The sequence below is a fragment of the Paenibacillus sp. FSL P4-0176 genome (assembly GCF_037975265.1).
GTDB classification, from domain to species: domain Bacteria; phylum Bacillota; class Bacilli; order Paenibacillales; family Paenibacillaceae; genus Paenibacillus; species Paenibacillus amylolyticus.
In genome coordinates, this window is the sequence record NZ_CP150242.1 from 2,595,220 (window position 1) to 2,652,890 (window position 57,671).

General features: G+C 45.0%; 61 protein-coding genes (1 of these 61 running past the window's edge). 60 read left to right on the forward strand and 1 reads right to left on the reverse strand.

Going from position 1 to position 57,671, the window contains the following annotated elements; genetic code table 11:
* Positions 1-263: 263 nt before the first annotated feature.
* From lepB to MKY95_RS12025, 9 genes are all read left to right on the forward strand, one after another.
* Complete coding sequence (lepB, locus tag MKY95_RS11985) at positions 264-884, forward strand: signal peptidase I (RefSeq protein WP_036609449.1); 621 nt, start codon at positions 264-266, stop codon at positions 882-884.
* Positions 885-914: 30 nt separating this feature from the next.
* A complete protein-coding gene (gene ylqF, locus MKY95_RS11990) occupies positions 915-1,778 on the forward strand; it encodes a ribosome biogenesis GTPase YlqF (protein ID WP_017689210.1) in 864 nt (287 codons plus the stop codon).
* A gap of 464 nt (positions 1,779-2,242) precedes the next feature.
* Positions 2,243-2,944 carry a ribonuclease HII gene (locus MKY95_RS11995; RefSeq protein WP_083669772.1) on the forward strand — a complete coding sequence of 234 codons (702 nt, stop codon included), beginning with the start codon at positions 2,243-2,245 and terminating at the stop codon, positions 2,942-2,944.
* Positions 2,945-3,004: 60 nt separating this feature from the next.
* Positions 3,005-5,008, forward strand: a complete 2,004-nt coding sequence (locus MKY95_RS12000; protein WP_339198903.1) for a hypothetical protein — start codon at positions 3,005-3,007, stop codon at positions 5,006-5,008.
* Positions 5,005-5,316 (forward strand): EscU/YscU/HrcU family type III secretion system export apparatus switch protein, encoded by a 312-nt coding sequence (locus tag MKY95_RS12005; protein WP_036609395.1) that lies wholly within the window; start codon positions 5,005-5,007, stop codon positions 5,314-5,316. The genes MKY95_RS12000 and MKY95_RS12005 overlap by 4 nt, the downstream gene beginning before the upstream one ends.
* Positions 5,310-5,708 carry a YraN family protein gene (locus MKY95_RS12010; protein ID WP_076318519.1) on the forward strand — a complete coding sequence of 133 codons (399 nt, stop codon included), beginning with the start codon at positions 5,310-5,312 and terminating at the stop codon, positions 5,706-5,708. The genes MKY95_RS12005 and MKY95_RS12010 overlap by 7 nt, the downstream gene beginning before the upstream one ends.
* A gap of 319 nt (positions 5,709-6,027) precedes the next feature.
* Positions 6,028-6,189, forward strand: coding sequence for a paeninodin family lasso peptide (locus tag MKY95_RS12015; protein WP_127543787.1), 162 nt, complete (start codon positions 6,028-6,030; stop codon positions 6,187-6,189).
* 61 nt (positions 6,190-6,250) lie between these two features.
* The gene (locus MKY95_RS12020; protein WP_339198908.1) at positions 6,251-7,441 is read left to right on the forward strand and encodes a carboxypeptidase-like regulatory domain-containing protein; all 1,191 of its coding nucleotides are present in this window, start codon (positions 6,251-6,253) and stop codon (positions 7,439-7,441) included.
* A 281-nt stretch (positions 7,442-7,722) separates the two neighbouring features.
* A complete protein-coding gene (locus tag MKY95_RS12025; protein WP_338708461.1) occupies positions 7,723-8,274 on the forward strand; it encodes a nitroreductase in 552 nt (183 codons plus the stop codon).
* Positions 8,275-8,508: 234 nt separating this feature from the next.
* On the opposite strand, the gene MKY95_RS12030 is transcribed toward MKY95_RS12025, so the two are convergent.
* Positions 8,509-10,119: a YifB family Mg chelatase-like AAA ATPase gene (locus MKY95_RS12030; RefSeq protein ID WP_339198911.1), complete on the reverse strand. Its 1,611-nt coding sequence runs from the start codon at positions 10,117-10,119 to the stop codon at positions 8,509-8,511.
* 477 nt (positions 10,120-10,596) lie between these two features.
* Between MKY95_RS12030 and MKY95_RS12035 the strand changes: the two genes are divergently transcribed.
* The 51 genes from MKY95_RS12035 to MKY95_RS12285 form a co-directional block, all read left to right on the forward strand.
* Positions 10,597-11,052: a MarR family transcriptional regulator gene (locus MKY95_RS12035; RefSeq protein ID WP_036609387.1), complete on the forward strand. Its 456-nt coding sequence runs from the start codon at positions 10,597-10,599 to the stop codon at positions 11,050-11,052.
* Between the two features lie 243 nt (positions 11,053-11,295).
* Positions 11,296-12,456 (forward strand): ADP-forming succinate--CoA ligase subunit beta, encoded by a 1,161-nt coding sequence (gene sucC / locus MKY95_RS12040; protein WP_036609384.1) that lies wholly within the window; start codon positions 11,296-11,298, stop codon positions 12,454-12,456.
* Between the two features lie 63 nt (positions 12,457-12,519).
* Positions 12,520-13,449, forward strand: a complete 930-nt coding sequence (gene sucD / locus MKY95_RS12045) for a succinate--CoA ligase subunit alpha (RefSeq protein WP_036609382.1) — start codon at positions 12,520-12,522, stop codon at positions 13,447-13,449.
* 244 nt (positions 13,450-13,693) lie between these two features.
* Complete coding sequence (dprA, locus tag MKY95_RS12050) at positions 13,694-14,824, forward strand: DNA-processing protein DprA (protein ID WP_339198916.1); 1,131 nt, start codon at positions 13,694-13,696, stop codon at positions 14,822-14,824.
* A 116-nt stretch (positions 14,825-14,940) separates the two neighbouring features.
* Positions 14,941-17,040: a type I DNA topoisomerase gene (gene topA / locus MKY95_RS12055; RefSeq protein ID WP_036609379.1), complete on the forward strand. Its 2,100-nt coding sequence runs from the start codon at positions 14,941-14,943 to the stop codon at positions 17,038-17,040.
* 57 nt (positions 17,041-17,097) lie between these two features.
* The gene (trmFO, locus tag MKY95_RS12060; RefSeq protein ID WP_036609377.1) at positions 17,098-18,435 is read left to right on the forward strand and encodes an FADH(2)-oxidizing methylenetetrahydrofolate--tRNA-(uracil(54)-C(5))-methyltransferase TrmFO; all 1,338 of its coding nucleotides are present in this window, start codon (positions 17,098-17,100) and stop codon (positions 18,433-18,435) included.
* A gap of 26 nt (positions 18,436-18,461) precedes the next feature.
* On the forward strand, positions 18,462-19,004 hold the full coding sequence (hslV, locus tag MKY95_RS12065) for an ATP-dependent protease subunit HslV (protein WP_017689194.1): 543 nt from the start codon (positions 18,462-18,464) through the stop codon (positions 19,002-19,004).
* 116 nt (positions 19,005-19,120) lie between these two features.
* Entirely contained in the window at positions 19,121-20,521 is a 1,401-nt protein-coding gene (gene hslU, locus MKY95_RS12070) for an ATP-dependent protease ATPase subunit HslU (RefSeq protein ID WP_036609375.1), read from the forward strand.
* Positions 20,522-21,502: 981 nt separating this feature from the next.
* A complete protein-coding gene (gene flgB / locus MKY95_RS12075; RefSeq protein ID WP_036609373.1) occupies positions 21,503-21,910 on the forward strand; it encodes a flagellar basal body rod protein FlgB in 408 nt (135 codons plus the stop codon).
* A 6-nt stretch (positions 21,911-21,916) separates the two neighbouring features.
* Positions 21,917-22,366, forward strand: a complete 450-nt coding sequence (gene flgC / locus MKY95_RS12080; RefSeq protein WP_017689191.1) for a flagellar basal body rod protein FlgC — start codon at positions 21,917-21,919, stop codon at positions 22,364-22,366.
* Between the two features lie 58 nt (positions 22,367-22,424).
* A complete protein-coding gene (fliE, locus tag MKY95_RS12085; protein ID WP_017689190.1) occupies positions 22,425-22,736 on the forward strand; it encodes a flagellar hook-basal body complex protein FliE in 312 nt (103 codons plus the stop codon).
* Positions 22,737-22,873: 137 nt separating this feature from the next.
* Positions 22,874-24,457, forward strand: a complete 1,584-nt coding sequence (gene fliF, locus MKY95_RS12090) for a flagellar basal-body MS-ring/collar protein FliF (RefSeq protein ID WP_036609370.1) — start codon at positions 22,874-22,876, stop codon at positions 24,455-24,457.
* Positions 24,458-24,468: 11 nt separating this feature from the next.
* Positions 24,469-25,485 (forward strand): flagellar motor switch protein FliG, encoded by a 1,017-nt coding sequence (gene fliG, locus MKY95_RS12095; protein WP_036609368.1) that lies wholly within the window; start codon positions 24,469-24,471, stop codon positions 25,483-25,485.
* Positions 25,478-26,341 (forward strand): FliH/SctL family protein, encoded by an 864-nt coding sequence (locus MKY95_RS12100; protein WP_036609366.1) that lies wholly within the window; start codon positions 25,478-25,480, stop codon positions 26,339-26,341. The genes fliG and MKY95_RS12100 overlap by 8 nt, the downstream gene beginning before the upstream one ends.
* Positions 26,328-27,647: a flagellar protein export ATPase FliI gene (gene fliI, locus MKY95_RS12105; protein ID WP_036609365.1), complete on the forward strand. Its 1,320-nt coding sequence runs from the start codon at positions 26,328-26,330 to the stop codon at positions 27,645-27,647. The genes MKY95_RS12100 and fliI overlap by 14 nt, the downstream gene beginning before the upstream one ends.
* An 11-nt stretch (positions 27,648-27,658) precedes the next feature.
* Positions 27,659-28,111, forward strand: a complete 453-nt coding sequence (gene fliJ / locus MKY95_RS12110; RefSeq protein WP_036609364.1) for a flagellar export protein FliJ — start codon at positions 27,659-27,661, stop codon at positions 28,109-28,111.
* Between the two features lie 43 nt (positions 28,112-28,154).
* Positions 28,155-29,096 carry a DUF4088 family protein gene (locus MKY95_RS12115; RefSeq protein WP_036609363.1) on the forward strand — a complete coding sequence of 314 codons (942 nt, stop codon included), beginning with the start codon at positions 28,155-28,157 and terminating at the stop codon, positions 29,094-29,096.
* A 39-nt stretch (positions 29,097-29,135) separates the two neighbouring features.
* Positions 29,136-30,527, forward strand: a complete 1,392-nt coding sequence (locus tag MKY95_RS12120; RefSeq protein WP_076318524.1) for a flagellar hook-length control protein FliK — start codon at positions 29,136-29,138, stop codon at positions 30,525-30,527.
* A 40-nt stretch (positions 30,528-30,567) separates the two neighbouring features.
* Positions 30,568-31,104, forward strand: a complete 537-nt coding sequence (locus tag MKY95_RS12125; RefSeq protein WP_339198924.1) for a flagellar hook capping FlgD N-terminal domain-containing protein — start codon at positions 30,568-30,570, stop codon at positions 31,102-31,104.
* Positions 31,101-31,484 carry a TIGR02530 family flagellar biosynthesis protein gene (locus tag MKY95_RS12130; RefSeq protein WP_036609362.1) on the forward strand — a complete coding sequence of 128 codons (384 nt, stop codon included), beginning with the start codon at positions 31,101-31,103 and terminating at the stop codon, positions 31,482-31,484. The genes MKY95_RS12125 and MKY95_RS12130 overlap by 4 nt, the downstream gene beginning before the upstream one ends.
* Positions 31,485-31,565: 81 nt before the next feature.
* A complete protein-coding gene (flgG, locus tag MKY95_RS12135; protein WP_036609361.1) occupies positions 31,566-32,384 on the forward strand; it encodes a flagellar basal body rod protein FlgG in 819 nt (272 codons plus the stop codon).
* Positions 32,385-32,452: 68 nt separating this feature from the next.
* On the forward strand, positions 32,453-32,674 hold the full coding sequence (locus MKY95_RS12140; RefSeq protein ID WP_017689179.1) for a flagellar FlbD family protein: 222 nt from the start codon (positions 32,453-32,455) through the stop codon (positions 32,672-32,674).
* Positions 32,674-33,135: a flagellar basal body-associated FliL family protein gene (locus MKY95_RS12145; RefSeq protein WP_036609360.1), complete on the forward strand. Its 462-nt coding sequence runs from the start codon at positions 32,674-32,676 to the stop codon at positions 33,133-33,135. Before MKY95_RS12140 ends, MKY95_RS12145 begins: the two co-directional genes overlap by 1 nt.
* Positions 33,136-33,175: 40 nt before the next feature.
* Positions 33,176-34,174: a flagellar motor switch protein FliM gene (fliM, locus tag MKY95_RS12150; RefSeq protein WP_036609359.1), complete on the forward strand. Its 999-nt coding sequence runs from the start codon at positions 33,176-33,178 to the stop codon at positions 34,172-34,174.
* Positions 34,164-35,438, forward strand: a complete 1,275-nt coding sequence (gene fliY / locus MKY95_RS12155; RefSeq protein ID WP_036609358.1) for a flagellar motor switch phosphatase FliY — start codon at positions 34,164-34,166, stop codon at positions 35,436-35,438. Before fliM ends, fliY begins: the two co-directional genes overlap by 11 nt.
* A gap of 28 nt (positions 35,439-35,466) precedes the next feature.
* Complete coding sequence (locus MKY95_RS12160) at positions 35,467-35,832, forward strand: response regulator (RefSeq protein ID WP_017689175.1); 366 nt, start codon at positions 35,467-35,469, stop codon at positions 35,830-35,832.
* Positions 35,833-35,843: 11 nt separating this feature from the next.
* Positions 35,844-36,380: a flagellar biosynthetic protein FliO gene (locus MKY95_RS12165; RefSeq protein WP_155985051.1), complete on the forward strand. Its 537-nt coding sequence runs from the start codon at positions 35,844-35,846 to the stop codon at positions 36,378-36,380.
* Positions 36,377-37,132: a flagellar type III secretion system pore protein FliP gene (fliP, locus tag MKY95_RS12170; protein ID WP_036609355.1), complete on the forward strand. Its 756-nt coding sequence runs from the start codon at positions 36,377-36,379 to the stop codon at positions 37,130-37,132. Before MKY95_RS12165 ends, fliP begins: the two co-directional genes overlap by 4 nt.
* A gap of 25 nt (positions 37,133-37,157) precedes the next feature.
* Complete coding sequence (gene fliQ, locus MKY95_RS12175; protein ID WP_017689172.1) at positions 37,158-37,427, forward strand: flagellar biosynthesis protein FliQ; 270 nt, start codon at positions 37,158-37,160, stop codon at positions 37,425-37,427.
* 10 nt (positions 37,428-37,437) lie between these two features.
* Positions 37,438-38,226: a flagellar biosynthetic protein FliR gene (gene fliR, locus MKY95_RS12180; RefSeq protein WP_036609353.1), complete on the forward strand. Its 789-nt coding sequence runs from the start codon at positions 37,438-37,440 to the stop codon at positions 38,224-38,226.
* A 23-nt stretch (positions 38,227-38,249) separates the two neighbouring features.
* Positions 38,250-39,332, forward strand: a complete 1,083-nt coding sequence (gene flhB, locus MKY95_RS12185; protein ID WP_179086416.1) for a flagellar biosynthesis protein FlhB — start codon at positions 38,250-38,252, stop codon at positions 39,330-39,332.
* 25 nt (positions 39,333-39,357) lie between these two features.
* The gene (gene flhA / locus MKY95_RS12190) at positions 39,358-41,391 is read left to right on the forward strand and encodes a flagellar biosynthesis protein FlhA (protein ID WP_036609349.1); all 2,034 of its coding nucleotides are present in this window, start codon (positions 39,358-39,360) and stop codon (positions 41,389-41,391) included.
* On the forward strand, positions 41,388-42,740 hold the full coding sequence (gene flhF / locus MKY95_RS12195) for a flagellar biosynthesis protein FlhF (RefSeq protein ID WP_036609346.1): 1,353 nt from the start codon (positions 41,388-41,390) through the stop codon (positions 42,738-42,740). Before flhA ends, flhF begins: the two co-directional genes overlap by 4 nt.
* Entirely contained in the window at positions 42,737-43,624 is an 888-nt protein-coding gene (locus MKY95_RS12200) for a MinD/ParA family protein (protein WP_017689167.1), read from the forward strand. The genes flhF and MKY95_RS12200 overlap by 4 nt, the downstream gene beginning before the upstream one ends.
* 32 nt (positions 43,625-43,656) lie before the next feature.
* A complete protein-coding gene (cheB, locus tag MKY95_RS12205; protein ID WP_036609344.1) occupies positions 43,657-45,099 on the forward strand; it encodes a chemotaxis-specific protein-glutamate methyltransferase CheB in 1,443 nt (480 codons plus the stop codon).
* A gap of 32 nt (positions 45,100-45,131) precedes the next feature.
* Positions 45,132-47,204: a chemotaxis protein CheA gene (locus MKY95_RS12210; protein ID WP_339198932.1), complete on the forward strand. Its 2,073-nt coding sequence runs from the start codon at positions 45,132-45,134 to the stop codon at positions 47,202-47,204.
* 41 nt (positions 47,205-47,245) lie between these two features.
* On the forward strand, positions 47,246-47,707 hold the full coding sequence (locus MKY95_RS12215) for a chemotaxis protein CheW (RefSeq protein WP_036609340.1): 462 nt from the start codon (positions 47,246-47,248) through the stop codon (positions 47,705-47,707).
* A 10-nt stretch (positions 47,708-47,717) separates the two neighbouring features.
* Positions 47,718-48,338 carry a chemotaxis protein CheC gene (locus tag MKY95_RS12220; protein WP_100529443.1) on the forward strand — a complete coding sequence of 207 codons (621 nt, stop codon included), beginning with the start codon at positions 47,718-47,720 and terminating at the stop codon, positions 48,336-48,338.
* Entirely contained in the window at positions 48,331-48,828 is a 498-nt protein-coding gene (locus tag MKY95_RS12225) for a chemotaxis protein CheD (protein WP_091031874.1), read from the forward strand. The genes MKY95_RS12220 and MKY95_RS12225 overlap by 8 nt, the downstream gene beginning before the upstream one ends.
* A 4-nt stretch (positions 48,829-48,832) precedes the next feature.
* Positions 48,833-49,276 carry a hypothetical protein gene (locus MKY95_RS12230; protein WP_253507499.1) on the forward strand — a complete coding sequence of 148 codons (444 nt, stop codon included), beginning with the start codon at positions 48,833-48,835 and terminating at the stop codon, positions 49,274-49,276.
* A 15-nt stretch (positions 49,277-49,291) separates the two neighbouring features.
* The gene (locus tag MKY95_RS12235; RefSeq protein WP_017689160.1) at positions 49,292-50,080 is read left to right on the forward strand and encodes a FliA/WhiG family RNA polymerase sigma factor; all 789 of its coding nucleotides are present in this window, start codon (positions 49,292-49,294) and stop codon (positions 50,078-50,080) included.
* Between the two features lie 62 nt (positions 50,081-50,142).
* On the forward strand, positions 50,143-51,552 hold the full coding sequence (locus MKY95_RS12240) for a FapA family protein (RefSeq protein ID WP_076249810.1): 1,410 nt from the start codon (positions 50,143-50,145) through the stop codon (positions 51,550-51,552).
* Between the two features lie 52 nt (positions 51,553-51,604).
* On the forward strand, positions 51,605-51,925 hold the full coding sequence (locus MKY95_RS12245; protein ID WP_036670379.1) for a hypothetical protein: 321 nt from the start codon (positions 51,605-51,607) through the stop codon (positions 51,923-51,925).
* Positions 51,926-51,990: 65 nt separating this feature from the next.
* The gene (locus tag MKY95_RS12250) at positions 51,991-52,575 is read left to right on the forward strand and encodes a hypothetical protein (protein ID WP_036670381.1); all 585 of its coding nucleotides are present in this window, start codon (positions 51,991-51,993) and stop codon (positions 52,573-52,575) included.
* 3 nt (positions 52,576-52,578) lie between these two features.
* Entirely contained in the window at positions 52,579-53,205 is a 627-nt protein-coding gene (locus MKY95_RS12255) for an endolytic transglycosylase MltG (RefSeq protein ID WP_036670382.1), read from the forward strand.
* 296 nt (positions 53,206-53,501) lie between these two features.
* Positions 53,502-54,200, forward strand: a complete 699-nt coding sequence (gene rpsB / locus MKY95_RS12260; protein WP_017689155.1) for a 30S ribosomal protein S2 — start codon at positions 53,502-53,504, stop codon at positions 54,198-54,200.
* A 115-nt stretch (positions 54,201-54,315) separates the two neighbouring features.
* Entirely contained in the window at positions 54,316-54,966 is a 651-nt protein-coding gene (gene tsf / locus MKY95_RS12265) for a translation elongation factor Ts (protein ID WP_036609326.1), read from the forward strand.
* A 232-nt stretch (positions 54,967-55,198) separates the two neighbouring features.
* A complete protein-coding gene (pyrH, locus tag MKY95_RS12270; protein WP_017689153.1) occupies positions 55,199-55,927 on the forward strand; it encodes a UMP kinase in 729 nt (242 codons plus the stop codon).
* The gene (frr, locus tag MKY95_RS12275; protein WP_036670384.1) at positions 55,927-56,481 is read left to right on the forward strand and encodes a ribosome recycling factor; all 555 of its coding nucleotides are present in this window, start codon (positions 55,927-55,929) and stop codon (positions 56,479-56,481) included. Before pyrH ends, frr begins: the two co-directional genes overlap by 1 nt.
* 89 nt (positions 56,482-56,570) lie before the next feature.
* The gene (locus MKY95_RS12280) at positions 56,571-57,338 is read left to right on the forward strand and encodes an isoprenyl transferase (protein WP_017689151.1); all 768 of its coding nucleotides are present in this window, start codon (positions 56,571-56,573) and stop codon (positions 57,336-57,338) included.
* 16 nt (positions 57,339-57,354) lie between these two features.
* Positions 57,355-57,671: the start of a phosphatidate cytidylyltransferase gene (locus tag MKY95_RS12285; protein WP_036670385.1), read on the forward strand. The gene runs 478 nt beyond the window's last position; the window shows 317 of its 795 coding nt (coding positions 1-317); the start codon lies at positions 57,355-57,357; its stop codon lies beyond the right edge, outside the window.

A 57,671-nucleotide genomic window follows, 5' to 3' on the forward strand; every position in this document is an offset into this window, starting at 1 on the left:
GGCAACACATGCGGGGAATAGTCCGGGAGGATTGTAAAATCAGTTATTGAAGTGCGTGTTCAAAAGACCGGTTTCAGTACCGACTTTTTGAACAACCTCTTGAAGGCATTTGAATTGTGGATTAAATGTACTGTAATGCTTGGTGTAAGATTACATAACTGATGTGAATGTTTTGTATCCATCCATTGAGTTATTGGAACGATACAGAATGCTGGATGTGTGTACTGCTATAAACATGTACTGTGAAGAGAGGAAGATCTTGAATGGAACAAGAAGTTCAACATGACCGGGGCAATCCTGCCGAAGAGAAAGATAGTCGATCCAAAAAAGCCAAAAATGAAATTGTTGAATGGCTTAAAGCCATTGTTATCGCATTAGTTCTCGTCATTCTCATTCGGTGGTTGCTCTTCAAACCGTTTGTTGTGGACGGTCCGTCCATGCAGCCGAACTTTGAAACGGGTGAACGTGTGATCGTCAACGAAATCTTATATGATATCAGAGAACCGAAGCGCGGTGAAGTTATCGTCTTCCACGTACCATCCGAAGGTCGAGATTTCATTAAACGTGTTATTGCTGTAGAAGGTGATACCGTTGAGGTTCAAGACGATACCGTGATGGTTAACGGTAAAAAGGTTGATGAAACGTATATTCAAGGAGCCATTGATGCAGCTGAAGCAAATGGTGGAACCTATAACGTGAAGGATTTCCCGAATGAACAGTTCCCTGATGGCAAAGTGCCGGCAGGTCATGTGTTTGTCATGGGAGATAACCGTCCAAATAGTACAGACAGCCGTATGATCGGTTATGTTTCGTTAAAAGATATTATTGGTCGTGCAGATGTGATTTTCTGGCCGATCGGTGAGATTAAGTGGATCAACCACTGAAATTGAAGTAAATAATGAGGTGAAGACAAGTTGACGATACAATGGTTTCCAGGTCATATGACTCGAGCCAGACGCCAGATTCAGGATAAGTTAAAGCTCATCGACGTGGTCATCGAACTATTGGATGCCCGTCTGCCTGTCTCCAGCCGTAATCCAATGATTGACGAAATATTGCTGGATAAACCCCGGATGATTTTGTTGAACAAATCGGATTTGGCAGATGCAAAAGTGACGCAAGAATGGATTGAATATTTCAAAAAAGAAGGAATTACCGCTTTTCCTGTAGATGCTTCGACGGGAACCAATGTTAAAGATATTCCCGTGCAGGCCAAGCTTCTTCTTAAAGAAAAAATTGACCGTCAAATTGCTAAAGGGATTAATCCTCGTGCGGTTCGCGGGTTGATCGTAGGGATTCCCAATGTAGGTAAATCAACACTGATTAACCGACTGGCTGGACGGAGTATTGCGTTAACAGGAGATCGTCCTGGTGTGACGAAGGGGCAACAGTGGATCAAGGTAGGCAAAGAAATGGAGTTATTGGATACTCCAGGTATTCTTTGGCCTAAGTTCGAAGATCAAAATGTAGGTTATCGTCTTGCCGTAACTGGTGCGATCAAAGAGGAAATTTTGAATGCAGAGGATATCGCCTTTTTTGGAATCAGTTACCTGATGCGTTATTACTGGGACGCCCTTGAAGAGAGATATGGACTTCAGGAGTTCTCCAAGGATGCAGATGATTCAGACAGTGTTATTGCGATTATGGAACAAGTTGGCCGTATACGTGGTTGCATTGTAAGCGGTGGACGCATTGATCTGGAAAAGGCATCACGAGCATTTCTGCGTGAACTACGAGCGGGTAAAATGGGACGTTTCTCTATGGAAGCTCCCTATTAAAAAAAATGGACTCTACACGATGAAGATCATTATCTTTATCTGTTCATTTCATATATACAAGTGCCGAAAGAAGCGGCCGTTACCGGATTACCGGGAGCGGTCGTTTTTTTGTGTATACAAACGTGGAAGTAGAGCTGGAACATACGTCGAAAACGATAAAATGGAAGAGGATTGAAGAACAGTACGCTTTATGGAATTGGCTGACCTATATATCAGGTGCATCAAAATCGTGCTATGATAAATGGTGGTGCAATTTAAATTAGACGAGGTCTGATATATTCAATTTAAACCATCAAATACCGATAAATGAAGACATCACTATCTTTATATTATAAATCTCAAGGAAAAGTTTTACTGAGAGAGACAGGTTGTACAGAACAAAAGACAGAGGATCTACGTCTATATTATAAAAAGTTGTAAGTGATACGTATGCTGAAAAAGCGTGGGTAGAGGAGATGAGCGTTATGGTTGAAAATAATGAAGAGATCGGGTTGAATCTACTGGATACTCCGATTGGACCAAAGAAGAAAAAAGAAGTCAGTGAACCTCGAGATCTGTTGCTCTATGAGCGGGAGTATTGGGACAGTGGATTTGAACGTATTGCTGGTATTGATGAGGTGGGACGGGGCTGTTTGTTTGGGGATGTTGTGGCAGCGGCGGTTATTTTACCGAAGGATCTCATCCTGGAAGGCGTGAATGACTCCAAGAAATTAACGGAGAAAAAACGTGATGCATTATATGACATCATTATGGAAAAAGCGCTGGCGGTAGGTATCGGGTATGCGGATGCAGAGACAATTGATCGGCTTAACATCAAACAGGCTGCGAGACTTGCGATGAAACGTGCGGTTGAAGCATTGGGAGAAACTCCTGATTATATGCTGGTGGATGCCGAGAAGGTGGATGTGAATGTACCTCAACTGTCCATTATTAAAGGGGATGCTAATAGTCAATCGATCGCAGCGGCATCTATTATTGCCAAGGTAACGCGAGATCGGCTGTGTAAGGAAGAATGGGATACGTTATATCCGGAATATGGTTTGTCGATACATAAAGGATATGCAACAAAAGTTCATCGGGAGCAAATTATGGCATTGGGGGCAACCCCGATGCATCGGCGCAGTTTTCTGGGCAACCTGCTTGGAGAGCAGCAATCTTTGTTTTAATACAGGTTTGAAGAAAGGAGGGGGAGAGATTTGAATATCGGTTCCATGATAAAGGGGTTAATGGGAGACAGTAAGCCCGGCAATGCCAAACCGCTTGAATTAAAGGAAGGTCAGGTGGTTCGTGGCTCCGTCGTTAGTGTATCCGATGATGGGGGAGAAGCAGTTCTGCAGATTCAAGGTGTGCAAGTGCGCGCCAAGTTGGAGACTCCACTCCGTCCGGGTGAGACCACGTTGCTTCAAGTGCAGCCTCCAGGTGAAAATGGCATAACGGTAATGAAACCTATGACGGGTACACTTGCTGAGCTGCCACAAGCTTCGCTGAACAACCTGCTTAAGGATGTAGGACTGCCGGATACAAAAGGGAACCGGGAACTGTTACTTGCCATGCAGCGTAGCGGATTGCCGCTAACGAAGGATAATGTGGCTATGGTCCAGAATATGATGACTGCTAAACCTGCACAGGTACCTGTGGAAGAATGGGTGCAGGCGACGGGAATTGCTTTTCAGCGTGGTCTTCCGGTTACGGCGGAAACAGTAAAAGGATTACACCAGACGGTGTTTGGCCCCCCTCTGCACCAGTTGTTAAGCGGGTTGGCTGACCAGTTGGAAACGATGCTTACTCAAACAACAGGTAAACCGGTATTGCCTGGAGAGCAATCTGCTGCCATGAAACCAGCTGTTGTGGCTGGTGTACCCGTCGTGCTGAATGGAGCACACATGGAAGAAGGATTGGCTGCATCAGGCAACGGTCGTCAGGTGACTGGAACGGGAACACCTGCTTTGTCAACGCAACAAGGACAAGCGGCGTTGGCAGGTGCTATATCCATGACGGATGGCGGGGCAGAGGATGCAGGTACTGCGGTGAAAGGAAACGTGCAAACCGGCGGAGGCACCGGAAATGCTGAAGCTGGGGCAAAGGCAGTTGCCAGCAACGTTGAAACGGCTGGCAAAGGGGGTGCAGGTATTCCGTCTGGAACTGGAATACCTGGAGAGAGCCCGCGCGGGGCTGACGCGGGGCAGGCTGGGAGCCGCCCGGGTACATCGGGGGCGGCTACTGAATCTGTGGCTGGCCGTGCAAGTGCAGGCCAGCCTGAAACAGGCGCGGCCGGGCGGACTGACGGCCGCGCTGAAACGCCTGCTGCTGCGGGGACGCCGTCCGCAGCAGGCCAGGCGGCGCCAGCAGCGCCTACGGCAGCGCAGCTGGCGCCCAAGTTGCTGGCGCTGCTGGACGCCCTGCGCAGCGCGTCCACTGCCGCACAGGCCGCCCCTGCATCGCAGGGCGGCCAGGCGGCTGCGGCTGCCGGAGGCGTGCCGCAGCCGTTGCCAGCCGGCGCTGATGCGCCGCCGGCTGGCGGTAGTGCCGCAGCACCTGCGGGAGCTGCGGCAGTGCACGCGCCTGTCACCCACGAGGGGGACCCGTGGGTGGGGCGCGTGCTGAAGCTGCTCGGTGCGGAGCACGAGCAGCAGGCCGTTCACGGCGCGGCAGTGCAGCCGCGCGTGGGGGATGCGGCGAGTCCGGCGAATGCGGACACGCTGAAGGGCTTGCTGCTGCAGCTCGCCAGCAGCGAAGGTGCACCCGCGGCGCTTAAGGATGCCGCCGGACAGGCCGTGCAATATCTGACAGGTCAGCAGTTATTGCTAACGACAGATCGCAGTGCTACATTTGCACAGATGCACTGGTTTATTCCGATCACTGGACCGGACGGGGAAGAAACGGCGTCTGTTCAGATTCAGTCTCGCAGAGGTCAACGTGGGGAACTGGATGCCTCCAATTGCCGTCTGTGGTTTGATCTGGACATGAAAAGTCTTGGGCCTACTCTGGTAGATGTCCATGTGGTTAATAACATTGTCAGTCTGCGTGTATTAAATGATCGCGAAGGAATGGGACCGCTTCTGGAGAGCGGACGAGAGGTGATCCATCAGGCATTGGACAAGCTGGGCTATCAACTGCTGACCTTCAAGGCGGAACCGTGGCCTGCGGGCCAGGAACCGGGCGCGGAACGAAAAACGCGGGCCTCGGACTATAGTCCTGAACGATACAAAGGGGTGGACTTGAAGGTATGAAAGACGAGTCGTCACAACCGGACCTGCTCTCCAAAAAGGCGGTTGCCCTAAAATATGTCCCTGGAGAGAGCGAAGCGCCTGTTGTTGTAGCCAAGGGGCGCGGCAAAGTGGCAGAAGCCATTCTTGATAAAGCCAGAGAAAACGGCGTGGCTGTTCAGGAGGATGCAGCACTTGTGGAGGTGCTCTCCAAGTTGGATCTGGATGAACAGATTCCGGCAGAACTGTATCAACTGGTCGCAGAGGTGCTAACGTACGTCTACCGTGCAGATCGCATGGCCTCAGGACGTGAGGAAAATGAGTCATGGTAGAACGTAGATTGGGTCAGGAGCCAGGATTAAAGCTCACACGACAGCAGAAAGGCCGATTAGGTGAAGAGGCTGCCTGTCAATGGTTGCGAGAGCACGATTATCGAATCATTAGACAGAACTGGCGTTGCCGTAGCGGTGAGATTGACATCATTGCTTCCTACGAGGGCTTGCTTGTCTTTGTAGAAGTAAGAAGCAGAAGTGGAGCCGCTCAGTACGGTACACCTCAGGAATCGGTTGATATGCGTAAAATGCAGCAGGTACGTTCAACCGCATCCGTGTATTTGCAAATGACGGGAGAGACGGAACTTCAGATCCGTTTTGATGTAATTGCCGTAATGCTTGATCAAGCAGGAGAGATTGTCTCTGTGAATCATATTGTTAATGCTTTTTAAAAATTACACTAGAAGTTATTGCTATATTATGCGATACGTAATGTATCTTTTTAATGTGAGTCGGTCAGTGATTTCGAAGTACAAGTTTAATTATGTCTTATCTTTGCATTCGTTTTAGTTTTAAAATTAGTTAATATACTAAAGCTGTAGTTCCTATTTATACAGGAGCTGCGGCTTTTTTGATTTAACTATGAAATCAAAAAACAGAGGTTAGAGCATTGATAATAAAATCATCGTATTTCAGAAATTTATAGATACAAAATGTATCATTTGTAATAAACTAAGAAAGTTGAAATTTAAAGAGAGGTTGGTGGGATGTATGAAAGAGCTTCAGAATACTTCGAACAACACAGTAAAACAAGTATGGGAGTGCCCTCAGATGGAAGTGCTGGATATCAGCGAGACCATGAACGGTGGACAGGGGATTTGGCAATATGTTTGGGACGGAGAATTCTGGAAGCTTGAACTTATGGTCAGTTAATTTTAAGAGGCTAAAGAGGAATGTTTGATCAATAAAATAAATGGTGAGGTGTAGTGAGAAGATGCAGACAAGTATCAAATGGATAATTCGACTAAGTACACTATCTTTATGTTTCATTTTGTTTGGAATCATGTATTCCGGAGTTTCTTATGCTACTGAATCTGACAATGCGGTTAGTGTGTCAGGTAAAGTGATTGATCGTCAGGGATTGCCTGTCAAGGACGCCACAGTCAAGTATTGGCTTGATTATGGGAATAAGGAACACAGCGTGGAGACAGATGAGAGTGGGAATTATCGTATTATTGAATCCGTTGAGAACTATACTGTATTTACCTTTTCAGTTGAAGCAGAGGGGTATGTGCCGTATCGACATTACACTTCCTATAGTTTAAGGGGGGGAGAGCAAATACAACTTGATTTTCGTATTTATGAGCCATCCACGATTGTAGGAACAGTCAAAGATCAGGCAGGCAGACCGGTTCCAGATGCTCGTATAAAAGTAACAAGTGTCTTTGATCGTATAGTGAAAACTGATCAGCAAGGTCGATATGCGGTTACAGGAATTGATTACGCCTATAATCCGAACATTGCAATATGGGTAGATGCCGATGATTATATGTTATATGAACAGGATCGCTTGGGTGTCCGGGAGGGAGGAACCTTGAGAATGGATGTTGTTTTGGCAGAGGCGGCACACGTGCGGGGAAAAGTTGTAGATGAGTCGGGCAATCCAGTAAGTGGGGCTAAAGTTAATGCTGGAGGTTCGGCAACAACAGATGCTCAAGGCAACTATTTAATAAAGCGCGTACCAACAGGGGCTAGAACGATAACGGGAGAAGCAGCAGGATATCTAAAAACGAGCCTGAGCGTTACTCTTGTAAAAGGAGATCATAATACGTTTAATATCGTACTTAAGAAGGATGCAGATATTACACCTCCAGTAACCAAGTACAGATTAGTTCCTATTACAGATACTGTGAACGGGAAAATATACATCAAAGGATTTACATTCAGACTTCAGGCAACAGACGAAGTCAAAGGTTCGGGCGTAAAAACAACGCAATATCGAATCAACGGGGGAGAATGGAAAAACTATGAAGGACCCGTCAAGTTTTATGCCCCTGATGTCAAGGTGGTAGAGTACTATAGTACAGATGTTGCAGGTAACCAGGAGAAGTACAACAAAATGGATTTTATTAATGGCACATTTGAAGGGAATGGCACGTTTGAAGGGGAGAGTTACGACGATTGATTACTCGTTGATATGATATGTGAATCAATAACATGAGAATAAAAGACGGTTCTGACTTTATGATCCCTCGTGGTGAATCAAGATTCAGAGTCGTCTTTTCTGTTGGAATGACCCTAACGGTACTGACCTTTGCCTCCCCTTTGAATCTCGTGATCAGATGGGTGTATAATCAAGAAGGTAAACTGGTATTTTATTATGTCATAAAGAAATTATATTGAATGTACAAGGCCGCGAATCACTATTGCGGTTGCAAATGATTTTATAAACAGGAGGTACGGCCGATGAGTAAAGCTACGAAAACAACAAATGAAGTCAGAAATGCGATTCAAAACCGTCGTACGGTGAAAAAATTCAAAAAAGAAGCTGTTCCTACACAGCAGATTATAGATTTGCTGGATACGGCAGTCTGGGCTCCTAACCATAAACTGCGTGAACCTTGGAGATTTTTGTTGTTTACCGGAAATGGACGGAAGAAACTGGCGGAGGCTATTGATGCAGAAATGGGAGAAGACAACAAATTCTCACCCAATATTATGCAAGTTCCATCCGTTATGCTTGTTGTGCTGGAAGAAGATCCAAGACAGAATATCTGGGACGAAGACTTCGCTGCGGTTAGTGCATTGGTTCAAAACTTTATGCTTGCAGCCTGGAGTGAAGACATTGGAACGTTCTGGGTGACCAAGCCATTTTTGTACGCTCCCAAATTCCGCAAATCGCTTGGAATAGAGGCGGGAGAGAAGATTGTAGGCATGATTTATATGGGTTACCCTGATGTTATTCCTTCTGCCAAAGAACGCACACCAGCCAAGGACAAACTCACTCTTTTTGAATAATAAATTATTGTAGACCTTAGCTATATAAGATCCCCTTACGTTTACAGGGGAAATCCACGTACAAGTACCTTTCTTCACAGAAGAGAAGGGCTTGTACGTTTTTTTGTCATGTTGGTGTATCCGCATTGTAGAATCTGCATAAGGAATCCTTCTCGATTTTCCTCTGATGTCCGCAGTTTCATGCCCATTTCACTGCCTTTGGGTAAATCGGCCTGTTCTTTCCTCCATATGCTTCTAAAATAGATTAAGATCCAATTGACGATACTGGATGGCTTCAGCCACATGAGCTGTCACAATTTCACCTTCATGGTCCAGATCGGCAATTGTCTGTGCCATCTTGATTATCCGATCATGTGCACGCATGCTCAGGTTTAACGTTTGCAGCGTTTGCTCTAACAGCTGCTCTGCCTCTTGGGGGAGATGGATCGTTCGTCGCAAAAGCGTGCCCGAAAGCTGGCTATTCCAACGAACCGAACTTTTGGCATAACGTGTAGCCTGAATTTGATGAGCGTGGATCACTTTTGCCTGCATTTCTTCAGAGGAAGGGGAAGCAGCAGACTTGCGCCACTCGCCTGGTGGAGGAACTTCAACCTGAAGATCAATGCGGTCCAGCAGTGGTCCTGAAATTTTGGCTCGGTATGCGGCAACACGGGCTGGACTACATATGCAGCGTTGCTCCTCCGAATGAGCGGACAAATAACCGCAGGGACAGGGATTCATGGAACATGCAAGCATGAATTGGGCCGGAAAGGTGAATGCAGCGCGAGCCCGACTAATTGTCACTGTGCGATCCTCTAACGGCTGCCTTAATACCTCCAGCACTTGGCGCTGGAATTCAGGTAATTCATCCAGAAACAATATGCCCCGGTGGGCAAGGCTCACTTCACCCGGTTTTGGGATACCACCGCCTCCAATCAGACCAGAGGTGGATATCGTGTGGTGAGGAGAGCGAAAAGGTCTGTCTGCAATCAGGCCTTGAGGCGCTTCTTTCAACTTGCCTGCGGCACTTAATACTTTGGTGACTTCCAACGCTTCATCTTCTGACAAAGGAGGAAGGATGGAGGGTAGACGTTTGATTAACATCGTTTTGCCCGTGCCTGGCGGTCCAACGAGCAGTATATTATGCATGCCGGCTGCAGCAATCATAAGCGCGCGTTTTACATGATGCTGCCCCAGAACATCGCTATAGTCATCTGCAAATAATGGTGTTTGTCTTGGCTTCCTATCCGCCATCTTATGAGTCTTATCAGTTATAGGAGCAGCAAGGTGTGCATAATTTTTCAACACGACTGGTCCTGCATTCGAATTGTTTGGTATTCCCACTGAACTAGAGGGTTGATCTGGGTTTTCCGGAGCAATATCCTGTAAATGACGAATGCCAAAAACCTGGATACCTCGAATCAGTGACGCTTCCTCCACGTTATCCAAAGGTAGGAGCACGGACGTAAAGCCTTGTCGTTTGGCCAGATCCACCATGGATAAAATGCCCGGCACGGACCTGATCGAACCGTCCAACGCCAGTTCGCCAACCACTAGTGTCCGTTCCTGGGGAGGAAGTACAAGCTGGCCGCTTGTCATAAGTAAACCAATAGCGATAGCCAGATCAAAGGAAGATCCTTCCTTTCGCAGATCAGCGGGGGCCAGATTGATTGTGATCCGCTGTAAAGGATACTGATATCCGCAGTTTTTAATCGCTGCACGAACACGTTCAACGGCCTCACGAATGGCTGAATCCGGTAAACCGATGATGGATGTCTGTGGCAGACCATTGGATAAATCGGTTTCCACCTCGATCAGAACACCATCGATTCCGTACAAACACGCACTGTGTAATTTTCCGTACATAAAAAAGAAACACCTCACTCGATTCTTGACTCCGCATAATACGGGCCAGTCTACGAATTAAGGTGCTTCCTCAGCTTCTATTAGCATTTTATATAAAAGGAATCATGGAGTCAACCTGTCATTATCATTGCTGTAGTCATCTTTCCTGATCCCTGAATTTTATTTCTGGAAGGAAATCATTAAATAGCTTTGCGAACATGGTTACGTATAAACTTTCATTATGTTTATTAAATTTAGCCCGAGAAAGCGTGAATCTGTTCGATGGACTTATCTATTATTGTTGTTAAATCATGGGGATGAACTGCTGATTATCTAATTATATTTATGTTTTACACAATCTAATTTATCATAATTAAATTGAATAGTAAAATCATTTGTGCTCAATTATTCTGTTTTTTTTCTATTTTGTGATAGTATAGATCTATAGTTCCCGTATTATTAGGAATAGATTGCACAATAGGCAGGTGAGAAAGACATATGCAGACTGACAGTTTGAAGCTGGATAACCAATTATGCTTTGCCATATATGCTTGTTCACGTGAGATTACGAAGATGTACCAGCCTTATCTGGAGGTACTTGGCGTAACGTATTCCCAGTATTTGGTGTTGATGGTTTTGTGGGAACGTGAAGAATGTACGGTTAAGGAGATCGGGGAGGCTCTCTATCTCGATTCGGGAACGTTGACACCACTTCTCAAACGTTTGCAGTCAGCAGGACTTATTAATCGCGAACGCTCGGCTCAGGACGAACGAAAAGTATTAATTACACTAACCGACTCGGGTCGTGAGTTGCGGAACAAGGCATTATCCATACCTGAATCCATTCAGGGAGATGCGTGTTTGAACAGTACAGAGTTTGAAACATTGCTGGGTCAGTTCAAAGGATTGCTGGAGAAAGTTCACGAAACCAACACCAACGCAGCCAAAAAATAAAATGTAGTTTTACATCAAGGAAACCTCAGTTTTTATCTGGGGTTTTTTCCATATATACCCAAGCATTCACAATATGGGATCATACTCATATCAAAATACTGTCTATTAACCATTAGTTTTTTAAGGAAAGCGTTTTAAAAACGTGTTACAATGAATTGGGCTTGAGTGAAAATAGTCAACATTTGTCTTTTGTTAGTCTACCAACCCGCCTTGTTGCAGTCATGTTGATAGGAGGATTCGAGAATGAATATCCATGAATATCAAGGAAAAGAAGTACTGAAACAGTATGGAGTTACCGTTCCAAACGGAAAGGTTGCTTATACAGTCGATGAAGCGGTCGCGGCCGCTGAGGCATTGGGCAGTCCAGTGACTGTTGTCAAAGCACAAATTCACGCAGGTGGCCGGGGTAAAGCCGGCGGCGTAAAAGTGGCAAAGAGTACGGATGAAGTTCGTGCCTATGCTTCCGAAATTCTGGGCAAAGTATTGGTAACACACCAGACTGGACCAGAAGGTAAAGAAGTGAAACGTCTTCTGATTGAAGAAGGATGCGATATCCGCAAAGAGTATTATGTGGGTGTTGTTGTGGACCGTGCCACAGGCCGTGTAGTTATGATGGCTTCCGAAGAAGGCGGTACTGAGATTGAAGAAGTAGCTGAAGCTACACCTGAGAAAATTTTCAAAGAAATCATTGACCCTGCCATTGGATTGCAAGTGTTCCAGGCCCGTAAACTGGCTTACAGCATTAAGATTCCGAATGAACTGGTGAACAAAGCTGTTAAGTTCATGCTCGCGCTGTACACTGCATTTGTCGAAAAAGATTGCTCTATTGCAGAGATCAATCCTCTCGTTGTTACCGGAGATGGAAACGTTATCGCGCTAGATGCGAAATTAAACTTTGACTCCAACGCCCTGTTCCGTCACAAAGACATTTTGGAACTGCGTGACCTGGATGAAGAGGATGAAAAAGAAATCGAAGCTTCCAAATACGACCTCAGCTACATAGCACTTGATGGCAACATCGGCTGTATGGTCAATGGTGCGGGACTTGCGATGGCAACGATGGATATTATTAAATACTACGGTGGAGACCCGGCCAACTTCCTTGACGTTGGGGGCGGTGCGACAACGGAGAAGGTGACTGAAGCATTTAAGATCATCTTGTCCGATGCCAAAGTAGCTGGGATCTTTGTTAACATCTTCGGTGGCATCATGCGCTGTGATGTTATCGCCAATGGTGTTGTTGAAGCCGCGAAGCAGCTTGGCCTGACCAAACCGCTGGTTGTTCGTCTTGAAGGAACTAACGTGGAGCTTGGCAAACGTATTCTGGGTGAATCTGGCCTGAATATCGTTCCTGCTGATTCCATGGCCGATGGTGCACAGAAAATTGTTGCCCTCGTAAAATAAGTTCATTCCTTAGTACCGGAGCTGTCCGGGAATTGAAAAATAACCGTAAGGATGTGAAGCAACGTGAGTATTTTGATCGATAAAAATACAAAAGTCATTACGCAAGGCATTACGGGTTCAACGGGAATGTTCCACACGAAGGGCGCATTGGACTACGGAACCCAGATGGTAGGCGGAGTTACACCGGGTAAAGGCGGAACTAATGTGGATATCACGTTGGAAGACGGTACAGTAGCTAGTCTGCCGGTGTTCAACACTGTGCAGGAAGCGAAGGAAGCTACAGGCGCAACAGCGAGCGTCATTTACGTTCCTCCTGCATTTGCAGCAGATTCCATTATGGAAGCTGTTGATGCTGAGCTGGACCTCGTGATCTGTATTACAGAAGGTATTCCGGTTCTTGACATGATCAAGGTTGACCGCTTCATGGAAGGTAAAAATACCGTCCTGATCGGACCAAACTGTCCAGGTGTCATTACACCAGGCGAATGTAAAATCGGTATCATGCCTGGTTATATCCATATGGCAGGGCACGTAGGCGTTGTTTCCCGTAGTGGAACACTTACCTATGAAGCCGTTCATCAACTGACGACACGTGGCATTGGACAATCTTCTGCTGTAGGAATCGGGGGAGACCCTGTAAAAGGCTCCGAGTTCATTGATATCCTCAAACGGTTCAATGAAGATCCACAGACTCATGCGGTCATCATGATTGGTGAGATTGGTGGTACAGCTGAAGAGGATGCTGCAGATTGGGTACGTGAAAACATGACCAAACCGGTTGTTGGCTTTATCGGTGGCGTAACAGCGCCTCCAGGCAAACGGATGGGCCATGCTGGCGCTATTATCTCTGGCGGTAAAGGTACAGCCAAAGAGAAGATTGCGAAGCTGGAATCATGTGGAATCAAAGTAGCACCAACTCCTGCTGAGATGGGTTCGACTTTGGTGAGTGTACTTGAGGAACGCGGTATTTTGAATTTGTGCACGACACATTAATTCTTTTTCGTTATAATAGAAGAAACGGCTCGGAAATGATTTATTTCTGGTAGACCGACTATTATGGTTACGGAAAAGGTAAGCAACCTTTTGTCCTTGAACAGGGCGAAGGGTTGCTTTTTTGCGTTTTTTTTACGGGAAAAGGGGGAGGAATTGTCTCTCATCTGCGTAAACGCTTGCATTCCGTGGTCACTTAACACACAATATGAGGGAAGATCTCTTCCCGCTTTGGGAGGTTTATGGTATGGAAGAAAGATGGATCTTGTTTGGGTTACATGAGATGGAGGGCATTGGCAAGAAAACAATCTCGAAACTGATTCTGGGACAACATGAATTACCCGAACTATTGAATTATGGGGAAAGCGACTGGGTCGCAGCAGGCTTGCGCAAAGATCAAGCTGCACGCTTGGCTAGCCAATTTACTATCGAATGGATCGAGAGTAAAAGAGAACACGTTTACAATCAGGGGATAGAGGTTATTACTTATCTGGATCAGAAATATCCCATATTAATGAAGGAAACCGTTCAGCCTCCCTGGGTAATGTATGCTCGAGGGGATGTTAGTTTGCTTCACAATTCGTCTATTGCCATGGTGGGAACTCGTATGCCAACCGTGTATGGGCGCAAAGTTGGAGAAAAGCTGGCAGAGCAATTATGCAATGCAGGACTGACGATTGTAAGCGGGCTTGCCCGCGGTATTGATAGCGTATGTCATGAGGCAGTACTACGTGCCAAAGGAAAAACGATTGCAGTATTTGGAACAGGGATTGATAATATATACCCACCCGAAAATACAAGCCTCGCTGAACGAATCGCGGAGACGGGGCTGCTTTTGTCGGAATATCCACCAGGTACGAGAGCGCGCCAGGGATTATTTCCGGAACGGAATCGAATCATTGCCGGTCTGACATTGGGAACATTGGTTGTTGAGGCTGACATTCGCAGTGGTTCACTCATTACAGCAGATGCTGCGCTTGAAGCAGGCAGGGATGTATTTGCAGTCCCTGGACCGATTACATCGCCGAAAAGTCGGGGAGCACACAATCTTATCCGTCAAGGGGCCAAATTGGTCACTTGTGCAGCAGATGTATTGGAAGAGTATCGATTGGGCTTGCCAAATGCAGAACAACTTCCTTACAATAGAGGACGTTCGACCGAAACAAGCGAGCCTTCCAGGCGTGGGATATTCGCTGAGGTTAAGCTCTCTCCAGATGAACAACGTGTGATTTATCTGTTGGAACAGGGAGAACAATCATTGGATCAACTGGTTGAGCTGCTTGGTTGGGATTTTGGACATTTGCATTCAGTTCTGTTATCTTTAATCATAAAAAAGCAGATTAGCCAATTACCAGGCACTAAATACGCGAGGGTATGACGAAGCTACAACCTACGTAGTGCGTGGAAATATATAATTAGCAGAAGTTATTAACTATGCATAAGCTTACAGAAACAGTTTCATGACAGTTTCATGACTGAGAGGAGGATGAACCTATGGCGGATGCACTCGTAATCGTGGAGTCGCCCTCAAAGGCGAAGACGATAGGCAAATATTTAGGCAGCAAGTTCATCGTAAAAGCTTCGATGGGGCATATTCGCGATTTGCCAAAGAGTCAGATCGGCGTTGAGGTAGAGAATGATTTTAATCCGAAATATATTACGATCCGCGGCAAAGGTTCAATTTTGAAAGAACTGAAGGATGCACGGAAGAAAGTGAAAAAAGTGTATCTCGCAGCTGACCCGGATCGCGAAGGTGAGGCTATCGCATGGCATTTGGCCCATGCCCTTGAACTGGACGATACGGCAGATTGCCGGGTAGTATTTAATGAAATTACAAAACAGGCGGTCAAAGATGCGTTCAAAACGCCGCGGAAAATCAATATGGATTTGGTTAACGCGCAGCAGGCAAGACGTATTCTGGATCGGCTCGTTGGATATAAAATTAGTCCGTTATTATGGAAGAAAGTGAAAAAAGGTTTGTCTGCAGGCCGGGTTCAGTCCGTGGCTGTTAAAATCATTTTAGATCGTGAAAATGAAATTGATGATTTTGAGCCGGAAGAATACTGGAGCATTACCGCCAAGCTGACAGCAGACGGCAATCCGTTTGAAGCCAAGTTTCATAAACTGAACGGGGCCAAAACAGAGCTGGGCAGTGAAGAGGAAGTGCAAGCGATCCTGAAACAGATCGAAGGTGCAGACTTTACGATCAAGGAAGTTAAAGAGAAAGAACGTAGCCGTAACCCCTCCGCCCCGTTTACGACAAGTTCTCTGCAACAGGAAGCGGCGCGTAAATTGAATTTCAGAGCTTCCAAGACGATGTCGGTCGCCCAACAACTATATGAAGGTGTAGACCTTGGAAAAGAAGGCACAGTAGGTCTCATCACGTATATGCGTACGGACTCCACACGAATTGCGGCATCTGCACAAGAAGAAGCCAAAGAATATATCGTTGGTAAGTATGGTGAGCCATTTGCACCTGAGACTCCACGAAACTATTCCAAAAAAGCAGCTAATGCTCAGGATGCGCATGAAGCGATTCGTCCAACTTCAATTCTGCGTGACCCTGACTCAATCAAGTCATTCATGAGTCGCGATCAGTTCCGGTTGTATAAACTGGTATGGGAACGTTTTGTAGCGAGCCAAATGTCTTCGGCTATTCTGGATACACTCTCTGTAGATATTGCTGCGGGGGACACCATTTTCCGTGCAGCAGGTTCGAAGGTACGATTCCAAGGTTTCATGAAGGTATATGTTGAAGGAAACGACGATGGTACAACCGATGAAGATCGTCTGCTGCCTCCGTTGAAAAGTGGAGATGTGCTTGAGAAGCAGGAGATTGAGCCAAAACAGCATTTTACACAACCGCCACCACGATATACGGAGGCAAGGTTGGTTAAGACGCTTGAGGAATTGGGTATAGGGCGTCCGAGTACATATGCGCCAACACTGGAGACCATTCAGAAGCGCGGATATGTTGCGATAGAGGAAAAGAAATTCATGCCGACGGAGCTTGGTGAACTGGTCATCGAACAGATGGAAGAGTTTTTCCCTGAAATCCTGAATGTAGAGTTCACCGCCAACATGGAAGGTGATCTTGACCATGTGGAGGAAGGTTCGGAGGATTGGGTCAAAGTACTCGCAGAATTCTATGAATCTTTTGAGAAACGCCTTGAGTTTGCGGAAGAAGAAATGAAAGAAATCGAGATTGAAGACGAAGTATCCGATGAGATCTGTGAGAAGTGCGGCAAACCGCTGGTTTATAAACTCGGACGTTTTGGCAAGTTTCTTGCGTGCTCGGGCTTCCCTGATTGCCGGAATACCAAACCGATTATCAAGGATATCGGCGTGACTTGTCCGAAGTGTAAGGAAGGTCATGTTGTTGAGCGTCGTAGCAAAAAAGGACGTATTTTCTACGGTTGTGATAAATATCCTGAATGTGATTTTGTCTCATGGGACAGACCTTCAGCCAAACCATGTCCAAGTTGCGGATCGCTAATGATTGAAAAGCGGAACAAAAAGGGAGCACGATTGCAGTGTACTTCATGTGATCATCAGGAGCCGGTGGATGAACCGGATGACGAATCAGCGGATTAATATATATGCGAATCAAATTTAGTGAATTTTGAAATTGTTTTATGGGGGTAAATGATTTTGACGAATGAACAACAAGTAACCGTTATTGGTGCCGGGCTGGCAGGAACAGAAGCGGCCTGGCAGATTGCAAGTCGCGGCGTACGCGTGAAATTATACGAGATGAGACCTGTTGTGAAAACGCCAGCCCATCATACGGATAAATTTGCAGAACTGGTATGTAGCAACTCGCTGCGTGCGAATGGATTGACCAATGCAGTGGGTGTGTTAAAAGAAGAAATGAGAATGCTCAATTCTCTCGTATTGTCAGCAGCAGACAAACATGCAGTTCCCGCAGGTGGGGCGCTTGCTGTGGACCGGGATGGATTTTCAGGTGAGATTACATCCACGTTGCACCAGCATCCGCTCATCGAAGTGGTGAATGAGGAATTAACTTCTCTGCCGGAAGATGGCATCGTTGTTGTTGCAACGGGGCCGTTGACTTCACCTGCATTGTCTGAGCAAATCAAGGCACTAATGGGTGAAGAGTATTTCTACTTCTATGATGCAGCTGCACCGATCATCGAAAAAGATTCAATTGATATGAATAAAGTGTATCTGGCTTCCCGTTATGATAAAGGTGAAGCGGCATATCTGAACTGTCCGATGACAGAAGAAGAGTTTGATGTCTTCTATGAAGCTCTCATTACTGCTGAGGTCGCTCAATTAAAAGAGTTTGAGAAAGAAATCTACTTTGAAGGCTGTATGCCAATCGAAGTGATGATGAAACGAGGAAAACAGACGGCTCTGTTTGGTCCAATGAAACCGGTAGGTCTGGTTAACCCTCATACAGGAGAGTTGCCACATGCGGTTGTTCAGCTTAGACAGGACAATGCAGCTGGAACCCTGTATAACTTGGTGGGCTTCCAGACGCATCTGAAATGGGGAGAACAGAAACGTGTCTTCTCCCTTATTCCTGGACTTGAAAATGCAGAGTTCGTTCGTTATGGCGTAATGCACCGTAATACATTTATTAACTCTCCTAAACTGCTTCTTCCGACGTATCAGTTTAAAGAGCGTCCAAACCTGTTCTTTGCAGGTCAGATGACGGGTGTAGAAGGATATGTGGAATCTGCTGCATCAGGGCTGATTGCCGGCATGAACGCAGCCAAAGCAGCACTTGGGCAGGAACTGGTAGTATTGCCGGTAGAAACAACACTTGGCAGTATGGCTCAGTATATTACAACGGCTGACTTCAAGCACTTCCAACCAATGAACGCAAACTTTGGTTTGTTGCCGAAGCTTGAAACAAAGATTCGTAACAAAAAGGAAAAAAATGAAGCTCTTGCACAGCGTGCACTGGATGGCATCACCAGTTTTGCTGCAGCAGAAGGTCTAACTGTTCCGGAACGCGTATAAATTATTCGTGGGAGGATGCTGATATCATGGATATGTCATTTCATGCTACAACGATCTGTGCTGTTCGTCATAATGGTAAGGCTGCAATCGCAGGAGATGGTCAGGTGACCATGGGCCAAAGTGTTGTGATGAAGAATACAGCCAAGAAGGTAAGACGTTTGTACCGCGGACAGGTTGTTGCTGGCTTTGCTGGTTCTGTGGCGGATGCGATCACCCTGTTTGAGAAATTCGAAGGTAAGCTCGAGGAGCACCATGGTAACTTGCAACGTGCTGCTGTAGAGCTTGCCAAGGATTGGCGTCAGGATCGGATCTTGCGTAAGCTTGAGGCACTCTTGATTGTGATGGACAAATCAGGTATGCTGCTCATTTCAGGCGGCGGGGAGATAATTGAACCGGATGATGACGTTATTGCTATCGGATCAGGTGGAAACTTTGCCTTATCTGCTGCGCGTGCGTTGAAACGTCATGCAGTAAACCTGGAAGCGAAAGATATTGCGCGTGAATCACTTCAGATTGCCTCGGAGCTATGTGTATATACCAATAATAATATTATTGTAGAAGAGTTATAAGCCAAAGAAATCTCCCGTAGTGGAGCATGATTCTGTAATCTGCTCCAGGACGTCTAGGGGATTCTTTGTCCTTGTTAGGAAAAATAAATTCAACATACTGGTAGGAGGGAAGCAATATGAATACTCAAGCGTTAACACCGAGACAGATTGTTGCAGAGCTTGACAAGTATATTGTAGGTCAAAAGAAAGCTAAAAAATCGGTAGCTGTAGCCCTTCGTAATCGATATCGGCGTAGCCTTTTGCCTGAGCACACTCAGGACGACATTGTGCCTAAAAATATCTTGATGATTGGACCTACCGGTGTGGGTAAAACGGAAATCGCCCGTCGCCTTGCTAAACTGGTAGGTGCGCCATTTGTGAAAGTGGAAGCTACCAAGTTCACTGAAGTAGGTTACGTTGGCCGTGACGTTGAATCGATGGTGCGTGATCTGATTGAGACATCACTGCGGATGGTGAAGTTGGAGCGGACTGAAAAAGTGAAGGACAAAGCTGAAGAAGCTGCCAATGAGCGAATTGTACATATTTTGGCTCCTTCACAGTCTAAGTCCAAGAGTCAGCGTAATCCCTTTGAGATGATCTTTGGTAATAATGGCAACAACGTTCAGGAACAGGATGAGCCAGAACCGGATACTGGGGTTGCCGAACGCCGCCGTAAGATCAAGTTTGATCTGTTGTCCGGCAAGCTGGAGGATGACATCATTGAGATTGATGTCGAAGACACTGCGCCTAACATGATGGACATGTTTGCTGGACAAGGTAATGATCAGATGGGCATGAATATGCAGGAGATGTTTGGTAGCCTCTTACCTCGTCGTACGAAAAAGCGCAAGCTCGCCATCAAAGAAGCGCGCAAAGTGTTGACCCAGGAAGAAGCAGGCAAATTGATCGATATGGATGATGTTACCCAAGAGTCCATTCGTCGAGCAGAGCAGACAGGTATCATTTTCATAGATGAAATTGACAAGGTCGCCAGTCAAGGGCGCGGTAGTGGTCCTGATGTATCCCGTGAGGGTGTGCAACGTGACATACTGCCTATCGTAGAGGGCTCTACAGTAATGACGAAATATGGTCCTGTCAAAACGGATTATATTCTGTTTATGGCAGCTGGCGCATTCCATGTCGCCAAACCCTCTGATTTGATTCCTGAGCTTCAGGGACGCTTCCCAATTCGTGTGGAACTAAGCAGTCTAACACTGGAGGAGTTTGTATCCATTCTGACTGAACCCCAAAATGCACTGACCAAGCAGTATGTTGATCTGTTGCGCACAGAGAATATTGAGATTGAGTTCTCGGATGAGGCTATTCGCGAGATTGCCAAATTGGCTGAATCCGTCAATCAAAATACAGAAAATATAGGTGCACGTCGATTGCATACGATTCTTGAGAAGCTTTTGGAGGATTTATCCTTTGAGGCACCTGAGCTTACACTGGAACGTATGGTGATTACTCCGGAGTATGTCCGGGAGAAATTAAATGATATTGCGCTTGATCGTGATTTGAGTCAGTATATTCTGTAACATAGGGCTAGCCTTGTAGTTGTTAAAATGATGTTATAAATGAACGGTATGCAAGAGAGTAGAGAACATTTGTGTGATCGACAAAGGGAAGCGATCCTTTAACGAATCACAAAGGCCCTCTTACTTAACGCATATCGTTTATTTTTGTTTCTACCTAAAGGATTTTGATGTTACAACCGATAAAAGATGTGTGGTTGTTATACGGATCGACAAAACCTAGGACTTGTGCCGCATGTATCCGGAGTTAAAACCTATCGGAGTGGTAGTTATTCTTCCATTCCATACCCAATGATTCCCATTAAAAGAATTTTCCTTATTCCAAGTCTGGTCATCGGTTTAGTCGACAGATTGGTAAATGTTGCGTAAATGCGCAAAATGATGAATTGTTGAAAAGTTTGAAGCCACTAATTGTTTTCTTAAAATTAAAATATATAGACCCCACTGAATTGTTAAGAAAGTGTTGTGTGGGCAAGACGAGTTTTCTTTATTCTTGAAAGATAATTTGTCAATTGATTAATATACAGCTTTGTATGTATACCTATCATATTGTCCTTAAACCCTTAGTATGACGGCAAAAAATTCTAACATTATCAACTATGAAATATTCGGAAATATACATAATTACGGGCGATATAAGCTCATGCTGAGACTCGAAATTTTTTTTTTATTTTAAGAATGTTAAAGAACAATAAGGGAGAGTATTAACATACTTTTGTTTTGGGCCCGAACATTTACGAAAAAATTCATAATTTGCAGAAAATACACAAAAAGCCCCGTCTTTCAGAAAAGATAGGGCTTTTTTCTTATTGTAATAAATCCCAAACTCGAAGAAACTTATGTTATACGACAACATCAGAGTTAATTCTACTTAAGTCCTAGAAAACCGTGTAAAGACGAATGTTTTTGTCGAAAAAAACATAAGAATTTTCAAGGGAAAAGATACAATCTTTTTCCATAACTTCTAAAGAGAGGAGGGAGATTGTGAATCTTTTAAACGATATCAGCTTTAAAAGATTGCAAGGTGCACTCGATGCGTCCAATATCAGACAACGAACAATTGCTGACAACATCGCGAACGCCGATACTCCGTATTTCAAGCGCTCGGACGTTTCTTTTGAAGAAATGTTGCAAGGGCAAATGAATGGAGATATGCCTGTTCTTAAGGGTAAATTAACTGATGCAAGGCATTTTGTCATAGGTCCTTCCTCTTCCGTACCCACGCCAGTAGTTAATATGGACCAGTCAACCTCCATGAATAACAACGAAAACAATGTCGATATAGACAGAGAAATGAGTCTTCTGGCGGAGAATCAGTTACGTTATAACGCTTATATTCAGCAAGTGAACGAACAAATTAAAATCATGCGTGTTGGCGTGGAAGGGAGATAACCTAAATTGAACATTAGTAATAGTTTTAGTATCAGTAGCTCAGCTCTGACAGCCCAACGGTTGCGGATGGACGTAATATCTTCCAACATTGCCAACGCAGAGACTACGCGCGCGAGCGTATCCAATGGTGAAGCGGTCCCTTACAAACGTAAAATGGTTGTGCTTGAGCCGAATAAAACGTCATTTGGTACGATGCTGCAAAATCAGATGAGAGGTAGCGGTTCAGGAGATGGCGTAAGAGTAACGGAGATTCGCGAGGATCAGTCACCTCTCAAGCCTGTGTATGACCCTTCTCATCCGGATGCAAACGCAGAAGGATATGTATTTATGCCTAATGTGGATATTGCGAAAGAAATGGTCGACATGATCTCTGCTTCGCGTTCATATGAAGCAAACGTAACAGCACTGAATTCAACCAAAGCGATGATCTCCAAAGCTTTGGAGATTGGAAGATAATCTGCTTAAAAATGAAAATAAGAAAAATACAAACCAGGGATGAAGGGGAGGGACATTAATGATTCAGAACAACATGTTTAGCACACAGGGGATACAACCGCTACAGATGAAGAGTGCAACCGAAAGTAAGCCTTCTACACCAGCCGAAACCATTCAGAGCTTCGGTACATACTTACAGAATGCATTAGGGTCCGTTGCAGCACAGGAGGCTCAATCGCATGAAATGTCGAATCAATTCTTGGTCGGCAAAGCGAATGTGGATCAGGTGATGATTGCTTCCGAACAGGCCTTGTTAAGCCTACAACTCACAACTCAAGTCCGAAACAAAGTGGTCGAAGCATACCAAGAAGTTATGCGAACGCAGTTATAAAATAACCTACTTGCGCTTCGATAATAGCGCTGATCATTACAACAAAGCAGCTGCGATGCTGCTCCTGATCGTCAACCTATGAAACGGCTAGGGTTGAGTAAGGACAGACTAAGCAAAGTTTCGGATGGGGTGACAGAGTGAATGAGAGAATCGCCCAGTACAGGGATAAGGCATCCCAGTATTGGAATAGTTTTAGCAAAAAGCAAAAAGTATTATTTATATCTACCTTCCTGTTTCTGATTTTGGCTGCAGTTGTACTCACGATGCAATTGTCCAAAACGGAATATGAAGTTGCTTTTACAGATTTGAATGCAAGTGATTCAGCGGGCGTGATCAGTTATCTCGATTCATCTAGCATTCCATACAAATTAAGTTCAGATGGCAAGACCATATCCGTACCGAGTACTAGTGTTGCAATTGCAAAGGTGAATGTTGGATCTCAAGGGATTATTCAGAATGGTTCATTAGGGTATAAGTCATTCGAGGAGTCATCATCCCCCATCGGGATGACGGATAAAGAGTTTGATGTAAAGTACAACAACGCTATAAACGGAGAAGTTGAACAGTTACTTCAGCGGATGCAAGGGATACAGGATGCTAAAGTACTGGTTAATATGCCGAAAGATAACATCTTTGCTGGTTTGGAAGAACAAGACAAAGCATCAGCATCGGTAGCTCTCCAATTCAAACCGGGTTATCACCCAAATCAGGCAGCGGTAGATGGCTACTTTAACTTGGTTAAGACTGCAATTCCTAATCTGCCTGTTGAGAACATCACAATTACAAACACAGATGAAGCAGAATTGATTCCAACTGCCCGAGGTGGCAGTGGCGGGTTGTCTTCCGAAGTTCAAGAGAACATGGCACTACAGAAAAAGTTTGAAAACGATGTCCGTAATAACGTAAAACAGTTCCTTTCCCAGATTGTAGGCGAAGACAAAGTTAATGTTTTGGTAGCCTCCAAACTTAATTTTGACAAAGAAACACGTAAGGAAAATCTGGTTACACCTGTTGATGTAGATAATATGAAAGGCATCGAGATCAGTGTGCAGGAGATTCAAAAGAGCTACACTGGCGCAAGCAATCCAACAGGTGGTGTTGCTGGCACAGGGCAAGAGGAAGTTCCGGGTTACCCATCATCTGATGCAACCGGTAACTCTACCTCCGAAGAATCATCAAGCACTATAAACTACGATGTTAATCGAATCGCCAAGGATATTATTTCCAGTCCGTATACTGTAAAAGACTTAACCATTAACGTTGCAGTTGAACCACCGAATGGAGAAACAGAATTACAGGGACCGGTTCAGGACGCAATTGAGAATATTTTGGTTAACATTGTTCGTGCTTCACTGGCAGACTCAGGCACTGTAATAAGTGACGCCGATCTGACAAAGAAAGTTTCAGTCATGTCACAAGGCTTCCAGACTGCCTCTGCAGACAATACAGGTTTCCAACTTTCCTCAACGATGATGTGGGGTGGAGGCGCACTCATAGCGGCATTGATCGCAGCGGTAGTTATTTTGTTAGTACGCCGTCGCCGCAAACAAAACGAAGTCGAAGAAGAAGAGATTCCTCTTCCAATAGCAACAGAGTTCCCGTCCATTACGCTGGACAGTGTAACGAACGAAAGTCAGGTGCGCAAACAATTGGAGAGTTTGGCCAAGAAAAAGCCAGACGAATTCGTCAATCTGCTGCGTACATGGCTGGCTGACGAATAGAGGTGAGCGCATTGGCAAAGGCAAGCAGTCAAGGTTTGACTGGCAAACAAAAAGCAGCAATATTGTTGATTACATTAGGTCCGGAAGTATCGGCTCAGATATTCAAACATCTGCGTGATGAGGAGATTGAGCAACTTACGTTGGAGATTGCCAACGTTCGCAAAGTTGATTCTTCTGAAAAGGATATGATCATGGCCGAGTTTCACCAGATCTGTCTGGCGCAGGAATATATCTCTCAGGGCGGTATCAATTACGCCAGAGAAATCCTGGAAAAAGCTCTGGGTTCATCAAAAGCACTTGAAGTCATTAATCGTTTGACAGCTACGCTGCAAGTCAGACCATTTGACTTTGCGCGCAAAGCAGATCCGAATCAAATTTTGAACTTTATTCAGAATGAAAGCCCGCAAACGATTGCCCTGGTTCTGTCTTACCTGCAATTCGAACAGGCGGCAGCGATTCTATCATCCTTGCCACAAGAGAAACAGGCAGATGTCGCTCGCCGGGTGGCTGTTATGGATAGTACTTCGCCAGAAGTTATCTCTCAAGTGGAGCGGGTTCTGGAACAGAAGTTATCCTCTACCGTAACGCAGGATTACACCAATGCAGGTGGTATCGAATCGATCGTTCAGATTCTGAACGGAGTCGATCGGGGTACAGAACGTACCATTTTGGACTCGCTTGAAATTCAGGATCCAGAGCTTGCAGAGGAAATCAAAAAACGCATGTTTGTATTCGAAGATATCGTCAATGTGGATGATCGTTCGATTCAGCGCATTATTCGGGATATCGACAACGCAGATTTGCAGTTGGCACTCAAAGTGGCAAGCGAAGAAGTTCGGGATGCCGTGTTCCGGAATATGTCGAAACGGATGTCCGAGACATTCAAAGAAGAGATGGAATTCATGGGACCTGTGCGATTGCGTGATGTTGAGGAAGCTCAGACACGTATCGTAGGAACGATACGCAGATTGGAAGAAGCCGGTGAGATCATTATCGCACGCGGTGGAGGAGATGATATCATTGTCTAATTTGATTAAATCTTTCCAGTATGTACCCGTTGATGACCGTAAAAAACTTGAAAATCATCATCATTATGGTGGTGCTGAGGAGTCTGAAACGGAATTATACGGTGATAGTGCTGAAGGTTCTGAGGCAGAAACGCTTCAAGCACGCGTGGACGAAGAAACACAACGTCTCACCGCAGAAATGCTGGAAGATGCCAAGGAGTTTGCAGAAAAGCAAGTACGTGAAGCTTCAGAAGAGGCAGAGCGCATGCTTCAAGAGGCCCGTGAACAGATCGACAGCTGGTGGCAGGAACAACGGCAACAGGATGAACATCTGACCGAAGCACTTCGTTCACAAGGTTTCCAACAGGGTTTTGAAGAAGGCAAAGTACAAGCTGAACTGGATCTCCAGGTGCAGATCGAAAAGATGATGATTGAAGCCCAGGAAGTGCTCAAGGAAGCTTATGTAGCTAAAGATCAGATCATTCAGGAAGCCGAACCGTTCCTCGTGGAGCTCGCTTGCGGGATCGCTGAGAAAGTCATTGATAAGCAACTTACCATTGAACCCGATCATACATTGGAACTGATTCGTCAGAGTTTGTCACGTAAACGAGAGCAGGGTTTGATCACACTCTGTGTGGCACCTGATCAGTTTACATTTGTACAGGCAGCTCGTGAAGAATTATCTCTGTCCATTGACTCTCAGGCAGAATTGCAGATTTTGCCTGATTCAACGGTCAAAGATAAGGGATGTGTCATTCGTTCTTCGTTCGGAAGTGTAGATGCGAGAATTGATACACAGCTTGCTGAGATTAAAAAAGAACTGGTCCGCATAGCACTTGAGGATGAGGAGCGAAAAAATCAACATGAAGGTTCTTAGTTCACAGCGATATATGGAACATTTGCGCCAATTCGATCCTGTTCGTATTAACGGCAAAGTTACTCAGGTCATTGGTCTTATGGTGGAGTCAGAAGGGCCAGATGCAAGTATCGGTGACGTATGTTATATCTATCCTGGTAAATCGGCTAAGCCTCTTCAGGCCGAAGTTGTTGGGTTTCGAGATAACAAAGTGCTGCTTATGCCACTGGGTGAACTTCAATCCATCGGTCCTGGTTGCGATGTAGTAGGTACGGGTAAACCACTCGGCGTTCAGGTAGGCTCCGAATTGCTCGGTAAAGTATTGGACGGACTTGGACAACCGCTGGACGGTTCCCTCCTTCCATCCAGAATGCCGATGTACTCTACCTCCAATACACCGGTTAATCCAATGGATCGTCCGCGTGTACTTGAAACGATGGGTGTTGGTGTAAGAGCTATCGACGGATTGTTGACCGTAGGTAAGGGACAGCGTGTAGGTATTTTTGCCGGTTCTGGTGTTGGTAAGAGTACATTGATGGGCATGATTGCTCGTAATACAGCAGCAGATGTCAATGTCATCGCGCTTGTGGGTGAGCGTGGACGTGAGGTGCGCGACTTTATTGAACGGGATCTGGGTCCGGAAGGACTGGAACGCTCCGTAGTCATTGTTGCAACTTCAGATCAGCCCGCCCTGATTCGGATTAAGGGAGCAGTTATTGCGACCACTATTGCAGAGTATTTCCGAGATCGTGGAATGAACGTGATGCTCATGATGGATTCGGTAACTCGATATGCGATGGCACAAAGGGAAGTTGGTCTGGCCGTAGGTGAACCTCCGGCAATGAGAGGATATACGCCATCGGTTTTTGCAAGTTTGCCCAAACTGCTTGAACGGGCAGGCACAGGGCCTACGGGTTCGATTACAGCCTTTTACACCGTTCTGGTTGATGGAGATGACATGAACGAACCAATCGCGGATGCGGTAAGGGGTATTCTGGATGGACACATTGTGTTAAATCGATCCATTGCAAATAAAGGTCATTTTCCAGCGATTGATGTGTTAGCCAGCATAAGCCGTGTTATGAAGGATATTGCTCCAGAAGAGCAGTTGGAAGCCGTTAATAATATGAAACGTTTGATGGCTGTGTACAAAGAATCGGAAGATTTGATCAATATTGGAGCTTACCAGCGGGGATCAAATGCAGCCATAGATGAATCGATAGACCAGATTGATAGTATATGGAACTTTACCAAGCAGAAAGTCGACGAGAAAGTCACTTTAAGTGAAGTACAGGAACGTTTGATTCTTGAATTTGCAAGGAGATGAATGGGTAAACGATGAAATTTCGATATCATTTCCAGAAAGTTGTTGACCTGAAGAGTAATGAAAAAACACAGGCAGAGTGGATGTTATCCACAGCGATCGGTAAACTTCAGACGGAGGAAGATCATCTGATACAACTTCTTAATGATAGAAGTAATCTGATCGGCATTATCCAATCTGCTACGGAAAATACAGCGTCTGTAAACAGTCTGCAGGAGATGCAGCGTTATGTACATCACCTTGACGAGTGCATTTCACGCAAAAACAGTGATGTTAAACATGCTCAGGTCAATGTGCAACGGAATCAGACGTTTCTGAACGGTAAGATGGTTGATGAAAAAGTATGGCTTGGAGCGAGAGACAAGGCAAAAATCAAATTTCAGCAGGAGATGCTCCTCCGGGAACAGAACGATCTGGACGAGATGGCTACTGTACGCTTCGCTGCCAAAGCCGGACGCGCGAATTGATGTGAGCCGGACGCGAAGTTGTCTCGTGAAGGAGGAATGAACGATGGCTGTTAAAGATGATAGCGACATGGAAAAAGAGTCGGGAGGCGGTTGGGAAAAATTTCTCATGATTTCAATCCCGATTGTATTCACCGTAGTATTGCTAGGTGTACTACTTACGCTATTTAATGTAGATATTCGTAATAATTTGTTTGAATTCGCCAACAAGATACCAGTAGTCAAGGAATGGGTACCTGATCCTGTACTGGATCCGGAGAAGGAGAAGCTGGAGAAGAGTGAGCAGCAGGTTGAAAGTGCTGAAGCCACAATCGAAAAGCTGAAATCCCAAGTAACTGCCAAAGAAACAGAGCTCAAGGCAGCACAGGAAGCGACAACAACTGAAGCAAAGAAGGCCACGGACCTTCAGAAGAAGTTGGATGATGCGGAAAAAGCGGCTGAAACGGCTACAGCAGCAACGCCGGAAACGGAATCTGATTATCAGAAACAAATCAAAGATTTGGCTAAAATGTATGCTGACATGAGCCCAAGCAAAGCTGCACCGATTTTGCAAAATATGACGAATGAGGAAATGGTATTGTTGTTGAATGCCATGCAGTCATCTGCTCGGACCAAGGTGCTTGAAAAGATGGACCCGAAAACGGCAGCCGATGTCACCATGATGATGAAGGATGCTAAACCGTCCGGGGATCTGGCACTGGATGCGCTGCAATCCAGATTGAAGAAAGAAACCACAGCAACTTCAACTGCATCCACAACCACAAGCAAAAACCTGGATAAAAACCAGCTTAGTCAAACATTTGCTTCGATGTCTGCTTCAAGTGGTGCCAAGTTATTATTGGAAACATACAAGTTGAGTCCTGACAAAACATTGACCATCCTGAATTCAGTAGATGATGCAACACGCTCTCAATTGCTTGAGAACATGTCTTCAGAGGATTCGGTTGAAACTGCAAAAATTTTGAACAGATTAATGGGTAACAAGTAGACCTGATTGCACTGTTTAACCGAGAGGAGGTGAAAATAAATGTCGATTGTATATCAAATGGCATCCACAGCAACTGCAAAAGCAACAGGAGCAGGTCAGACAACCGGAGCACAATCTAAAAGTTCAGTTGCAGGTGCTAGCGGTGAATTTCTCCAAACTCTTGCACAATCGCTATCTGGAGGGAATACAGAAGGTGATAGTTCAAGCGCTACGGGAAGCTTAACTGCCAATCCGTTGGTGTTTTCCTTTGCTACAAGTGAAGAAGGAGAAACGGCATCAACAATCACGGATATACTGAATTCGTTGTTCACGGACTTGGATTCACTTGACGAAGCTTTGGAAAATGACCCAGCTCTACTAGCAGGTTTGCAATCTCTGATTCAACAGATGTATACACAATTAACTAATCCTTCAGGTACTAATGCAGAAGGTTCCGACGAGTCTTCGAACGGAGCGGAAAGCGTAAAAACAGTACCCGCAATTGAACTATCGCAGCATCCGGCAGCAGTACGTTTTGTTCTGCAAGATATGCTTACACAATTAGTAGCTGGAATGAATGATCCTGAGAGTAACGTTGCGAAGAACGCTCCTGAATTCAAACATTTGTTACAATCTCTGCAGAGTCAGCTTCAAGAGGCTGGAGTGGATACCACTAGTAACAAAGGATGGACTGAACTGAAATCCCTCCTGGATACATTGACTGCAGTTAAGGATCAGACTGCAAAAGTCGCTCCAAGTACTTCGCTTCAAACATCCAAACAGGATTCGGTCGTACCACAAGTTCTTGTTGCGGCAGTGGCGAATTCTGGAACCCAGGTGAAAGCTGAGGCTGAGACAACATCTGCTTCAAATGCAGGTGGAGAAGTGGAACACTCAACCATCATTACTGCAGGAGAGCTGTCCTTGCGTTCATCAGGTACTACAGCAGGAAAACCGGCTGAACCTGTAATGCAAACATCACAGTTTGCCAAGGAAATGACACAGTTTGTTGTTAATAAGCTGGATATTGTCCAGCAAAAAGGATTTTCCGAGGCGACCATCTCACTTCGGCCTGAGCATCTAGGTAAATTGGATGTTCAAATTACCTTGCAGAACGGGCAGTTGGTTGCACGGTTTATGACTGAACATACGATGGCTAAAGACATGCTTGAACAACAAATGACGCAGCTACGTTCTTCACTTCAAGCCCAGGGAATTCAAGTGGAACGACTTGAGGTTACCCAGAACAGTTCAATCGGATCACAGATGTATCAGGACGGAGGCCGTCAGCCGGGAAGTAACTCTCAGCAACAACGCCGTTCGCGTGAGCGTGAGGAACAATCGGATGATGCTATAGCTACAGCAGGGATTCAAGAAGAATTGCGTAACTGGCGTAGCGAGCAAGTCGAAGGAAACGAATTACAGAGAGATACGTTTAGTGCTGAGGCTTAAATAGAAATGAGGTGAGTAAATGGCTAATGAAAATGTTTCAATGAATAATACCTGGCCGAACTATTCGGCAGCCAATAAAGCAACCACAAGTGCTGCAACAAAAGAATTGGGTAAAGATCAGTTTCTAAAAATCCTGATTACCCAGCTGCAAAATCAAGACCCGATGCAGCCAATGGAGGATAAGGAATTTATCGCTCAAATGGCACAGTTCAGCTCAGTGGAACAACTGGTCAATATTTCTACGCAGCTTAAAACATTGAACCAGTCCCTTGGTGCTGTATCCGGTATGATTGGCATGGAGGTAAGTTGGCTTTCTTCTAATAAAGATGATAACGGAACTCTTCGTCAGGGTATTGTAGATTCCATCATTGTAAGAGATAGCGTTCAATACGCAAAAGTGGGCAACGACGAGATTAAGCTGGATGAGATCATTCAGGTGAATTATCCAAAACAGGCAGAAGAGAGTCAAACTCCGGTACAGAACGTTCAGGATGTAACTCCTGAAACGAACGAGAGCCAGGAAGTTGAATCATCCGCTGAAACGGGTGATACAGAAGATAGCGGGAAAACGATATGAGTGATCGCATAACGGTTGGACAATTATACGCAGGCCCGATTACACCGAATATGCTTCAAAGACCCAAAACGGGAGAAGCTTCGGCTATACCCGAAAAACCTTTTGCAAAGGTGCTGGAAGATAATCTTCTGAAATTGAGCAATCATGCTGCCAAACGATTGGAACAGCGTGGTATTGAACTCAAGACCGAGCAAATGGAACAGATTGGTTCTGCTTTGGACAAAGCTGCTGCCAAAGGAGCCAAAGAGTCATTGATTTTAATGCAGGATATGGCTTTTATCGTCAATGTCAAAAATCGTACTGTGGTTACAGCTATGGATAGTGAGAGCATGAAGAATAATGTGTTCACTCAGATTGATAGTGCCGTAATCATTTCTTGACCGGCTGGCCCTTCTCGGGAGCCGGAATGCCGCTGACCGACTGATGCGGTAACCAAATGAAGACTGGGAGGATTTTTAAAAATGTTGAAATCAATGTACTCAGGCGTTTCCGGGATGCGGGGTTTCCAAACAAAACTCGACGTAATTGGTAACAATATTGCGAACGTAAACACGGTTGGCTTCAAAGGCAGTCGGGTTATGTTCAAAGATATTATGAGCCAAACTACGGCAGGGGTAACTGCCCCAACTGATGCTCCATCTGGTGGTGTGAATGCAAAGCAAATCGGTTTGGGTGTATCTGTGGGATCTATAGATACACTGCATCTCGCAGGAAGCCCAATGACTACAAACAATCCGACAGACTTACGTATTAACGGAGATGGCTTTTTTCTTGTCTCCCTGGGTGGAGATCAGGAAATTCCTTACTTGACACGTGCAGGGGATTTCCATGTTGATGCTGCTCGAAATCTTGTAACTTCAGATGGTTTGTTCGTCTTAAGTAGTGAGGGAGAGCCCATTACAATTGGGGATGATGTTGTTTCATTCACAATCGGACAGAACGGTATGATTAATCAGACAATGGCTGATGGAACAATCGAAGGCGATACTCAAATTGGAATAGGGAAGGTAGTTAACCCTGAAGGATTGGAAAAAATAGGGGGTAACCTATACCGGATGACAGCTAACGCAAATCCTGACGGTACTCTTGATCCTTTAACAGCGAACAGTGCTGAGGACGGAACAGGAGCAATCATTGCTGGACAGCTCGAGATGTCTAACGTGGATCTGACTGGAGAGTTTACTGAGATGATCGTAGCTCAACGTGGATTCCAGGCAAACTCCCGAATCATTACAACGTCGGATGAAATACTTCAGGAAGTTGTTAACCTGAAACGTTAATAACTGATTAATGAATTTTTAAAACGTGGGGGAGCTTGCTCCTCCCACTCTGATTAAGGGGGCTTAGCATGATTTCGGTTACGCGGTTAAATGGTTCTCCCATGTGGTTAAATGCGCTGATGGTTGAAATTGTGGAAGAGACGCCGGATACGTATATTACTCTGGTAACTGGAAAGAGACTGATTGTGCTTGAAAAAGCCGCTGACGTTATTTCCAAGATTAAAGATTACAACCGTGAAATCGGGGTTCAGGCAGCCACTATTAAAGTGCAGCAAACGGAGGAATCCTGATGAAAAAAATGATGCCCTGGCTTGCAACAATGTTGCTGGCGATAACACTCATTGTGGTGGTTGTGTTTGTATTTATGCAAGGACAGAACGGGAATAAGGACGACACACATACGGCGGCAGCCTCAGAAGCTAAGAAGATGACTGCGGATGAGATTGTAGAGGTTTCCTCTGAGCTTGGAGAAATTAAAACCAATTTGGCTGATACGGATCATGTTGTAGTTGTCAGCTTCTCATTCAAGTTGTCAGACAAAACAGCCAAAGAAGATTTCGAGAAAATCAAAGAAATTACAGTGAAGCCTATTATCATTCAGACGTTTGCGGATACAAAGTCTGAGGAGCTGGCTACAGCGAAGGGCCGCGTACAATTTAATGAGAGATTGACGGGACTAATTAATGAAGCTTTACCTGAAGGTAAGTTGAGCAGCACCAGTTTTTCAGCTTTTGTAATGGCGCCAATGTAAATGAACAGAACACGCTGTAGACCTGTAAGGGGGTGAGAACATGGTGGATGTATTATCACAAAATGAGATTGACGCCCTATTAGCAGCCCTTTCTTCTGGTGAAATGGACGCAGAAGAATTGAAGAAGGAAGAAACTCAGAAGAAAATCAGATCGTACGATTTTAAGCGGGCAGTGCGTTTTTCCAAAGACCATATCAGAAGCTTGACTCGTATTCACGAAAACTTTGCACGCTTTCTCACCACTTATTTTTCAGCCCAACTGCGGACGTTCGTTCAAATCAATGTCGTTCAGGTCGAACAGTTGCCTTATGATGAGTTTATCCGTTCTATTCCTAAGATGACGATATTGAACATTTTTGAAGCGGAGCCACTACAGGGACGAATGGTGATGGAAGTCCATCCAAACGTGGGATATGCGATGTTGGATCGCCTGCTTGGTGGAACCGGAATTGCTCCAACCAAGATCGCATCCATGACGGAGATTGAGACGACCATCATGGAGCGGATATTCAGCCGAGCATTTGAAAGTTTGCAGGAAGCATGGAAGACTGTGTTGGATATTTCCCCAAGGATGGAAGCGCTCGAGACCAATCCGCAATTTATGCAGATTGTATCTCCCAATGAGACCATTGCTCTGATCTCGCTCAGTACCAAAATTGGTGACACGACAGGCATGATCAATCTATGTATACCGCATGTCGTTCTTGAACCTATTATGTCACGGTTGTCAACTCATCAGTGGTTTGTTTCGGAGAAGAAAACGAGAGCTCCGGAGGAGTATGATGCTCTAAAAGAGCGTGTAAACAAAGCCAAGTTACCAATCGTTGCGGAATTGGGAGAATCGAGAATTTCAATTGCAGAATTTCTGGGTCTGTCCGTTGGCGATGTCATTACGTTGAACAAACCAGTTGATGAGGGACTTTCCATTAAAGTGGGTGACAAACTGAAATACATGGGCAGTCCGGGGACAATCAAAGACCGTGTGGCTGTGCAAATAGACAAGATTGTCACCGAAGGAGTTGAAGAATTTGACGAGTAAGGATTATTTATCCCAAGAAGAAATCGATGCTTTGCTCAGGCAATCGGAATCGATAAACAGCTCGGAACCCGCTGAAAAGACGGTTGATGATTTTTTGACCGAGCTGGAGCAGGATGCCTTGGGGGAGATTGGTAACATTACATTTGGTAGCGCGGCAACAGCCTTATCCACGCTATTAGGCCTCAAAGTAGATATTACAACACCTAAAGTTTCTATCATTAGTCGAACGCAGTTTGAAGAAGCTTTTCCTAAGCCACATGTTGCCGTTCATGTGAATTACGTGGATGGATTCGAAGGTATTAACTCACTTGTTATCAAGAAGAGAGATGCCCAAGTCATCGCTGATTTGATGTTGGGTGGAGAAGGAAATCCGGTCGATGAAGAACTGAATGAAATCCATATTAGTGCAGTACAGGAAGCGATGAACCAGATGATGGGTTCCTCTGCAACCTCAATGTCCACGATTTTTAATCGTTTTGTGAATATTTCCCCTCCGGGAATCGATATTCTCAATCTGGAGAGTGGAGAGGGTGTAAGTAATCTTCCAGCAGATGAGACACTTATCCAAGTTTCATTTCGTTTGTTAATCGGGGATTTGATCGATTCCAATCTGATGCAGTTGCTTCCAGTACATTTTGCCAAAAGCATGGTAGATATGCTGATTGGAGGCGCTCAGGAGTCAACTGCCAGCGCACCAGTGGCATCAACACCTGAACCTGCGCCAGCAGCTGTGCCAGCAACGCCACCACCGGTTGCGGAGCAGCCGCCCGTTCAGCACCAACAGGCTCCACAGGCTCCACAACAGCCTGCTCAGGACTATAACGGATATGGACAGGCCCCGATGGGTATGCCTCAAGGAATGCCGCCACAGCAGCCGTATGGCATGCCACCGCAGCAACCTTATGGTGCACCTCAACATTACGGTGGAATGCCAAATAGGAATGTTAACGTACAACCAGTTCAATTCGCCAATTTGCAAAATGGGGCGTATGGTCAGGTAGACGAAAACAATTTGAATTTATTGATGGACATTCCCCTTAAGGTCACCGTAGAATTAGGAAGGACCCAGAAGCAAATTAAAGATATTTTGGAACTGTCACAGGGTTCGATTGTCGAACTGGATAAGTTAGCCGGGGAACCTGTCGATATTTTGGTGAATAACAAACTGATCGCCAAGGGAGAAGTTGTCGTTATTGACGAAAACTTTGGTGTTCGTGTTATAGATATCGTTAGCCAATGGGACCGAATTCAGAAATTACAATAAGCACAATTTAGGGAGGACTTGAATCAAGATGGCAAACCGAATTTTAGTCGTAGACGACGCTGCATTTATGAGAATGATGATCCGGGACATTTTGTCCAAAAATGGATATGAGGTTGTTGGTGAGGCACAGGATGGCTCACAAGCAATTGAGAAATTTAAAGAGCTTCGTCCGGATCTAATCACAATGGATATTACGATGCCTGAGATGGACGGCATTGCAGCTTTGAAAGAAATCAAGAAGATTGATGCTAACGCTAAAGTAATTATGTGCTCCGCGATGGGTCAACAAGCGATGGTAATCGACGCTATTCAAGCAGGTGCTAAAGACTTTATCGTTAAACCGTTCCAATCTGACCGGGTTATCGAAGCGATCAGCAAGACACTGGGCGTTTAAGAGACATGATGATGGCTCAGGGTGATATTCCAGGAGGAGCTGGCGTGGGAAGTAATTATTATTTACAGCTTGTATGGGTGATTGTTGTCCTGGCCGTCATCCTGGCCCTTATTGTTTATCTGATCCGTTTTCTAAACAGAAGGAATCAGCAAATGTTCCGGCACGGCACAATTCGTACCCTGGGCGGAGTTGGACTGGGGCAAAACAAGTCGTTGCAAATTATGGAAATTGGTGGGTGTGTATATCTGCTTGGTGTAGGTGAAGACATCCAGTTGATAGATAAGGTTTCGGATTTGGAAGAGGCCCAAAGAATCATTGATTCCTTCGAACGAGATGCTGCTGCACAACAAGGAAATCTCTCACCTCTCATTGCCAAGCTCACAAAACGTTTCCGTAAAGAAGAACCGCCGCGGGAAATGGAACTAGAGGACACAACTTCTTTTCACGAAATGTTTGAATCCAAACTTCGGCAGATGCCTAACCGTAAAGAGAAGATGGAAAAGCTCCTGGATAAAGACAATACTACAGATCGGTCGAGGGATTCATGAAGAAAAAGATTTGGTTAGCGTGTTGTTTATTAGGACTTATCAGTCTGGCATCTGTAACGGTTGCCTTTGCCGAACCCATTCCGAATATTGATATTCAGATTGGAAACGGTGATGGAGGGACACCAAGCACGAGTTCACTGTCCATCATTCTGTTAATTACAGTGCTTAGTATTGCTCCAGCAATGCTTGTACTGATGACCAGTTTTACCCGGATTGTAATTGTGCTCGGTTTTATACGTACATCTTTGGGTACACAACAAATGCCACCCAATCAGGTGCTGGTCGGTTTGGCGCTATTTCTGACACTTTTCATTATGTCGCCGACGTTGTCTTCCATAAATCAGGTAGCGCTTCAGCCCTATCTCCAGGGAGAGCTTACGCAAACCGAGGCACTTGAAAAAGCAGCGGATCCCATGAAGAAATTTATGTTTAGTCACACCAGAGAAAAAGATCTTCTGCTGTTTATGAAGTACAATCAGACTGAACAACCAAAGACCTATCAGGATATCCCAATTACTGTTATGGTGCCGGCATATGTAATCAGTGAGTTGAAGACAGCATTCCAGATGGGGTTTATGATTTTTATTCCGTTTCTGGTTATAGACATTGTTGTCGCGAGTACACTCATGGCAATGGGGATGATGATGCTTCCGCCGGTCATGATCTCATTACCTTTCAAAATACTGCTCTTTGTCCTTGTGGACGGGTGGTATCTGGTTGTCAAGTCACTGTTACTGAGTTTTAACACTTGATCCGGAAAGTTAAAGGAGGACGGTCATGACTTCGGAATTTATTATCGGTCTGGCCGGGAAAGCGGTATACACGTCATTGCTGGCCAGCGCACCTATGCTTATACTAGCTCTGGTTGTAGGACTTGCAATCAGTATTTTTCAAGCGACAACTCAAATTCAGGAACAAACATTAGCTTTTGTGCCCAAGATTGTTGCCGTACTTCTGTCAGTACTTTTGTTTGGACCTTGGATCTTAAATATCCTGGTCGATTTCACGTTTAACATTCTCGATAATCTATACAGATACATAGGGTAGGCTTTAGCAGATGGAGACATTGTTGCAAAGTTTCCCTGTCGCTCTGCTTATGTTTTGTCGAATCACATCATTTTTTGTAACTGCGCCAGTTTTTTCGGCTCGAAATGTGCCGGCTTCAGTTAAAATAGGTATCTCTGCATTTGTCACATTATCTGTCTATCTGATTTACGGAATAGACCAGACCGTACCCACAGACCTGAGTTATGTCTTATTGATCATCAGAGAGATTCTAATTGGCCTGCTTTTAGGTTTTGTGGCTTATCTGTTGATGACGGCTGTTCAGACTGCGGGGACCTTTATCGATCTACAGATCGGTTTTGGTATGGCCAATGTATACGATCCAATGACAGGTGCTTCAGCTCCACTTACGGGTAACTTGAAGTATGCATTTGCTATGCTTCTGTTTCTAACGATGAATGGTCACCATTATTTGCTGGATGCGATAGTTTACAGTTACCGGTGGGTACCATTATCTAATGTGTTTTTCCTACGGTTGGCAGATGGAAGTATTGCTGAATTTTTGATTCAGACCTTAGGTCAATCATTTATGCTGGCTTTTCAGATGTCGGCTCCGATTGTAGTTGCGTTGTTTTTGACGGATGTTGGATTGGGTTTTTTGGCCAAAACTGCTCCTCAATTTAATGTATTTGCAGTTGGGTTGCCGCTTAAGTTACTCGTTGGTCTTGCTATTTTGCTTTTGCTGGTTCCCAGTTTCTCCTTTGTATTTAGTCAATTGTTCGAAGCGATATTCAGATCGATGGAAAAATTGCTTGGAACCATTGGACAAAGGCCCGGCTGAGTGAAACGGAGGAAAAGACACGGATGAAACTTCAACTCGACCTCCAGTTGTTTTCAGGGGAGAAGACGGAGAAAGCTACCCCGAAAAAGAGACAGGATACACGAAAAAAAGGACAGGTTGTAAAAAGCGCTGAACTATCTGGCGCATCCATTCTCCTAATCGTGTTTTTGATCATGATGGTATTCAGCAATTTCTATAAAGAACGTATAGTTCGTCTGTTTACAGATATCTTCATCAATCGATTGAGTATGGATATCACCGGAGAGAATGTGATGGCGCTTATGATGCGCTATGGCATTGAAGTTTTGTTATTGATCGCTCCCGTTTTGCTGGGTGCGTTCCTGGTTGCTTTGATCGTTAACTACATGCAAGTTGGTTTTCTTCTTGTAGGGGAAGGTTTGAAGCCAAAACTTGAGAAACTGGACCCGATTAAAGGTTTCAAAAATATATTCTCTCTCCGCTCATTAGTGGAATTTGCTAAATCCATTTTGAAAATGTCGCTTATCGGTTATCTCGTTTACAGTACAATTAAAGGCTACCAGTCAGATATTGCTTCACTTTCTCATTTTTCATTGGATGCTATTTTACATTTCGCTGCGTCGATTACTTTAAGTCTTGGTATCAAGATTGCAGTGGCATTAATGATACTTGCGATATTTGATTACATGTATCAAAAGTATGACCATGAGAAGAAGATTCGTATGTCCAAGCAAGACATCAAAGACGAGTACAAGAAAATGGAAGGTGATCCGCTGATCAAAGGTAAAATCCGGGAACGCCAGCGTCGTATGGCTATGCAGCGCATGATGCAGGAAGTGCCAAATGCGGATGTGATCATCACGAACCCGACCCACTTTGCGGTTGCGCTAAAGTATGAAGGTTCCGAGATGGAGGCACCACAGATTATTGCCAAAGGTCAGGATTATGTCGCCTTGCGTATTAAGGAAATAGCCAAAGAAAACGGTGTTATTACGATGGAAAACAAGCCGCTGGCACGGGCATTGTTCCAGAGAGCCGAGATTGGTGACGCTATACCGGCCGATTTGTTTCAAGCGGTAGCTGAAGTGCTGGCTTATGTATATAAACTAAAGGGCAGAACGAAATAAAAGGGGATCGGAGGCCGTACATTCATTGAAGATTAAAGATATAGCTGTCCTTGCGGGTATCATTGGCATTGTGTTGATGATGATTCTTCCGATCCCAACCTGGCTGTTGGACTTGTTGCTGGTCGTCAATATTTCAATTGCACTGATGATACTCCTTGTTGCAATGAACAGCAAAGAAGCGTTACAGTTTTCTATTTTTCCAGCTTTGCTGTTGATCACTACACTATTCCGACTGGCTCTGAACATTTCGACTACCAAGCTAATTCTTGGTGAAGGGGATGCTGGAGCTGTAGTTGCTACCTTTGGTAGCTGGATTGCTGGAGGGCAAATTGCAATTGGATTTATCGTGTTTTTGATCCTCGTTGTCGTTCAGTTTATCGTTATTACAAAGGGGTCTGAGCGCGTAGCTGAAGTTGCTGCCCGATTCACCCTTGATGCGATGCCTGGTAAACAAATGAGTATTGATGCGGATCTGAATGCGGGTCTGATCAACGAGCAACAAGCTCGTGAGCGTCGTTCCAAAATTGAACGTGAAGCCGATTTCTATGGAGCGATGGATGGAGCAAGTAAATTCGTAAAAGGTGACGCAATTGCAAGTATTATCATCCTCCTGATCAATCTCATTGGTGGATTTATTATCGGTATGACTGTGCATGGGATGGCTTTCGCAGATGCGATGGCAACGTACTCTGTACTGACTATCGGAGATGGATTGGTAAGCCAAATCCCGGCTCTGCTTATTTCCACAGCAGCAGGACTTATCGTCACCAGAGCGTCATCAGAAGGAAACCTGGCAGATGATATTACGGGGCAACTGTTTACATATCCAATACTAATTTATATCGTAGCTTTCGTTATTGCCATGCTCGGTTTCTTCACACCAATTCATGTTATTACTACGCTTCCGTTGGCAGGTGTGTTGGCATATGCCGCGTGGCGTATGCAGAATAATCTGAATTTGAAACAAGTAGCGGAAGAACAGTTGGAAGAAGAACAGCAGATTGAAGAGGTTAGAAGTCCTGAAAGTGTAATTAACCTGCTTCAGGTGGACCCTATTGAGTTTGAATTTGGTTATGGTTTAATCCCGCTTGCTGATAATCAGCAGGGTGGGGACTTATTGGATCGGATCATTATGATTCGGAGGCAGTGTGCTCTTGAACTGGGGTTGGTCGTTCCGGTTATACGGATTCGAGATAATATCCAGCTCAGACCCAATGAGTATGTTATCAAAATCAAGGGTAATGTGGTAGGTGGCGGAGAACTGTTGTTGAATCATTACCTTGCCATGAGTCCTGGCTATGATGAGGAGTCTGTGACAGGTATTGAAACGACGGAACCTGCTTTTGGACTTCCGGCACTATGGATTGATGAAGTAACCAAAGACAGAGCCGAACTTGCAGGATATACGGTCGTTGATCCGCCTTCCGTTGTGGCTACACATCTGACGGAACTGATTAAGAAACATGCGCATGAGTTACTTGGAAGACAAGAAACAAAAGCACTTGTGGATAATCTCAGAGAGAACTATTCTGCCCTTGTGGATGAACTGATCCCTTCTCTACTTTCCATTGGTGATGTACAGAAAGTGCTTGCTAAGTTATTGCGTGAGAAAATATCTATTCGAGATATGGTTACCATCTTCGAGACACTGGCTGACTATGGTACGTATACGAAAGATCCTGATGTGCTGACTGAATACGTCAGACAATCCCTCTCACGTCAGATTACTCAGCAGTTCTCACAGAAAGGTGAGACACTTCGAGTGATCACGGTTGGACCTGGTCTTGAGAAGAAAATTGCTGAAAGTGTGCAACAATCGGATCAAGGCAGTTATCTTGCGCTAGACCCTGTATCTACACAAAGTGTATATCAGAAGCTCAGTGAACAAGTGAACCGTTTGATTCAATCAGGTCAACAACCTGTTGTATTAACTTCTCCAACCATTCGGATGTATCTGCGTCAGGTTATTGAACGTACTATGCAGGACATTCCTGTGCTTTCCTACAGCGAGTTGGAGCCGAATGTTGAAATTCAAAGTATCGGGGTGGTGAACTTATGAGAGTAAAACAATACGTTGTTGAGACCATGCCCGAAGCTATGCTTCAAATTCGCAAAGACCTGGGAAGTGATGCCGTTATTCTGTCCACCAAAGAGATTAAGGTGGGCGGTGTGATGGGAATGTTTCGCAAAAAACGGATCGAAGTTGTAGCTGCAGTGGATAAGGAAGAAAACAAGCAAACAACAAAGCCAGTACAAAATCAATTCACACCTGTACCTCGTGCATTTGTACCTGAGGCTTATCGGCAAACAGCTCGTTCGTTTGTTGCGGCTTCTGATGAGTCGGTGGCAACGAATACAGCTGATCAAAGTGTACAGGACCAATCTGCGGCTGCACCGTCTGTGTTTGAATCGCGTAATATCGGTTCAAACATAGACAGCGGCTCAGGTTCTTCGAGCACGGATCATAAACCGCGACCGCAAGGGGCGGATTTTTCGGGTTCAACAACTGGTCCGAAGCCAACAGGTTCTGACCTGCAGCAGGATAAGTTGATGACTGAATTGCAGGATCTTAAACAGATGGTGACCAGGCTTTCAAAGCAAGGTACTTCTGCAGACCCTGTGCCAGAGGAACTGCATACGATCCGAGAACGTTTGACAGAACAAGATGTTTGGCCTGAAGTGTGGGAATCCTGGTTTGATTCAATTCAAGCAAAATGGTCTGAGGATGGATTAAAAGAACAGGGTGTAGAGCAAATAGTGAAGCTTGAGGTTATGCACTTTTTGGAGCAACGTATTGAAGAAGGCATTCTTCCTACCACGCGAATCGTCTATGTAGCTGGACCAACCGGTGTAGGGAAAACTACGACAATTGCAAAATTGGCTGCTGAACAAATGTTCAAAAAACAGCGTAAAGTGGGATTCATTACATCAGATACGTATCGAATCTCGGCGGTAGAACAGCTTAGAACGTATGCATCTATACTGAATGTTCCACTTGAGGTGGTGCAATCGCCTGGTGATACACAACGTGCCATTTCTCGATTAGAGAATTGTGATTTGATCTTTATGGATACAGCGGGTAGAAACTACAGAAATGAATTACTTGTTTCGGAACTGCAAAGTTTGCTTGCTCCTGTAGAGAATAGCGAAACCTTTCTGGTCATGAGTATGACTTCCAAAAGTGCTGATATGGTGCAGATCACGGAACATTTCAGTAAATATGGACTGGATAAGGTGATTTTCACCAAAATGGATGAGACTGGGAGCTGCGGTCCGCTATTTAACTTGTTACACCGTTTTCCACTCAAGCTCGCATATGTGGCAAATGGACAAAATGTTCCGGACGATTTGTTGAAACCAGATGCAGATTCGTTGTCCAAACAGTTGCTGGGAGAATGGTCACAATGAAGGATCAGGCAGCTGCACTTCGAAGTATGGTCTCCGCGCCATTGGAATTGGAAGGCATTGAACGAGATATTCGATCCTCGAAAATCATTACTGTGGCCAGTGGTAAGGGAGGTGTTGGCAAATCCAATTTCACACTGAACTTTGCCTTGGCATTGCAGGCTTTGGGGCAAAAGGTACTTGTATTTGATGCCGATATTGGAATGGCTAATATTGATGTTCTTATGGGTACGTCTTCTTCCTATAATCTTTACCACCTGTTGTACCGACAAAAATCCATAAGGGAAATCATACAACTGGGTGCCAGTGGCTTGCCTTACATTGCTGGAGGATCGGGCATGAAAGAGTTGTTCTCATTGTCTGATCGTGATCTGGAGTTTTTCGCCAGTCAAGTCGAGGATATTGCCCAGGAAATGGATTATGTCATCTTTGACACTGGGGCAGGACTCTCCAGAGAGAATATGAAGTTCATCGGTGCTGCTGATGAATGCCTGATTATAACTACACCTGAACCGACTTCAATAACCGATGCTTATGCTTTAGTCAAAGTTATGCACGGCCAGGAAAATGCTACGCCCTTTCGGATGATCGTTAACCGGGTGGAAGACGAACGAGAAGCGGAACGGGTGGCAGAAAAAATAGCTGGAGTGGCGAGGCGGTTTTTGCAGACGGATATTCCGCTTCTTGGGTATATTTCAGAAGACGCCCAGGTAGTCAAGGCGGTTAAAAGGCAAATGCCCTATAGTCTGGCTTATCCGAATGCCAAAGCCTCTAAAGATATAGAGAAACTTGCTCTTCGTTATCTGGCTGTACCTGCAACTCCGGGATCCGGAACCTTGACAGGAATCAGGGGATTTATGAATAAGTGGCTTAAACGAACAACATGATTTCTGAATAAAGGAAACAGGGGTGACACAACATGGCGGCGTATCAAGTATTGGTTGTCGATGATTCCGCTTTTATGCGTAAGATTGTTACGGATTTGATCCAAGCGGATCCGGAATTCAAGGTTACGGCAACGGCATCAAACGGTAGAGAAGCGATTCAAAAATCACTAGAATTGAAACCCGATATTATTACAATGGACGTTGAGATGCCCGAAATGAATGGGTTGGATGCATTAAAATCAATTATGAAGGAATCTTTCGTTCCTGTGATTATGCTCTCTGGTATCAATGAACAAGGCATGAAAGAAACCATTATGGCGCTTGAAGCTGGGGCATTTGACTTCATTCGCAAACCATCTATTTCACATGACCAGGATATTGCTCAAGTTGGTAAAGCCTTGGTTGAGCGCATGCGAGCTGCGATGAATGAGATCAAAAGAAAAGCTGATCGTGAGTTATCCATGAAAAATAGAGACATGTTGCGAGGAGCAGTTGTTCCCCCAACTCAGCCAGTGCAGAAAGAACTGCCGGCTAGGGATCGAGCGGAGCCTGTGAAAAAAACGATCGAACCTGTTGAGACGATTCAACGCTCTCTTCGAGAGCGGACTGAAGCCTTTCAGGCCAAAGCAAAGAAACCAATTGAACCATTGTCACCTTCAAAACCAGGTCGCGTAGAGAATAAACCGGAGCCTTTGCCAAAGGCTGAGCGTAATTTGGGGACGAAGGCAGAAAAAGCAGTGAGGTCAGCTAATCCAGTACAGACTCCAAAGGAAGTTCGACTACCTAATGCAGCTAGAGTGGCAGCTGATCAAATAGCGGCAACTTCTGCCTCTGCAAAAGCCAAGGATGTAATCAAGCCTAATCCTGTTCCCAAAGGTGGAGGGGGGCTGGAAGGACCATTCAACAAACTTGTGGCAATAGGTTGTTCTACGGGTGGACCGAGGGCTCTCAAGACATTGCTCGAGCAGTTGCCTGCTGATTTGCCTGCACCGGTCATTATTGTGCAGCATATGCCGCCCAATTTCACACGTTCTCTGGCTCAACGATTGAATACATTCAGTCCACTGCATGTGGTTGAAGCTGAAGAGGGCATGGTTCTGAAAAAAGGAACCGCCTATATAGCACCTGGCGGATTCCATGTGAAAGTTAACAAAACAGCAGACGGGAAGTTTATCGTGAAGCTGACTGAAGATCAACCAGTGAATGGACATAGACCTTCAGTGGATACGATGTTTGAGTCACTTCTGCCGTTTACATCTTTACAAAGGCATCTTGTTTTGCTAACGGGAATGGGAAGTGATGGAGCACGTATGATGAAGAGATTATACGAAGCCGGAGTTACATCAACCTTTGCCGAGAATGAAGAAACATGTGTTGTATATGGTATGCCGCGTTCTGCTGTAGAGCTGCAATGCGTTCGTCATCTTCTGCCATTGCAGGAGATTGCTTCTAAACTTGTTCAAGCAGTGAAATAACGGAGTGTAACTCACGGAGGAGGTGCCTCACAATGGACATGAACCAATATTTATCCATGTTTATTGATGAGTCTAATGATCATCTGCAATCGCTTAACGAAAACATGCTTCAACTTGAAGGCAATCCGGAAGACCTGGGCATAGTTCAGGTTATATTCCGCTCTGCTCATACCTTGAAGGGTATGGCAGCAACTATGGGCTTTGAAGATTTGGCATCACTGACACATAAAATGGAAAATGTGTTGGATCTGGTTCGTAATGAGAAGTTGAAAATGCAGGATTACATTTTTGATACCATGTTCAAGAGTCTGGACGCTTTGGAAACTATGGTTCAAGATATTACCGAAGGTGGACAAGGTAAAGCAGATGTGTCGTCGATCGTAGCTTCACTTCAAGCCATTGAAAATGGTGAAATGACAAACGGAAATGGACCTGCTACAGAAACAAACAAGCCGGCTAACGCTTCAATCTCTTCGGCCGTGGAGCTGGATGAATTCCAATATTCAGTGCTGGATCAGTCGATCGCCGAAGGTCATCGTGTGTTCTACGTGGATGTGCTTGTTAGCGAGCATAGCCAGTTAAAAGGTGTACGGGCTTATATGGTCTTTGATATGCTGGAACGTTCAGGTGAAGTCGTTAAGGCTTACCCATCCGTTCAGGATATTGAGCAGGAGAAGTTTGAGCGCAGTTTCTCGTTGTATTACATAACAACTAAAGAAGCGCACGAACTGGAAGAAGGCATCATGAGTATCTCTGAAATTGAAAGTGCAAAGCTCATTCAACTGGATCAGGAGACTCTTCAGCAGATGGCCAATCAGGTAGCAGCTACAGTTGAAGCGCCACCCGCACCAACAGCTGTAGCTGAGGTTGCTTCGCCGGATAAGAATTCTGTACCCAAAGAAGAAACCACAACGGCACCAGCTAAAACAGCTGCACCGAAGCAAGCTGCTGCACCTTCACGTACCATTCGTGTGGATATTGAACGTCTCGACGTATTGATGAACCTGTTCAGTGAATTGTTGATTGACCGTTCACGTCTGGAGCAACTGGCCAGTGAAACAGGCAACAATGATTTATCTGATACAGTAGCTCATTTAAGTCGAGTTAGCACAGATTTGCAAAATATTGTACTGAAATTGCGAATGGTTCCGGTAGATACCGTATTTAATCGATTCCCGCGCATGATCCGTGATCTGGCTAAGACACTTGATAAAAAAATCGATCTGGTGATTACAGGTGCTGAGACGGAACTGGATCGTACGGTAATTGATGAGATTGGTGATCCGCTTGTGCATTTACTGCGTAACGCGGTTGACCATGGTGTGGAATCCATTGCAGAGCGTGTAGCTGCAGGTAAACCAGAGATGGGTACAGTAAACCTGCGTGCCTTCCACAGTGGAAATCACGTATTTATCGAAATTGAAGATGATGGTAAAGGTATCTATCGCGACAAGCTTTTGAAAACCGCGATCAAACGTGGTGTTGTAACCGAAGAACAAGGTGCCAAAATGAGTGATGATGAAGTGAATCAGCTGTTGTTCGCACCTGGTTTTAGTACTGCTGATATTATCTCGGATATCTCTGGCCGGGGCGTTGGGTTGGATGTAGTAAAATCGAAGATCACTTCGCTTGGCGGTAATGTAACGATTCATTCAATTCCAGGCAAAGGAACGAACTTCTCTGTTCAGCTTCCGTTGACACTATCCATTATTGCTGCAATGCTTGTACGACTTGGTTCTGAGAAATATGCTGTTCCGTTGTCTTCCATTGTAGAGACGGCCATTGTACAACGTGAGCAAGTTCGTAATATTCACGGCAATAAAATGATCACGTTCCGTGAGTCACTTATTCCGTACTTGTCTTTGAGCGAAGTATTCTCTGTACCGGATTTCAATGACGCTGATGAGCAAGAAACAGAAATTGTCGTGATTCGCAAAGGCGACCGTCTTGCAGCCGTAGCTGTTGAAGAATTTATTGGACAAAGTGAGATTGTTCTCAAATCAATGGGAACCTATCTTCCTGCTATTGAAGGAATCTCTGGAGCAACCATTCTCGGAGATGGGCAAGTAGCCCTGATTCTTGATCCTAATGCATTTATTAAATAAGCATAGAGCTAAGTGTTACATTTAATAGGGAGGTTTTTTACATGGAAGAAGAGTTGAAAGTCATCGTCTTTAAATTGGGTTCCGAAGAGTATGGTATTGAGGTAGACAAGGTTCAGACGATTGAGCGCATGATGCCAATTACCCGTGTTCCCAAGACACTTTCCTTTGTAAAAGGAGTTATTAATCTACGCGGTGTTGTAATTCCGGTCATTGATCTACGCGGTCGTTTCTCCCTTCCGGAAACGGAATACACGGATCAGACTCGTATTGTTATCGTAGGTGTAGACGACATGCAAGTTGGCTTTATCGTAGATTCTGCCAATGATGTTATTGATATCAAGAGCAGTGCGATCGATAGCCCACCAGAAGTGGTTGGCGGCGTCAAAGCGAGATACCTGCGAGGTGTTGCTAAATTGGAAGATTCACGCTTGTTGATCATGCTCAACCTAAACGAAGTATTAAATAAAAGCGAGATTGTACAGCTGGAAAGTGTTGAGGGCTAGTACCGTGGAGATGTTCAACCGATTTGAGGTATTCCAGATGGATGTGCTCAAAGAGGTCGGTAACATTGGAGCAGGCAACGCCGCAACGGCGTTGTCTCAACTCCTCAACAGACCGATTGACATGGGTGTACCTACAGTACAAATGCTCCCTTTTGAAGAAGTTGCCGAAAAAGTGGGCGGAGATGAACGCATCGTGGTTACCGTGTTTCTTCGTGTAGAAGGCGAGGCACCGGGAAATCTTTTCTTTATGATGACACCAGAGGCTGCTAAAATGTTATTAAATAGACTTGCCGGGTTTGATCTGAAAGAAGGACTTGATTTTACAGATATGGAACAATCAGCGCTTTCCGAGATTGGAAATATTTTGGCTGGATCCTATCTTTCTTCTCTGGCAGATTTCACGAAGTTGTCTATGTATCCAACTGTCCCTGGACTTGCCATCGACATGGCAGGTGCCATTCTAAGTTATGGCTTGCTGCAATTTGGCGAGATGGGTGACGCTGCATTGTTGATTGACACATCTTTCTTTGAAGGTGAAGATCAAGTTGAGGGTCAGTTTTTCCTCATTCCGGATCCACCATCCTTTGCAAAGATATTTGAATCGCTAGGGGTGCCACTGAGCTATGATTGAGGACAAAAGCGTCGTTAAAGTCGGTATGGCGGATTTAAACATCGCTCATCTTCCTGGTGTAATCCGTACGACTGGCTTGGGTTCGTGTGTGGGATTAACAATGTATGACCCACATTTGAAGCTGGCTGGAATGGCGCATGTCATGCTTCCTACTTCAGAGATTGCCCGTGAAGGGAAACTGAACACTGCGAAATATGCGGACACGGCGTTGCCTGAGCTTTTGGAAAAGATGATTAAACTAGGCGCTTCTCGCTCACGTATTGTGTCTAAAATGGCCGGAGGCTCTCAGATGTTTGCCTTTGCTGGCGCTGGAGATACAATGCGTATTGGACCAAGGAATGCAGATTCTTGTCGAGAGTGGCTTCAAAAACTAAATATCCCTCTTCTAGCAGAAGATACGGGTGGGAATTATGGACGAACGATTGAGATGGATTGTGAAACTGGACTTTTGACTATTCGAAGCGTACAAATGGGTGTAAAGGAACTATAAGACTATGATAGGAAACTACCGCATTAATCTTGGAGCAGGCATCGTTGGGTTTATTCTTACTTTTTTTGTAGCATACAGCAGCAATGTGCTGATGACCAGTTTAATTCGCGGATTGATCGGATTCGTAGCCTGGTTTGTCCTTGCATATGGTTTACGCTGGGGATTGGGATTGCTGCTGAACCCTCAGATCGAGGGAAATGGGTATGGTTATGATTCATCAAGTGCTCAAGATCAAAGAGGTTCACAGGTGGACATTAAAATCGAAGACGATGGACAAGAGCTGAATGATTTGCTCAAGAGTGGACAGAACGCTTCATCTGGGGACGATCTTCCGCCATCTGAGACGAAAGCTCCAACGGGATTCGCCCCTTTGGATCCGCCTAAACTTGTCCGGACCAAGGATCCGGAGGAATTGGCGCAGGCCGTTCGTCACCTGACAGACAAATAAGGAGGGTGAAAGTAATTGAACGAGCGTAAAGCTTCACATTTGAACCATTCTGATCTGTGGGAAAAGTGGAAAGAACATGGAGATCTTGAAGCCAAGAAAACGTTGATTGAAAAGTATCTTCATATTGTAAATTATGTATCCGGTCGACTGGCTGTTGGTTTACCCAAAAATGTTCCCAAGGATGACTTGGAGAGCAATGGCGTTATGGGGTTAATTGATGCATTGGAGAAGTTCGACTATGAACGTGGTCTGCAATTTGAAACTTATGCATCATGGAGGGTCCGCGGAGCCATTCTTGACGGTCTGCGTCAAGGTGATTGGGTTCCGCGTTCTGTGCGTGAGAAGGCCAAGCGAATTGAAGACGCCTACCAACAGCTGGAACAAAGTTATCTCAGGTCTGTTAGTGATGAGGAAATGAGCGAGTACTTGGACGTATCCACTAAAGATTTTCAACATATGCTTCAGGAAGTGGCAGTCATGTCACTTTGCTCGTTGGAGGACCCAATTCGTGAGGAAGAGTCTGAGACTCGTCTGTCTTTGATGGTGGATGAGAAAGCTAAAAATCCGGATTATAAAGTGAATGAGTTTTATTTGAAGGAAGCTTTGGTGCAAGGGCTTGACAAGTTGACGGTAAAAGAGAGAACGGTTGTTTCACTCTTGTATTACGAAGATCTTTCTCTTAGTGAAATTGCTGAGGTTATGTCTCTTTCTCCGTCTCGTATATCCCAGTTACATTCCAAGGCAATATTACGATTACGCGGCACGTTGGACAAACAGAAAGATTTGTTGATGCGTAAAGATTAATAGAGAGAAGTAATATCATTGGAGTTTGGGGAGTGGAAAGTCTAAAAGGGGGAAGAATTGCGGTGACACAGCGGACTGCTTTGGAACAATGTTTAAACATTGTTTTATCGGACGACAAATGCACAGCCTACCTTGAATTTTCCAAAGAGGAAGAAGGCTTTGCCTGCACGATCGATGAACTTGAACAATTTGTGGCAAACAAGGGCATCAAACAAGGTGTATCGCGAGAGGCATTATTACTTTTTGTGAACAACCCTGAAACCTATTTGAAAGATAAATACAAGATTGCAGAAGGTGTCGCTCCCATTCAAGGAACAGATGGCTTCATCAAGGTCCTGGTTGGAATGGACGATACGAATGAACGACGACCACTGGAATCGGAAGATGGAACTGTCGATTACAAAGAAGTGACCCGATTAAACAATGTCCGTAGTGGTCAGATCATTGCAGAGCGGATCGCTCCTAGCGATGGCATACCAGGCAGGGCAGTAACGGGTGAGGAAATTCCTTATCGTCCGGGAAAAGAAGCTCGGTTTAAAGTTGGGAAAAACGTTGTGATTAACCCGGATGGTTCTGCGATGTATGCTGCACTGGATGGGCTGGTTACCAAAACGGACGGTAACAAACTGAATGTGTTTCCGGTTTATGAAGTCAATGGTGACGTTGACTACAATAACGGTAATATCGACTTTGTAGGCACAGTTGTCATACGAGGCAATGTACTTACCGGATTTAAAGTAAAAGCAGCAGGGGACATTCGTGTCGTCGGAGGTGTCGAAGGAGCTGAACTGGAAGCAGGCGGCTCAATCGAAATTACCGGTGGTATTATTGGTTATAACAAAGGACTGGTACAAGCAGGCCATAATGTTAAATGTACTTTCATTCAAGAAGGCAACGTAGATGCCGGTGAAGATGTTCTGGTTTCCCAAAGTATTATGCATTCTAATATTCGTGCTGGCCACGGTGTCATCTGTGCGGGAACCAAGGGTCTTATTGTTGGTGGCTCGATCCAGGCTGGCCAGAACGTCTCAGCGCGTGTTGTGGGCAACAGCATGTCCACGGTCACTTCCATTGAAGTTGGTGTGCTACCAAAGCTGCGTAACGAACTCAATGATTTGCGCAAGGAAGTCAGAGAGCAGATGGATTCCTTGGACAAAACGAAGAAAGCTTTGACATTGCTGGATCAATTAGCTGCCGCTGGACAACTAACTCCAGATAAGATGTCGATGCGAATCAAGCTGAATGCTACGCAGAAATCTGCTCTTCGTATAAGTGAAGAAACGAAAATGCGTATCTTTGAAATTGAAAAGGCACTTGAAGATACAAGTAATGCTCGTGTTGATATTCTGAAGATGATTTATGGAGGCTCTAAAATAGTTATCGGCAGATACACGAAATTTATTAAAGATCCAGTGAGTCGAATTTCATTTTATTATCACGATGGTGATATTACGATGGTTCCATACGTTTAAGTACAGCATTCAGGCACAGGAAGAAATCCATTCGAAACCGTGAGGTGAGCGTATGAGTTTCAAAGCAGTGGAGTTGCAGATTGCGGTACCACGAACAAGTGAAGCGGGACGTTATCAAAGTGAAGCCCAGCAGCGACCGATTACGGATCAGAATCTTTTGGCAGAGCAAACGTCGAAAGAAGCAAATGAAGCAAGGCAACGAAGTGAAGCAATGGACGAAACTTCACAGACTTCGGTGCGTGATGGGCATAACCATGATGGAGATCAGCAGAGTGGTTCCGATGGACAGGAGACGGTTCAGTCTCAAGCTCAAGAAACTGTGAAACCTGCAGAGCACCCTTACAAGGGAAAACACATAGATCTGTCTTTATAATAAATGGTTGTTATGGACATGCAGTCTTGCGCACCGATGGTTGAATCAGAAGGAGAGAACCCAATTTGTCACCATGGATCATTATTGTCATATTAGGGGCCTGCGCCATCGCCTACGCTTGTATTATGCCACGGAAAAACAAGGTGCAAGAGCCTGGGCATCAACTGGTGCAGGAGATGGAATCTACGCTTGAGCACTACATGACCGAGATCGAAAATGATAATGATGCTCTTATTCAACGTGTGGCTGAAATGAAGGGAGAAGCGACAGCAGCCGATCAACGTATGCAATTGCAACTTCAGGAATTACAGCAGCGGTTGGATCAGCTGGAACAGAGCAAAAAGAATGAAGCTGTCGCATCACCTGTTCCACACTCCGGTAATGTATCCGTACAATCTTCCGAAGGTTTGCAAGCACAAGCGCTCGTGAAAAGTGTACAAGCAGAGGCGGCCCAGCAGGCGTTAGAAGCAGACCAACAGACCAGTGAAGTCGAATCTTTGCCTGGGCGTGAATCGATTAAAGATCGATATGCAGAACTCTTTAATCTACATGCTGAAGGTAAGTCGATGGATGCCATATCCAAGCAGACAGGCATTCAGCGAGGTGAGGTACAGTTAATACTGCAACTGGCAGAACGGGAGGAAAGCTAAGTCATGGACAAGCGATCCTTATGGATTGGTCTGGGGAGCGGCATGATTATTGGTGCGGTTTTGCTTCAACTGGCCACAGTTGGACAAAATGCATTGTCGGATAGTAATCTGGACCCCGAGCAGACTGCCAATATGACCAAAGAACAGCTTGAAACGGCCGCGAAAACCTTGGATATGAAGTTGGTCGGTTCTGAAGAGGAACTATACACAGAAGCAGAGTGGGTGGCAAAGAAAAAGCAGGAGAGCAGTGAGTTGCAGGGGAGTACAGCAACACCGCCAGAGACAGCAACCTCTACGGAAACACCTACCGAGCCTGAGAAGCCACAAGAGCCTGCTGCAAGTGAAGGTGAAGGGCAGAAAGAGATAACTGAGCCGAAGACAACAGAACCTGTAACGCCAAGCAATCCGAAAGGCGCAACAGTATCATTTAAAGTACGTTCAGGCAACAGTCTGGCGATCGTTGCAGCAAACCTAAAAACTGCGGGAATCGTAGATGATGCTCAAGCATTCATAAAGGCTGGCAAGGCTGAGCGAATCAATACCAAAATCCAGGTGGGTACCTATGCGCTTGAAAAAGGCGAAAGTTTCAAATCCATTATCGCAAAAATCACGAAAGAACCGTCAAACTGAGCATGCTCGGACAGGACGGTTTTTGCGTATTAAACGGTACATTTTCAAAGCTTGATAATAATTAGCGCCTGAGTTACATATCAAGTTTAAAATGATTCGATACTAGCAAAAAACGAAAAGTAGATTTTAGCTTCAAAGACTGTTGCATCGGACAGTCAGTTATGCTATATTAGATAACGGTGTTAAAACACACGCATGTGCTAATTTTGTTGAGGGTGCTTTCCTTATGGAGAGTCTTGGCGAAAAATGATGCCGGCGGAGGACACAATAAAAACCATATTAGGAGGTGTGTGAAGATGGCAGTAATCTCCATGAAGCAGCTTCTCGAAGCTGGGGTACACTTCGGTCACCAAACTCGTCGTTGGAACCCAAAAATGGATCGTTATATCTTCACTGAAAGAAACGGAATTTACATCATCGATTTGCAAAAAACGGTGAAAAAAGTCGAAGAGGCTTACAATTTCGTTAAAGGAATCGCAGGAGAGAATGGTAAAATTCTTTTCGTGGGTACTAAGAAACAAGCTCAAGATTCTGTTAAAGAAGAAGCTGAACGTGCTGGTCAATTTTACATTAACCAACGCTGGCTCGGTGGTACCCTGACTAACTTCCAAACTATTCAAAAACGTATTGATCGTTTGAAACAGTTGGAAGCTTGGGAAGAAGACGGTACATTCGCTGTATTGCCTAAAAAAGAAGTAATCTTGCTTCGCAAAGAAAAAGATCGTCTGGAGAAATTCTTGGGCGGTATTAAAAATATGAAAGGCCTGCCAAGCGCCCTGTTCATCATCGATCCACGCAAAGAGCGTATCGCTGTTGCGGAAGCTCGCAAATTGGGTATCCCAATTGTTGGTATCGTTGATACTAACTGCGATCCGGATGAGATCGATTATGTTATCCCAGGTAATGACGACGCGATCCGCGCTGTTAAATTGCTGACAGGTAAAATGGCTGATGCTGTAATCGAAGCTAACCAAGGCGAAGAAACTTCCGCTTAATAGATTCGAACATATGTTATAAACTAAATGAAAAGGGTGGTTGGCAGGTGGATAACCTCTCACTGCCCTTTTTTTAGAGTGTACGTACAATACTTAATGTTGGAGGGAATTTATAATGGCAGTTAATGCGAGTGCAGTAAAAGAACTTCGCGAAAGAACGGGCGCTGGTATGCTCGATTGCAAAAAAGCACTGGAAGAAGCAAACGGTGATGTAACAAAAGCAGCTGAATTGTTGCGTGAGAAAGGTCTTTCTGCAGCAGCAAGCAAAGCAGGCCGTGCAGCAACTGAAGGCGTTGTTGAATCTTACATCCACGCTGGTGGACGTATTGGTGTCTTGGTTGAAGTTAACTGTGAAACAGACTTCGTTGGTAAAACGGATCAATTTAAGGATTTCGTTAAAGATGTAGCTATGCAAATCGCTGCAGCTAATCCTAAATTCGTTACACGTGAAGAAGTTCCTGCAGATGAGCTGGAAAAAGAAAAAGAAATTCTGAAAGCTCAAGCTCTTAACGAAGGCAAACCAGAAAAAATCATTGAAAAAATGGTTGAAGGCCGTATCGGTAAATACTACGAAGAGTACTGCCTGCTGGAACAAACTTTTGTTAAAGATCCAGACAAAACGATCTCTCAATTGCTGAACGAAAAAATCAGCCAAATTGGTGAAAACATCTCCATCCGTCGTTTCGTTCGTTACGAACTGGGTGAAGGTCTTGAGAAAAAAGTAGACAACTTCGTAGAAGAAGTAATGTCCCAAGTAAACAAATAAGACGGTTTCTATAAACCGGCGAGCAGAATTGATTTTCGAAGATATAAGAATGATGAAACTTCGAAGCGTAAACTCCCTTATATCTCAGGAAAACAGTGCCTTACCGGTTAAACGTTTTTCCTAAAAGAGCGGAACACAACTGTGTTCCTTTCTTTTTAAGCAGGAGGCCATGCGCGAGAAGTTTTGTTGGTTGAACACCAAGCGTGTTCGATTCAAAGTGGAGGGTGAATAATTGGAACAGCCAGTATTTAAACGTGTTGTCTTAAAGGTCAGCGGAGAGTCTCTTTCCGGTCAAAACGGCTACGGTATTGATGCAGATACGATCTCGTCGATTGCCCAACAGGTAAAAGAGGTTGTTGCACTTGGTGTACAGGTTGCTATTGTATGTGGCGGCGGAAACATCTGGCGTGGAATTGCCGGTAGCGAAAACGGCATCGATCGTGCAACTGCCGATTATATGGGTATGCTGGCGACAGTAATGAACTCGCTGGCACTGCAGGATGCTTTGGAACAGATTGAAGTGCCTACGCGTGTACAGACATCTATTGCAATGCAACAGATTGCAGAGCCTTATATTCGTCGTAGAGCTATTCGCCATCTGGAGAAAGGCCGGGTCGTTATTTTTGCAGCAGGTACAGGTAACCCGTTCTTTTCCACGGATACAACAGCAGCACTGCGCGCAGCGGAGATTGAAGCAGAAGTTATCTTGATGGCCAAAAATAAAGTTGATGGTGTATACTCAGCAGATCCGTTTAAGGACAGTACAGCTGTGAAATTTGATCAGTTGACTTACATGGATATTCTTAACAAAGACCTTGGTGTAATGGATTCAACGGCATCCTCGCTTTGTAAGGACAACAACATCCCGTTGATCGTATTTGCCATTACGGAACAAGGTAACATCAAACGTGTTGTTCTGGGCGAACGTATCGGAACAATCGTTAAAGGGAGTGTAGATTAATGCCACAAGCGGTTAAACAACATGCCGAAGAGCGTATGGAAAAAGCAATTCAAGCATTGCGTCGTGACCTGGCTACTTTGCGTGCAGGCCGCGCAACTCCAGCTCTTCTGGACCGAATTCAGGTAGAGTATTATGGAGCAATGACGCCATTGAATCAACTCGCTAATATCAGTACTCCGGATTCCCGTACACTGATGATTCAGCCTTGGGACAAATCCTCCATGAGTGACATCGAGCGTGCCATCATGAAATCGGATCTGGGTCTTACTCCAGCCAATGATGGTAGCATGATCCGTTTGTCTATTCCGGCATTGACGGAAGAACGTAGAGCGGAACTTGTTAAGCTGACGAAGAAGTTCGGTGAAGAAGGTAAAGTAGCGATTCGTAACATTCGCCGTGATGCGAATGATGACATCAAGAAACTGGAAAAGTCAGATATTTCTGAGGATGAATCCCGGAGACATCAAGATGATATCCAAAAATCGACCGACAAGTTTATTGCTGAAGTCGATAAGGTACTCGCTGCCAAAGAAAAAGAAATCATGGAAGTGTAAGACAAGCGCAGCCCCTCCAATACGGTGGGGTTTTGTCTCTTTTTCCAAGCTTCAGATAAAGAAACTTCAGGGATTTTGGAGGAACAGGAATGATCAAACGGGTTCGGTCGTGGTGGAATGGGGCTGACAAGCAGGAAACGCTGACTATATCCGAGGACAATATCCCGCAGCACGTCGCCATCATCATGGACGGCAATGGACGATGGGCCAAACGTTTGGGGCTGCCGCGTATAGCCGGGCACCAAAATGGCATGAAGGCGGTCAAACGTGCGACCATCGCGGCGGATGAACTGGGCATCAAATATCTGACGATGTACGCTTTTTCGACAGAAAACTGGACGCGTCCAAAAGAAGAAGTGGATTTTCTGATGCGACTTCCGCAAGAATTTCTAGCTATAGAGCTGGATGAACTTATAGAAAAAAATGTGCGCATTCGCATGATGGGTCAAGAGGAACATTTACCTTCTCATACCATTAATGCCTTGCGGGAAGCCATTCGTCTTACGGAACATAATACAGGTCTCGTTTTGAATTTTGCAATGAACTATGGAAGTCGTCGTGAAATGACGGACTGTGTTAAACAGATCGCTCTGCAGGTGAAATCGGGGGAACTATCGGCAGAGGATATAACACCTGAACTCATTGATAGACATATGCTGACGGTTGACATGCCTGATCCGGATCTGCTGATCCGGACGAGCGGAGAGTTGAGATTAAGCAACTTTATGCTTTGGCAGCTTGCATATAGTGAATTATGGTTTACGGATATATACTGGCCCGAATTTGGCAAAAAGCATTTGCTTGAAGCAGTAGCCGAATATCAGCGCAGAACAAGGCGTTACGGCGGTTTGAAATAGATGGAGGATGAAGCCGTTGAAACAGCGACTAACGACAGGAATCATAGCAGGTGTGTTGTTTTTAGGTTTTTGCATGCTGGGCGGACCCTGGTACCATGGTTTGGTATTGCTTATGGCTCTCATCGGTTATTATGAATTTGTTAAAATGACCGGGGTGATGCCTTTTTCAGGTGTGGCCCTGATTGGATATGCTGGTGTGTTTGCCATTGTGTTTCCTTGGGAAATGTTTTGGGAGGCAAGACCGCTATCCTTATTTCAGGTCATCTGGATAGTAATGCTTGTACTGATGACAGCTTCGGTTGTCACCAAAAATAAGGTTCCCGTGAATACAGT

Bases quoted from the DNA above. Each gene is read 5' to 3' on its own strand.
- lepB (WP_036609449.1), top strand. From the start codon at position 264: ATGGAACAAGAAGTTCAACATGACCGGGGCAATCCTGCCGAAGAGAAA.
- MKY95_RS11995 (WP_083669772.1), top strand. From the start codon at position 2,243: ATGGTTGAAAATAATGAAGAGATCGGGTTGAATCTACTGGATACTCCG.
- MKY95_RS12000 (WP_339198903.1), top strand. From the start codon at position 3,005: ATGGGAGACAGTAAGCCCGGCAATGCCAAACCGCTTGAATTAAAGGAA.
- MKY95_RS12005 (WP_036609395.1), top strand. From the start codon at position 5,005: ATGAAAGACGAGTCGTCACAACCGGACCTGCTCTCCAAAAAGGCGGTT.
- MKY95_RS12010 (WP_076318519.1), top strand. From the start codon at position 5,310: ATGGTAGAACGTAGATTGGGTCAGGAGCCAGGATTAAAGCTCACACGA.
- MKY95_RS12015 (WP_127543787.1), top strand. From the start codon at position 6,028: ATGAAAGAGCTTCAGAATACTTCGAACAACACAGTAAAACAAGTATGG.
- MKY95_RS12020 (WP_339198908.1), top strand. From the start codon at position 6,251: ATGCAGACAAGTATCAAATGGATAATTCGACTAAGTACACTATCTTTA.
- MKY95_RS12025 (WP_338708461.1), top strand. From the start codon at position 7,723: ATGAGTAAAGCTACGAAAACAACAAATGAAGTCAGAAATGCGATTCAA.
- MKY95_RS12030 (WP_339198911.1), bottom strand. From the start codon at position 10,119: ATGTACGGAAAATTACACAGTGCGTGTTTGTACGGAATCGATGGTGTT.
- MKY95_RS12035 (WP_036609387.1), top strand. From the start codon at position 10,597: ATGCAGACTGACAGTTTGAAGCTGGATAACCAATTATGCTTTGCCATA.
- sucC (WP_036609384.1), top strand. From the start codon at position 11,296: ATGAATATCCATGAATATCAAGGAAAAGAAGTACTGAAACAGTATGGA.
- dprA (WP_339198916.1), top strand. From the start codon at position 13,694: ATGGAAGAAAGATGGATCTTGTTTGGGTTACATGAGATGGAGGGCATT.
- topA (WP_036609379.1), top strand. From the start codon at position 14,941: ATGGCGGATGCACTCGTAATCGTGGAGTCGCCCTCAAAGGCGAAGACG.
- hslV (WP_017689194.1), top strand. From the start codon at position 18,462: ATGGATATGTCATTTCATGCTACAACGATCTGTGCTGTTCGTCATAAT.
- hslU (WP_036609375.1), top strand. From the start codon at position 19,121: ATGAATACTCAAGCGTTAACACCGAGACAGATTGTTGCAGAGCTTGAC.
- fliE (WP_017689190.1), top strand. From the start codon at position 22,425: ATGATTCAGAACAACATGTTTAGCACACAGGGGATACAACCGCTACAG.
- fliI (WP_036609365.1), top strand. From the start codon at position 26,328: ATGAAGGTTCTTAGTTCACAGCGATATATGGAACATTTGCGCCAATTC.
- fliJ (WP_036609364.1), top strand. From the start codon at position 27,659: ATGAAATTTCGATATCATTTCCAGAAAGTTGTTGACCTGAAGAGTAAT.
- MKY95_RS12115 (WP_036609363.1), top strand. From the start codon at position 28,155: ATGGCTGTTAAAGATGATAGCGACATGGAAAAAGAGTCGGGAGGCGGT.
- MKY95_RS12120 (WP_076318524.1), top strand. From the start codon at position 29,136: ATGTCGATTGTATATCAAATGGCATCCACAGCAACTGCAAAAGCAACA.
- MKY95_RS12125 (WP_339198924.1), top strand. From the start codon at position 30,568: ATGAATAATACCTGGCCGAACTATTCGGCAGCCAATAAAGCAACCACA.
- MKY95_RS12130 (WP_036609362.1), top strand. From the start codon at position 31,101: ATGAGTGATCGCATAACGGTTGGACAATTATACGCAGGCCCGATTACA.
- flgG (WP_036609361.1), top strand. From the start codon at position 31,566: ATGTTGAAATCAATGTACTCAGGCGTTTCCGGGATGCGGGGTTTCCAA.
- MKY95_RS12140 (WP_017689179.1), top strand. From the start codon at position 32,453: ATGATTTCGGTTACGCGGTTAAATGGTTCTCCCATGTGGTTAAATGCG.
- MKY95_RS12145 (WP_036609360.1), top strand. From the start codon at position 32,674: ATGAAAAAAATGATGCCCTGGCTTGCAACAATGTTGCTGGCGATAACA.
- fliM (WP_036609359.1), top strand. From the start codon at position 33,176: ATGGTGGATGTATTATCACAAAATGAGATTGACGCCCTATTAGCAGCC.
- MKY95_RS12160 (WP_017689175.1), top strand. From the start codon at position 35,467: ATGGCAAACCGAATTTTAGTCGTAGACGACGCTGCATTTATGAGAATG.
- MKY95_RS12165 (WP_155985051.1), top strand. From the start codon at position 35,844: ATGGCTCAGGGTGATATTCCAGGAGGAGCTGGCGTGGGAAGTAATTAT.
- fliP (WP_036609355.1), top strand. From the start codon at position 36,377: ATGAAGAAAAAGATTTGGTTAGCGTGTTGTTTATTAGGACTTATCAGT.
- fliQ (WP_017689172.1), top strand. From the start codon at position 37,158: ATGACTTCGGAATTTATTATCGGTCTGGCCGGGAAAGCGGTATACACG.
- fliR (WP_036609353.1), top strand. From the start codon at position 37,438: ATGGAGACATTGTTGCAAAGTTTCCCTGTCGCTCTGCTTATGTTTTGT.
- flhB (WP_179086416.1), top strand. From the start codon at position 38,250: ATGAAACTTCAACTCGACCTCCAGTTGTTTTCAGGGGAGAAGACGGAG.
- flhF (WP_036609346.1), top strand. From the start codon at position 41,388: ATGAGAGTAAAACAATACGTTGTTGAGACCATGCCCGAAGCTATGCTT.
- MKY95_RS12200 (WP_017689167.1), top strand. From the start codon at position 42,737: ATGAAGGATCAGGCAGCTGCACTTCGAAGTATGGTCTCCGCGCCATTG.
- cheB (WP_036609344.1), top strand. From the start codon at position 43,657: ATGGCGGCGTATCAAGTATTGGTTGTCGATGATTCCGCTTTTATGCGT.
- MKY95_RS12210 (WP_339198932.1), top strand. From the start codon at position 45,132: ATGGACATGAACCAATATTTATCCATGTTTATTGATGAGTCTAATGAT.
- MKY95_RS12215 (WP_036609340.1), top strand. From the start codon at position 47,246: ATGGAAGAAGAGTTGAAAGTCATCGTCTTTAAATTGGGTTCCGAAGAG.
- MKY95_RS12220 (WP_100529443.1), top strand. From the start codon at position 47,718: ATGTTCAACCGATTTGAGGTATTCCAGATGGATGTGCTCAAAGAGGTC.
- MKY95_RS12225 (WP_091031874.1), top strand. From the start codon at position 48,331: ATGATTGAGGACAAAAGCGTCGTTAAAGTCGGTATGGCGGATTTAAAC.
- MKY95_RS12230 (WP_253507499.1), top strand. From the start codon at position 48,833: ATGATAGGAAACTACCGCATTAATCTTGGAGCAGGCATCGTTGGGTTT.
- MKY95_RS12245 (WP_036670379.1), top strand. From the start codon at position 51,605: ATGAGTTTCAAAGCAGTGGAGTTGCAGATTGCGGTACCACGAACAAGT.
- MKY95_RS12255 (WP_036670382.1), top strand. From the start codon at position 52,579: ATGGACAAGCGATCCTTATGGATTGGTCTGGGGAGCGGCATGATTATT.
- rpsB (WP_017689155.1), top strand. From the start codon at position 53,502: ATGGCAGTAATCTCCATGAAGCAGCTTCTCGAAGCTGGGGTACACTTC.
- tsf (WP_036609326.1), top strand. From the start codon at position 54,316: ATGGCAGTTAATGCGAGTGCAGTAAAAGAACTTCGCGAAAGAACGGGC.
- frr (WP_036670384.1), top strand. From the start codon at position 55,927: ATGCCACAAGCGGTTAAACAACATGCCGAAGAGCGTATGGAAAAAGCA.
- MKY95_RS12280 (WP_017689151.1), top strand. From the start codon at position 56,571: ATGATCAAACGGGTTCGGTCGTGGTGGAATGGGGCTGACAAGCAGGAA.